Source organism: Thalassovita mediterranea, assembly GCF_001458435.1.
In the GTDB taxonomy this organism is placed as follows: domain Bacteria; phylum Pseudomonadota; class Alphaproteobacteria; order Rhodobacterales; family Rhodobacteraceae; genus Thalassobius; species Thalassobius mediterraneus.
This window is the reverse complement of record NZ_CYSF01000017.1, coordinates 227481-282463: the sequence shown is the minus strand read 5'-3', so window position 1 is coordinate 282463 and position 54983 is coordinate 227481. Positions and strand designations below refer to the sequence as shown.

Below are 54983 nucleotides of genomic sequence, written 5' to 3'. Positions count from 1 at the left end.
ATCGTTCAGGAAGTTGTACGGAGGGTAGGCGCCCTCGGTGCCCAGACGCACAACGTCAGCAGAAGCGATACCAGCGGTCAGCGCCAGTGCGGCGGTGCTCAGGATCAGGTTTTTCATTTAGGTTTCTCCCCTTGGGTTACAGGTTTTAGTCCTGGTTGTGGTTGAACTCTTGGTTCTATTCAGTCCGTCACGACCACGCCGTTAGACGTGAACAGTGGCAGACAGGAATTGCTTCAGGCGGTCGCTTTTCGGGGCGCCGAACACCTCGTCAGGCGTGCCCTGTTCTTCGATCAATCCCTTGTGCAGGAACACAACGTGGCTAGAAATATCTGCGGCCATTTTCATGTCGTGGGTCACGATCAACATGGTCCGGCCCTCTGCGGCCAGATCCTTGATGACCTTGATCACCTCTTGTTCCAACTCAGGGTCCAGCGCCGAAGTGGGTTCGTCGAACAGCAGCGCCTCAGGCTCCATGCACAGGGCACGGGCAATGGCAGCACGCTGTTGCTGGCCACCGGACAGCTGGGCAGGATAGACATCGCACTTGTCGCCGATGCCGACCTTTTCCAGATAGCGGCGGGCGGATTTTTCCACCTCATCCTTGTCGCGGCCCAGCACGGTGACCGGCGCTTCCATCACGTTTTGCAGGATGGTCATATGGGCCCAAAGGTTAAACTGTTGGAACACCATCGACAGGTTGGTGCGAATGCGCAGCACCTGTTTGGCGTCACCCGGTTGGCGGTGGCGCTGATCGCCTTTCCAGACCACCGGTTCACCCTTGAACAGGATGTCGCCCTGCTGACTATCTTCCAGCAGGTTGGCGCAGCGCAGGATCGTCGACTTGCCCGACCCCGAAGAGCCGATCAGTGACACCACGTCGCCGCGACGTGCAGTGATATCAACGCCCTTGATTACCTCAAGATCGCCATAGGCCTTGTGAAGACCACGAATTTCAATGACTGGATCCAGTTCGGACACGGACGCCCCTGACAATTTTATCCCCGATTTCGTCAGACACTAGGGACCAAATTCCGGGTCAGTGCAACGTGCAAAACGTCGGTTTGAACATGGAATCGGACAATCTGACCTAGGTTCAGTCGCAAACTGTCAGCAAAAAGGCAATATCCCTTACCTTTTTTGCAATCGCAGCATTCTGCAATTGCCCGAGAGCTCGGCAAAACGCCGCTTTGTTTCGGCTTTTTGACGGGCCGAAGGTCAGGTTTGACGTGTCGCTTGCTGTCGCGCCAATGCGCTGTCGCGGTCGTTGATTCCCAAGAGGTTTGCCACCACACGCAGAAGGGCATCTTCATGCTGGTCGCGGCTGCCATCGGCCAATACGACCGACCACAATGCTTCGACCACGCCCAGACGCTCTTCATAGGGCACAGCGTCCTTGATCGCGCGGGTAAACCGCACCGTGTCAGGGGCTTCTGCCTCTAACACCTCGGCCTCACCGCGCAGCGCGGCGGCAGCACCTGCATCAAGGGCAAAGCGCGTGCTGAGGATACGGTCGATGCGGGCAATCTCGGCAGGGGCATAGTCATTGTCGGATCGCGCGACACGCACCAGCAGCGCTGCCAGCGCAAGGCGGGCGTCGAAATCAGACAGGGGGGCGGGTTGCGGCTGTGTCAGCCGTTTCAGGAAATCTGCAAACATGGGGATGATATAGTCATGCCGACGGGACGCTGCCAATAAATAAGACGTGTCGGCAGCGTCTGGCCGAACGCTATTAGCCGTCATACCCTTCGACGATCACCAGATCGCCTGTAGATACCGGATCGCGCAGCGCCTTGGCGGCTTGATATTCCGGCGATTGGTAGCAGGCCATCGCGGTGTCGTAATCCTTGAACTCCAGCACCACGGTACGGGCGCGGCTGCTGCCCTCCATCTGTTGCTGGGCGCCACCACGGATCAGGAATTTTGCGCCATATTTTCCAAACGCCTCGGCGTTGGCTGCACGGTATTTTTCGTAGGCCTCAGGGTCGTTTACGTCCACATGGGCCACCCAGTACGCTTTGGTCATCGGGCATTCCTTTCTGTTGATGGTCGCAAAGGTGCGGTGCGCAGCAGCAAAGGTCAAGATTGGGCAGTGGCAGGGGCAGGCGTCCAGCGGCCAAAACAAAAGGCGCCCCAATTTGGGACGCCTTTCGTACAATCGGATGCCGGTTGTTTAAACCAGACGCGATGCTTCTACAGCGGCGCGAACGAAATCCTTGAACAGCGGGTGTGGATCAAAGGGTTTCGATTTCAGTTCCGGGTGGAACTGTACGCCGATGAACCACGGGTGATCTTTCCATTCCACAATCTCAGGCAGGCGACCGTCCGGCGACATGCCCGAGAACTGCAGGCCGCAGGCCTCCAGCTGTTCACGGTACTTGGTGTCTACCTCATAGCGGTGGCGGTGACGTTCCTCGATCGCGGTGCTGCCGTAAACCTGCGCGACCTTCGACCCTTCGGCCAGTGTCGCGTTATAGGCGCCCAGACGCATGGTGCCGCCTTTATCGTCGGTTTCCTTGCGGCGCACGGTGGCGTTGCCCTGAACCCATTCTTTCAGGTGGTAAACTACGGGTTCAAAACGCTTTTCGCCCGCTTCGTGGTCAAACTCTTCGGACCCTGCGGTGGTCAGGCCGGCAGCGTTACGCGCGGCCTCGATCACGGCCATCTGCATGCCCAGACAGATGCCAAGGTAGGGCACCTTGCGCTCACGGGCGAATTGGGCTGCTTTGATCTTGCCCTCGGTCCCGCGCTCGCCAAAGCCGCCGGGCACCAGAATCGCATGGAAGCCTTCCAGATAGGGGGCTGCGTCGCCGTTATCGAACACCTCAGAGTCGACCCACTTCACGTTGACCTTGACCTTGTTGGCCAGACCGCCGTGGGTCAGCGCCTCTTTCACCGATTTATAGGCGTCTTCCAGCTGGGTGTATTTGCCGACGATGGCGATGTTCACCTCACCATCCGCATTGTAGATGCGGTCGGCCACGTCATCCCATTTGCTGAGGTCGGGGCGCGGCGCAGGTGCGATTCCAAAGGCATCCAGAACCGCCTGATCCAGACCTTCGCGGTGGTAGGCCAGCGGCGCTTCATAGATCGATTTCAGGTCATAGGCGGCAACAACCGCCTCTTTGCGCACGTTACAGAACAGCGCGATCTTCTCGCGCTCTTTTTCCGGGATCGGCTGTTCGGAACGGCACACCAGAATGTCGGGCGCGATGCCGATGGACTGCAGTTCTTTCACGCTGTGCTGGGTCGGTTTGGTCTTCAACTCACCCGAGGCGGCCAGATAGGGCAGCAGTGTCAGGTGCATGAAGATGCACTGACCGCGCGGTTTGTCATGGCTGAACTGACGGATCGCTTCAAAGAAGGGCAGGCCTTCGATGTCGCCCACGGTGCCGCCAATCTCGCACAGCATGAAATCAACCTCATCCTCGCCGATGGAGATGAAGTCTTTGATTTCGTTGGTGACATGCGGAACCACCTGAATGGTTTTGCCCAGATAATCACCGCGACGTTCCCGTTCCAGAACGTTGGAATAGATGCGGCCAGAGCTGACCGAGTCGGTCATGCGGGCAGGTACGCCGGTGAAACGTTCGTAGTGACCAAGGTCCAGATCGGTTTCCGCACCATCGTCTGTGATGAACACTTCGCCATGTTCAAACGGGCTCATCGTGCCGGGATCGACGTTCAGATAGGGGTCCAGCTTGCGCAGGCGGACCGAATAGCCGCGCGCCTGCAGCAGCGATCCCAGCGCTGCCGATGCCAAACCCTTGCCCAGCGACGAAACAACGCCGCCCGTAATAAAGATGAAACGCGCCATTTTCGGCAACTCCCGTGCAGTCTGTTCGGCCCAATCATAGGCCAAAACCCAAGCCCATACGGTTGCGTACAACCGTAGCATCACGGGACTCGAGCCTTACTAGATTCGCATAAAATACGCAAGAAGACCGCAAGATGCTGCTGCGGTCTTTTGCCTAAATTTAGGTGTGTCGTTTAGTCCGCGCGCGGAACCAGCGGTGCGCTGTCGCCAGCCGACGGGGGCAGCAGATCGCTGCCTGCGGGCAGGGCCGGGGCCTCTTCGCTCACGGGGGCAGAACCGCCACCCACACGATCCAGAACCGAGCTGCCAGCCGATTTATCAGCGGCAATGATGGTCAGCGTGATCGAGGTGATGATGAAACCGATTGCCAGGATCCAGGTCATTTTGCCCAGTGCGGTTGCTGCCGCGCGGCCCGTTACGGCGCCGCCACCGCCGCCGCCCATGCCAAGACCACCGCCCTCAGAGCGCTGCATCAGCACCACGCCAATCAGGCCCAGTGCGAGGAGGAGGTGGATGATGAGAACGACGTTTTCCATGAGGCAGCCTTCGGATTTGTTCGATGCGGTTCCTTAAAGTTTTCGGCCGCCCCACGCAACCCCGAAGGGGCAGGCCATCACGTAATTCTGACGGGCACTGTTGCATCAAATGCTTAATAAATGGTGGACAGGGCGGGCGTGACTGCGTCAGCATCGCAATATGCCGCATGATCATTCCGACCACCCGCACGCCCTCCTGCCGCCAGAGCCCGCCCTTCGCGTTAAGGCTTTGGAAACGATTCTGCGCGATAAGGGGCTGATTGACCCCGCCGCGTTAGAGGAGATTATTGACACCTACCAAAACAAAATTGGCCCGCAAAATGGCGCCCGTGTGGTGGCGAAGGCGTGGCTGGACGATGATTTTCGCGCTGCGTTGATGCAGGATGCGACCAGTGTGGTGCGCGATCTTGGGTTCTATGGCCGTCAGGGCGAACATATGGTCGTGGTGGAAAACACCCCCGATCAGCACAACATGGTCGTCTGCACGCTGTGCAGTTGCTATCCGTGGCCGCTCCTCGGCATTCCGCCGGGTTGGTACAAATCCGACGCCTACCGTGCCAGCGCCGTGCGTGAACCACGGAAGGTGCTGGCAGAGTTTGGCGTGATATTGCCAAAGGGAACCGCTGTGCGTGTCTGGGACAGTACGGCAGAGGTGCGTTATCTGGTGTTGCCGATGCGCCCACAGGGCACTGAGGGTATGGATGAGGATGCGCTGGCGGCCCTTGTAACCCGCGACAGCATGATCGGCACCGGTCTTGCGCGCCAGCCAGAGGGGGGCGCGTCATGAGCCGCGTACATGATATAGGCGGCCGATTTGGCGACGGACCAGTGCTGCCAGAGGGGCAGGATGCGCCGGTTTTTGCTGCCGATTGGCACGCCCGCGCCTTGGCTGTCACACTGGCTTGCGGCTCTTTGGGGCAATGGAATATCGACACCTCGCGCCATGCACGCGAACGCCTATCGCCTAAGGATTACACGCGGTTTTCCTACTATGAAAAGTGGATCTCTGCCCTTGCGGATCTGTTGGTGGAAAAGGGGGTGTTGACGGTTGCTGACCTGACGGGCGTTGATGCGCCTGAGGCCAAGCATCCTTTGGCGGATCGTTGTCTCCGCGCCGATCAAGTACAGGGCGTTCTGGCGTCCGGCGGCCCAGCAGATCGCACAGGCGGTCCCGCGTCGCTGTTTCAACCGGGTCAAAAGGTCCGCACACGTCACCCCGGTGGCAATGCCATGGTGGCGGGCGGGCATACCCGATTGCCAGCCTATGCGACAGGCGCGGTTGGGGTGATCGAACGCCTGCATGGAACCCATGTTCTGCCCGATAGCGCCGCGCACGGTCTGGGTGAGGCGCCAGAGCCACTCTATGCGGTGCGATTTGCCGCGTCCGAACTGTGGGCGCAGCCGGAACATCCGCGCGATGAGGTGGTTCTGGACCTGTGGCAAAGCTACCTGTCGGCGGAGGACACGTAATGGACTGTCCTAGCCTGCCCGATTTCACCGCGGCCACAGGGCTGGAGGAGCCGGCATTCACTGAGCCATGGCACGCACAGGTCTTAGCCCTGACCGTTCATCTGAATGAGGCGGGGCAGTTCACATGGGCCGAGTGGGTTAACCGTTTCTCAACTGTTTTGCGCCAACATGGGGCGGAACGCAGTTTGAACGGTGGGGAGGATTACTTTAACGCATGGCTCGCGACGCTTGAGGCGTTCCTGAGTGATCGCGGTATGGCCAGTGCTGCGCAGGTCGAACACACCCGCGCCGCATGGGAAGAGGCTTATTTGACCACGCCACACGGGGCGCCTGTCACCCTCAAACAGGTGTGAAGGGCGCGGCATCGGTAGGGATAGCGCGCTAATTCCACTGCTCCTATTGCGTCAATTGTGCGCTTGCGGCGAAAAATTGGTTCCCTCAAGGCGCACCTGTCGATATACGGGCGCGGGTTTGACAGAAAGTCAGGCCCGATCCAAACATCGAAAGAGGACCAGCAATGGCAAATGTCGTCGTCGTCGGCGCCCAGTGGGGCGATGAGGGGAAAGGCAAGATCGTGGATTGGCTGTCGGAACGTGCCGACGTCATCGCCCGTTTTCAAGGCGGCCACAACGCAGGCCACACGCTGGTCATTGATGGCAAGGTTTACAAGCTGCACGCGCTGCCTTCGGGCGTTGTGCGCGGCGGCAAGCTGTCGGTCATCGGCAACGGCGTGGTGCTGGACCCGTGGCACCTGGTGAACGAAATCGCCACCGTGCGTGAGCAGGGCGTAGAAATCAGCCCTGAAACCCTGATGATCGCGGAAAACACCCCGCTGATCATGCCGTTCCACGGTGAGTTGGACCGCGCCCGTGAAGAAGCAGCCTCCAAGGGGACCAAGATTGGCACCACCGGCCGCGGCATTGGTCCGGCCTATGAGGACAAGGTTGGCCGTCGTGCGATCCGCGTTGCCGATCTGGCGGATGAGGCAACTCTGGAAGCGCGCGTTGACCGTGCCCTGCAGCACCACGATCCGCTGCGCAAAGGTCTGGGTGTCGAACCCATCGACCGCGACGCGCTGATCGCCAAACTGAAAGAGATCGCAGTCGAGATTTTGCCCTACGCCGCACCCGTGTGGAAAGTGCTGAGCGAAAAGCGCAAAGCCGGTAAGCGAATCCTGTTCGAAGGTGCGCAAGGTGCGCTGCTGGACATCGATTTCGGCACCTATCCTTTCGTGACCTCGTCGAACGTGATCGCAGGTCAGGCGGCGACTGGTGTGGGTATCGGCCCCGGCTCGATCGATTACGTTCTGGGCATCGTGAAGGCCTACACCACCCGCGTGGGTGAGGGGCCGTTCCCGACCGAACTGCTGAACGCTGACGGTACGCCGGATGCGGACGGTGAACGTCTGGGCACCCGTGGCCACGAATTTGGCACCACCACCGGCCGTCAGCGCCGTTGTGGCTGGTTCGACGCAGCACTGGTGCGTCAGACCTGTGCGACCAGCGGCATCAAAGGCATCTGCCTGACCAAGCTGGACGTGTTGGACGGTTTTGAAACGCTGAAAATCTGCGTTGGCTACGATCTGGACGGCGAGCGTCTGGACTACCTGCCCACCGCAGCGGATCAACAGGCGCGCTGCAAGCCGATCTATGAGGAAATGCCCGGTTGGTCGGAATCGACCGAAGGTGCGCGCAGCTGGAATGATCTGCCCGCGAATGCGATCAAATACGTGAAGCGCGTAGAAGAGTTGATCGACTGCCCTGTCGCTCTACTTTCTACCTCGCCCGAGCGTGAGGATACCATCCTCGTCACTGATCCCTTTGCCGATTGAGGTGCATAAATGGCCCTGAGCTACAAAGCCCGTCGCAGGCTCTCTGTTTTGATCCTGCTGGTTGGCCTGCCGGCCTATATTGTGGCGGCAGTCAGCATTGTGAATCTGCTTGATCGTCCGTCTCTGTTGGTGGAATTGGCGATTTACGTTGGTTTGGGCGTGCTTTGGGCGATCCCGTTGAAAAAGGTTTTTCTGGGCGTAGGGCAGGGCGATCCTGATGCGCCCGAAGATGACACCCTTTGACGGCGCGATACACACACGGCATTTGAATTTGGAACGACGCAGTGGCACATCGCCATTGCGTCGTTTTTCTTTGATTAATTCCTTTTCAGATATAGCCTTTGAGGCGCAGCTTTGGGCTGCGCCAATGGCACATTGTCAGGGGCGCTGTGGGGCTGCTGGTTTTCGGGGGGATGCGAAATTGACGGGTCAACAGGGCGCTGCTGCGCCGCTGCATGTTGTTGTTGCTGCGCTGACCCGTGGGCGGATTGCGTTGTTTTCCGACCTGTTGGACAGTCTGGCACAGATGGATTTGCCCGAAGGTGTCACGGTCTCTTTTTGTTTTGTCGAAAATGCTGCAGCGCTGCAGATCGGCGGGATGGTTGACCAGTTTGCGCGCAGGCGCGGCTGTTCTGCGGTGGCGTTGTTGCAGCCACAGCTGGGCATCCCATTTGCGCGGAATAAGGCGCTGCAATACGCCTTGGATCAAGGCGCCAGCCATTTGGCGTTTGTTGATGATGATGAACAGGTGACGCAGGGCTGGCTGGTTAGGCTGCTTGAACGCCATGTGTCCACTGATGCCGATTTAACAGGGGGGCCGGAATTCCCCATGCCGCCGGATGGCTCTCTGACCCTGTGGCAAAGGGTGTGTTATCGCGGACTGGCGGCGCGCAGCCGGCGCATGGCGTGGCACAATAGGCGTCTAGAGCGGTGGGGCGCTGCACGGCGGCGCCCGACGGTGATCACCAACAACTGGTTGGTTCGATTAGATTTTGTGCGCGAAACTGACCTGCGATTTGACGAAAGGCTTGGGTTTTCCGGCGGATCGGATGTGGCCTTTTTCTGGGCGCTGCGTGGGAAAGGGGGGCAGACCTCTTGGGCGGCAGATGCGATTGTGCATGAGGTGCTGCCACGCGACCGGCTCTCGTTGCGGTATCAGTTTAGGCGTGGGCGGGATCAGTCGATCGCCTCATACCGTGTGCGCTACGGGGGCGATCTACACGGTGCGTTGTTCTTAAGGTCGGTATTTTTTGTGAGCGCCAAGCTGCTGCTGGGCTGTGTAAGGTTGATGCTGTCGGTGCTGGATGGTGGGCGTAGTTTGGTTCTGGCCGTGCGCGCGTTCGGCTTTGCCTATGGCTGTATCCTGGCCATGTTTGGCCGCGTCAGTGAGCACTATCGTTAGTCCTATGCGCGTTACAAGAACAGGGCGCTCGACTGCGCAGGCAGCGAGGTGCGCGTTTTCTATATGCCGTGGAGAAATGGCATCCCGTAGGGGAATCGAACCCCTCTTTCCAGGTTGAAAACCTGGCGTCCTAACCGATAGACGAACGGGACAAGCCGTTTGGTGAGATGGGTTTTAGGCAATGCCGAGCTGCGGTGCAAGTGGAAAATATGGCCATAATTTCAAGGGTATAACCGCGATTTCATAGCGCGGGTGTACGCGTGCAGAATATGCTGACTGTCAGTGAAAAATGGCATCCCGTAGGGGAATCGAACCCCTCTTTCCAGGTTGAAAACCTGGCGTCCTAACCGATAGACGAACGGGACAAGCCGTTTGGTGAGGTGGCTTTTAGGCAAAGCGGGCGGGGCGCGCAAGCGGAAAACGTCAGGGATTTACACTTTTTTCTGAGTGGATCTATCGCGCAGAATTCATGCCCCAAAATGCGAAAAAGCCGCCCGAAAGGGCGACTTTTCGATCCAAAATGGCATCCCGTAGGGGAATCGAACCCCTCTTTCCAGGTTGAAAACCTGGCGTCCTAACCGATAGACGAACGGGACAAGCCGTTTGGTGAGGTGGCTTTTAGGCAAAGCGGGCAGGGCGCGCAAGTGGAAAATGACATCTTGGTGACGATTTTTTTCGCGGTGCCCCACATGGGCAAATTGGGTCTGTTTTATGCAGAGGCGGGGGCCGCATCCTCTAGGCGCAGCTGCACCTGTTGACGCCCGCCCCAACTGTTAATTTCCAACCGTCCAGCAAGGTGGAAACGCGCGCCGCCGTGGTTCAGCAGGCGCTCACCCAGCATAGTGTCAAAGGCGCCAAAACAGATCGCGTCAATGCGTGGGCCCATGCCATCGGTGAAGTTGATTTTCAGGTGGCTTTCGCCGACCCGTTTGGCAAAGCGGATTTCCACATCAGGGAACACGTAGCGCGGCGCAGCGGCAGAGGCGCCGAAAGGGCCTGCCTTTTCAATCTGTTCGATCAATTCGATGCTGGCCGCACCGGGCATCAGGACGCCGTCCAGTTTCAGGTCCGCAGGGCCAGCATCGCCCGCCCCCTGTTTGGCCAGCAGTTCCGACAGGCGTTCCATCGCGGCGTCCAGTTTGTCGCGTGCGACGGTCAGGCCTGCGGCCATCTTGTGCCCGCCACCTTTGATCAACAGGCCTTCGGCGGCCAGCTTTTGGATTGATGCGCCAAGGTCTACGCCGCTGACCGACCGGCCTGATCCCTTGCCGATGTCGCCGTCAAAGCCAATGACGATGGCGGGGCGGTTGGTGGCCTCTTTCAGGCGGCTGGCGACGATGCCGACAACGCCGGGGTGCCAGCCTTCGCCAGCGGCCCAGACCAGCGGGTGATCCAGTCCGCGGTCTTCGGCCTGTTCCAAGGCAGCCGCGCGGACGGCGTTTTCAATGTCGCGGCGTTCCGTGTTCAACTCATCCAGCCGTTCAGCCATCGCGCGGGCCTCTGCCACGTTGTCGGTGGACAGGAGGCGGGCGCCAAGGTCGGCCTTGCCAATGCGGCCACCAGCGTTGACGCGCGGGCCCAGCATGAACCCCAGCGCGTAGGAATTTGGTGCCTGTTCCATCCGGCTGACGTCAGACAGCGCCACAATGCCGGGGCGGGCGCGGCGGGCCATGACCTTCAGCCCCTGACGCACCAGCGCGCGGTTGACACCGATCAGCGGCGCCACATCGGCCACGGTTCCCAGGGCCACCAGATCCAGCATCGCCATCAGGTCGGGGCCTTTGGCGCCCTCTGCGCGCATTTGACGGTTGGCCTCCACCAGCATCAGAAAGACAACGCCGGCGGCGCACAGATGCGCCAGCTCGCCATCCTCATCCTGACGGTTGGGGTTCACCACCGCCACCGCGTCAGGCAGGGTTTCACCGCCAAGGTGGTGGTCCAGCACAACAACATCTGCGCCTTTGGCGGCGGCAATCGGATCGTGGCTGAGTGTACCGCAGTCGACGCAAACGATCAGATCGTGATCTGCCGCCAGCGCGGCCATCGCTGCCTCATTCGGGCCATAGCCCTCATCAATCCGATCGGGGACATAGAGCGTCGCCTGACGCCCCATCTGGCGCAGCCAGTCGATCAGCAGCGCCGCAGAGGTGCCGCCATCCACGTCATAATCGGCAAAGATCGCGATGCGTTGACGTTGCTTTACCGCTTGCAGGAAACGCGCGGCGGCGGCTTCCATATCCTTCAGTTTGTGTGGATCGGGCAGCAGGTCACGCAGCTGCGGTTCCAGAAAGCCCTGCGCTTCATGCGGGGGCACACCACGACGCGCCAGTGTCTGACAGACCGCCATCGGCAGGCCGGTCTGCTGGCGCATAAATTCGGCCTGACGTTCCACCTCAATGCCCGGACCAACCCAGCGCCGCCCGTTGAGCGATGCGTCTACGTCCAGAAATGCACGGGAGGAGGTGGTCACCAGCGGCCTTTCAATGTTCCAAAAATACTTAAACCGCGACGCCCGCCAATGCGCGCGCCGCAGTCTGTAGGATCAGACAGTTTCGATGCGCAGTGCAACCGGTGCTTCGGTCACGACATCGGTTTGTTCAATGCCTGCCAGCGCGGCGTCCAGATCGGCGCGGGTGGTTTTGTGGGTCACCATCAACACCGGCGCGCTGTTGTCCTTGTGGCCGTACTGACGCATGCGGTCGATGGAGACACCCGCCTCACCCAGTACAGCCGCCACTTTGGCCAGGGCGCCCGGTTTGTCCTTCAGCGACAGACGCAGGTAGTAGGGCGCGGGCAGGGCGGATTGGGCGCGGGGTGCTTTTTTCAGCGTGTCGGCGGTCTGGCCGAACACCGGATAGCGGTAGCCGCGCGCGATGTCGCAGACGTCGCCCATGACGGCACTGGCGGTCGGGCCTTCGCCCGCACCGGCACCGCGCAGCACAACTTGGCCCACGTCGGATCCTTCGACGACAACCATGTTGGTGCCACCTTCCAGCTGGCCCAGCGGGCTTTGTGCGGGCACCAGACAGGGCGACATGCGCTGTTCCAGACCGCGGCCTGTCATTTGCGCCACACCCAAGAGTTTGATGCGGTAGCCCATGTCGGCGGCCTGACGGATATCTTCGAGGCTGATGCGCTGGATGCCTTCTAGCTCAACGCCATCGAAATCCACCTGCGTGCCAAAGGCCAGCGAGGAGAGGATCGCCAATTTGTGACCGGCATCAATGCCGCCCACGTCAAGGTTCGGATCCGCCTCTAGGTAGCCAAGCGCGTCTGCTTCGGCAAACAGCGCGTCATAGCCCTGACCGGTGGCTTCCATACGGGTCAGGATGTAGTTGCAGGTGCCGTTCATCACGCCCATCACGCGGGTGATCTCATTGGCGGCCAGACCTTCGGTCAGGGATTTGATGATCGGGATGCCACCGGCGACGGCGGCCTCATAGCGGATCACTGCACCGGATGCTTCGGCCAGCTCGGCCAGTGCTTGACCGTGGTGGGCCAGCAGCGCCTTGTTGGCGGTGACCACGTCCTTGCCTGCTTTCAGCGCAGCTTCGATCGAGTCTTTGGCGGGGCCTTCTTCGCCGCCCATCAGTTCGACGTAGACATCGACGTCGTCGCGGGTGGCCAGTGCTACGGCGTCATCTTCCCACGCGTAGTGGTCCAGATTGACACCGCGATCCTTGTCGCGCGAACGGGCGGATACGGCGGTGATCACCACCTCGCGCCCGGTGCGCATGGTCAGAAGGGCAGCCTGTTGACGGACAATTTTCACAACGCCGACACCTACGGTGCCGAGCCCTGCAATACCAAGGCGCAAGGGTTGGCTCATCTGGCCCTCCTGAACTGACAGATCTTTGTCTTGGCGATGTATCGGGCTTTGCGCCCCTGTGCAACGCGGCAATTGCAGCTTTGCAAGATCTGAGCCCAGCGTCAGTGCGGTTTTATACGGGGTCAGCCGCCATTTTGGGCACGCAGACTGTTGGCGCGGGCGCGCAGACGGTTGGCGCGGGCGGTCAGGGCGGCGTCGCTGTCGGCGTCCAGTTGCGGCGCTTGGGTTCCTGCAAGGGCCACCTCGATGGGGACTAGGGCGGGGTAAGGGGCCAGATGCGCTGCGGTGCTGGCCCGATCAGGAATATCCGTCACCCCACATCCTATCAGGGTCGCGCCGCATAGGACAACGGTAGCGATGGTTCCGAGACGGCGGGGCAGGGCAGCGATGTGCATAAGAGAGAACCGGACAAGGGGCAGACATGTCTGTTTTGCCCGCGGCATTTGCGCTTGGCAAGGGCATTGGCTGTGCTATGCAGCCGCGATCGGCGCTTCTGTGCCGTTTCCTCTATGATTTGAACATTTGTTCAGTTAGCGTGGTGCGTATGGCAAGGACCGCTGGATCCCATTCTGATATCACTGGCCCCCGCGTTTTGGACGCGGCGCTGCGGTTGTTTGCGCAACATGGGTTTGCGGCTGTGTCCATGCGCCAAATAGCGCGTGAGGTGGGTGTGCAGGCCGGGGCGCTGTATAACTACACTCCGGACAAGCAGACGCTGCTATTCGATCTGATGCGGCGCCATATGGAGGACCTGCTGGAACAGAGGCAGGATCGCCTAAGCGCGGCTGATCCGCTGAGCCGTTTGGAGGATTTTGCGCGTTTTCACATTCGCTATCACCTTAATCGTCCAGATGAGGTGTTCATCGCGTATATGGAATTGCGCAATCTGACCGAAGAAAACTTTGCCACCATCGAAGAGCTGCGCCGCCGTTATGAGGCGGAACTGGAAGAGATCCTGCGCGATGGGGTGGCAGCGGGGTTGTTTGTGGCAAACGATATCCGCATCACCACCATGGCAGTGATTGCAATGCTGACGGGGGTGACGACCTGGTATCGCCCCAGTGGCCGCCTGTCCGGTGACGAGGTGGAACTGCTTTATTGGGATATGGTGCGCAAATCGGTTAGCGCGTGATCTTGCGCTGATACGGCTTACCTACCAAGGGAACAGATCGACACTGTCGGCTACCAAATAGAACAATCCGATAAAAATAGCCGCGCCCAACAGGCGTACGGACCATTCGATTGCGGCCTCTACCGCCCAGATGAACCGACGAATGGGGCCGGCCTGTGTGGGATCATAGGTCTTGCGGTTTTGGGCGCGGGCCATCTGCGTGCGGGACGTCTGGGAGATTGGCTGTGCATTGGCCTGTATTTCGGTGCGGGTTTTGCCCGTGGTGACATCGCGTCCGGCGGCCATAGAGCCGCTGAGGAAACTGGCGGGATTGCTGAACCGACGGTGGGAATGGCTGTTACCTGCGGCGCCGTCCATCATGGCCAGCGTCTCTTCGGTCTGACGACGACGGCGGTCCTCTTCGGCGCGTTGGCGGGCCTGTGTGTCCGCAAAACGGCGCGCGGCCTCTTGTTCGCGTCTGCGGCGATCTTCTTCGGCCTGCATGCGGCGGCGTTCTGCTTCTTGCTCAGGTGTGCCCCAGCCTGACATTTGGTCTGCTCCATCAATCTGCCTGCGTCAGGCTAGGGAGGGCGCACAACTGTGGCAAGTGTCAATGCGTTGACTTCGCCACAGTTGTGGCAGGCTTAGGCAGCTTTGGCGGTAGGGTATGGGCCCTGTGCCATTGTTGTGGCGGCAACTGCCGCGGCGCCCTGTGGGGGAGTGTTTTCCGCTTCGGCTTCTGTGTCGTCCAGCGCCTCGACATCACTATCGGCCTTTTGTGCTTTGCAATCTTCGGTCAAGCAGAAGGTCGAAATGCTGCTGTTCAGCGCGACAGCCTGCGCCGCCAGTTGTTCAGAGGTGGCAGACATTTCCTCAGAGGCGCTGTTGTTTGTTTGGATGCTGTGATCCAGACGTTCAATGGCATCGCTGATTTGGCTCATTCCTGCCGCCAATTCCGTGTTGGAAGTCGAGATTTTTGTCACCAGTTCGGCGGTGTTTTCAATCTCTGGAACCAGCGCGTCCAATTTGGCGCGCGCCTCTTCGGCGGTGTCGACGGTGCCCGAGGTCAATGCAGCAATATCAACCGCTGCTTCGCCTGCGCGTTCTGCTAGTTTGCGGACCTCTGCGGCGACCACGGCAAAACCGCGCCCATGTTCACCGGCGCGGGCCGCCTCGACCGCGGCGTTTAGCGCCAATAGGTCGGTTTGGCGGGCGATTTCCTGGACTACATTGATGCGGTCCACAATCTCGGCCATCGATGTCATCGCCTGCGCCACTGCGGCGCTGCTGTCGCGCGCGCCTTTGGCCGCAGTGTTGGCAGCGCGTGCGGTTGCTTCGGCACGGTCCGCGGTTTGTTCGACACTGGCCCCCATCTGGGTGATCGAGGCAGCCACGGCTTCGGCTGAATTGGTTTGGTCCTGTGCGGCGCATTGGATGTCACTGGCGGTCGCAGACATTTGGGCCGCGCCCGCAGACACATGGGTAGAGCCCATACGTACATCCCCCACCAGCACACGTAGGTCGGTCACCATCTGGTTTAGCGTGTCTAGCAACGTGCCGAATTCGTTTTTCATCTGATGGTCTTCTAGCTGGGTCAAATCACCTGCGGCTACTCGTTTACTCAGCGCTTGCGCCGCGCGCACACCGCGGGACTGTACGGCAATGACCCGCCAGGCCACGATCAGGCTGATCAACAGTGCGGTGGCGATCATCGCGCTGATCTGTGTGCGCGCTGTGTTGTAGTCGACCTGCGAACTGGACAGTTCGCTATACATCTTTTCGGTTTCCACCGCTGTCAGGCGCTGCATCAGATCTGTCATCGGATCCTGAAAGTCGGTCTTGGCGGCGGCCAGTCGTTTTGACGCTTTGCCCTTGGCGCCGAACAGCAGATCCTGCAGGATCTTTTTGTTGGCCTTCTCGATCCCTTCCTTCAACACCAGATATTCGCTGAGGAAGCTCTGCGTGCCTTCGGAGGCGCTGGCCTGTGCGGCGGTGATTAGGACCTCTTGCTTGGCGGCCATCTCTTTCAGGCGTGCCTTTAGACCTGCGCGTTCGTCCTTGGTGCCGATCAGAATGTAGGTGCCGATTTCGGATTGGATGGCCTCTTGCACTTTGGCGATTTCATCCACCTGATGCAGGGTTTCAAAGTTGATGCGCACGATCTCTTCGCCGCGGGTTTTGATGCGCTTCATCTCATAAAGGCTCACCAGTCCGATGGCTGCGAAAAGCGTGGCCAAGAGGACAAAGGTAAAGATCAGCTGGGATTTGACGGTCAGTCGCATTGGGACCTCGTAACTCGGTAAAATGGGGTCAGCCCAAGCAATGGGCAGCAGTAGGGGATCCGTTTCAAAAGGGCATGTTGCGGCCCTTGAGAGGTGTAACGACGGGCCAGGGCGCGACTGTACGGCGAAGATGTGTGAAATTTTTGCAACAGATTTATGACTGTTTGTGTGGCGCCTGCGTTGAGCGATGGGGTCGGGTTTAGGCAAACGGGTGGCATTGAACCCGATCCTGAGATATGAGCGCCCAAACGCCATCGCCACCGGATGGCTCCCACTCCGATCCGATCACAGAGAGGACCGCGCAATGTCGACCCAAGACCCTAGTTCAACGCCCCCCAATTCCCCAGAGAACGAAGTCCTCGCTGTGGTGAGTGTTTCGGCCGGCCGCCGTTGGATGGCGCTGGGCATGTTGGGCGTGTTGGGGATCTTGCTGGCCTACTTTGCCTTTGCAACGCCGCCAGCAAATGTGCTGTTGCAGGTGTTTGTGATTGTCATTGCGGCCCTGTCTCTGGCGCTGATGGTGAAAATGCATGCGGGCACCGGATCTGGGATTGAGCTGACCGAAGAGGGGCTGCGTGATCAGGACGGCACTGTGATTGCGCCGATCAAAGCGATCAAATCCGTAGATCGGGGTGCCTTTGCTTTCAAACCGTCGAACGGATTTTTGCTGCGTCTGGATTTGGATCAGATGCCCGCAGATGCAGGGCGTGTTTGGCGTCCGGGCCTGTGGTGGCGTCTGGGCGCGCGGGTTGGGGTTGGTGGCGTAACGCCGGGCAACCAGACCAAGATCATGGCAGAGCTGACACAGGCGCTGATGGCGCGCTCCGACGGCTGACGAACGGGGACACGCCTTTGGTTGGGGGTGATCGTGCCAGACAAAAAATGAAAAAAGGGCGGCCTGCGTTGGGCCGCCCTTTGTTATTTCCGGGATTAGATCCGGTGGTCCCGTCGGGATGGATCAGTTTTCCCACACCAGCTGTGGTGCGAAACGCGGGCTGGTGAATACCATGTTGTACAGTTCGTCTTGTTTAAGACCGACGTTGAACAGGGGTTTGTAGGTGCTCCAGGTTTCGACAACGATTACGCGCTCATTGTCGGGCAGGTTCGGCAGGCGGTCCCGCATGGCGTTGACGCTTTCTTCGGTCAGCGAGGGGCGCCCGCCGCGCGCTGCGGACCAGTCCAGTTTATAGGCATTGTCTTCGGCGTCCCACATGGCGACGGACACGCGCACGGCGGGATCAGAATCGCCCTTGGACAGGAAGCTGAAAAGCGACTGCAGTGAGTTGACATAAGAACTGTTCACCGCTGCAGTTTCCCGGCTAAGCATATCACCGATGGTATAGGCAGCGCGCAGGTTGATCGAACTTTGACGGAAGGCGTCGAAGTAGACAAACGTAGCCAGAAACGCCCACAGTAGGAACGGCAGGATCAACACCGCTTCAACCGCGACGGATCCGGCGCCGTCCTTCATGAAGTGGATCAGGAAACGGCGGCCACGTTGGGGCAATTGGGTCAGGGACGTAAGATTGGTCATCAGCGTGGCTCCTGAACGAAGGCCGATTTGGCGATCAGCGAATAATCACCCGCACCGTCTTTTTGCATGGCAGCGCCCAGGCCCGTGGTGGGGAAAAGTGGCTGTACCTTCACACAGACACGCACCAGCATCATTTCGTTTTCACGACCGTGGATAAAGGCGCGCACAGGTTCGACATCCTGGCTGCGATCGGTGCAGTCCGCATCTTGGCGTGGATCTACCCAAGCGCGCGGATCCAACTGGATCATTTCGATCCGCAGGTTCTGGTCGCAATCATGCAGCAGGTAAGAGCGTTCACAAATGCGGTTTTTCAGTTCGTCATGCTGCGGCGCGGTGCCAGTGCCCAAGCGGATGTCGCGGACTGTCAGATCCAGCGCACGTTCCAGCAGGGTTTCACGCACTGTCAGCAGCCCCAGTTCAAACGTGGACCCCAAGATTAACATCAACAGCGGCGCGACGAAGGCAAATTCGAAAGATGCGCTGCCGTCTTCGCGGCGACTGAATAGGGCCAGTGGGGCCAGACTGCTGCGCAGCAGCCGTTTGGGAAGGGTAAACACAGAACTCATTGTACCAGCCTCAGTTTGCGGATCGATGCCGCGATGGAAGCGAATGCATCATCAATCGCCAAGCCGTCCACGTCGAAGTGATGCCCGGGTGAGCTGGCGCAGTTGCGCAGCACGGTCTGGCCGCGTTCGGGTGCCTCAAATCCAACGGTGAAGACCACGATGCCACGGTTCTTGGCAGCTGCGCAGATGGATGCAGTGCGCGAGTCTTTCACGGTGTCGTTGTGGTAGTGGCGGATGCTGTCGTAATATTTCCACTGACGGTTCGGATCGAAGCCGTAGTTTTCGTCACGGTTCCAGACCAGCGATGTACGGTTCCACAGTTCAGGGTGGGTCAGGTTAACGGCGGTGCCAGTTTCCTGATAGGTATTACAACGCTGCTCTTGGCGCCAACGGCCCCATTTGTAGACCCATTCCCAACGGCACTGTTGATAGCTGCCATTGCCATAGGGGTGGTCCTGATAGGTGTTGTTGAAGGGCCAGTAGTAGTTGTGGCGGTTGTTGTAATAGCCGTTGTAAACCGAATACCGGTTGGCCTCGGCATTGTACCAGACGCCGCTGTAGCCAGATTTGACCGAGTCGTTCAGGAAGTACTGGTTGGTGTTGCGACCATCGGTCATCAGAACAACAACTTTCAGGGTGTTCGAAACGCTGTAGTCATGTGGACGCCCGCGGAAAGCAACGTTGGCCTCACCGGCGTCGATCAGATTGTTCAACACAGGGCGCGCGCTGGGATCCAGCAGGGCGGTGCCCCATTTCATCCCCAGATCGATCGACGTGTTGCCGCGTGCGGTCAAGCCGTTGATGTAGTTATGCAGCGCTGTGCGGTTGTTGGAAAACGGCAGAATCTGCAGGTTCGCGCCGGTCGGGCAGACGCGGTAGAACCGGTGCTCGCCATCCTCGGACAGTTCGCGGTGATACCACGGATCAAAGTGTGCCGTGCGGCTGAGTGTTTCGGTCGGAGACAGGGTGGTCGTGCTGAACGCAGGCGTGTCAAAATTCACGCAATGCGAATAGCGGTGTTCATCTGTTACCGTGTATTGATCCAGCAGGGTTTCACCCACAGCCACCTGTGTCGCGTAGGGCACGACTGAGATGTAGACGTTACCTTCTTGTGCGGAATCCAGAACCGTGTCGACAAAGGATCGCGCCGCCGGACGTAGGCGCGTCAGGCGCGAGTTCGAATTCATCGACCCCGATACATCCAGTACCAGCGAGATTTCGATCCCATCAATACGCTCTTCGGCCTGACCCTGGGCGGGGGCGATCATCGTGTCGATGTCAAAGAGCTTCATGAAATGGGTGTTGATTTTGGATTCAGCCGTCGCGCTCACCGAACGGAAGCCGATGCCTTCGTCAACGGTGACGCTGGTCAGCGTGGCGCCGACGCCTGCTTTTTCAAAGTAGTCTTCTACCACCTGTCGGGCAGGTTGTGTCTGGTCAAGGTCCGCCGCGGCCAGAACAGCGCCATCCAGCGTGTTCTGCAGCGCCATGCGGTCGCGTTCAAAACGCATCAGATCAATGCCAACGCCGCCGATCATCAGCATGCACATCAGCATGAACATCGAAAATAGAAGAACCGCACCGCTTTCGTCGCGGCCGAACTGATCAAGACGACGCGCTGCGGCGGTGTAGCCCTGCGCCATCCGGCGCGGCATATGCAGTCTATTCACTCGCTTCATTGTCTCAACCTCTGTTCATTCAACGCCGAGTCCCTCACATCCCTAAACGCCGCTCAGGCTGGCCGTCTTAGGGTGGCCTTTTGGGGAGGGGGCGTACTTTCGTAGGTGTTTGACTAGGGATCGCGGCGAAAGCTGGCAGAAAAAAGGCACGCCTAAGGAATTGCTGGGGTTTGCGTCCGCATCTGGGCCAAAGTGGCGGGCAAAATGGTTAATTGTTGCGATTTACGCGCCAATCTGCGCCACCCTCACGAACTAGTGAGTGGGAAGGGATAAGTCCTTTCGCCGGAATGCGCGGTCGCCAGGGCCCTAATGCGTGCTGTGTTTTGTGCCTCCGAACGGGGAGGGCAGGCGTGGCTTGCACCCGTTGAAAATGGCTGGCATCAAGGGATGGCGCGCCGCGTTGCGCGGTAGATGACGACCTATTTTGATATTCTTCGCGTTTTTATCCATCAAAGGATGCGGACCTGACCATAAGAGTGTGCCGATGCTGCGTAACCTGATGACTGTTCCGACCCCCCGCGTTCTGGCCGCCTGTGCCATGACCCTAACCTCTGTCACTTTGGCGCCCGCTACCCTGAGTGCTGAAACCGAAGAGGAGCGCATCACGCGTTGCATCGGGCAGGCACAGATCGTGACGTTGGCCGTTGAGAAACGGCAGGAACTAAAGTCCGCCAAGAAAGCGGTGCGTCAGATCCGCAGGGCCGAGGGGATCAAAGACACCGACTTTGAAGGTCATGTCGATTTGTTGGTGAACTGGGTCTATTCCCTGCCAGCCGAGCAGCTGGGGCCAGAGGCAACGACAGCGTTCGAGGCCGCTTGCTCAGAATATAACGGCTGATCTTGTGCGTTCTCTGGTGATCGCAGCGGCCCGTTGGTCCGTGACGATCAGGCCGAGCGTTGCAATCAGACTTTTCATTTCTGCCGATCTGGTGTTTTGGTGGCCGCCCGATGTGACGGCCCGCTTTGCCTGACCCCACCAACCCGCTATAGTCCTACCCATGAGTCTGCCCCCCGGTTTCCTTGATGAACTGCGCAACCGCACCTCCATCTCTCAGGTGGTGGGGCGCAAAGTCATGTGGGATCAGCGCAAGTCCAATCAGGGCAAGGGCGACATGTGGGCGCCGTGCCCGTTCCATCAGGAAAAATCGGCCTCGTTCCACGTAGATGATCGCAAGGGGTATTACTACTGCTTTGGCTGTCACGCCAAAGGGGATGCGATCACCTTTATCCGCGAAACTGAGAATGTGGAGTTTATGGAGGCGGTGGAAATTTTGGCCCGCGAAGCCGGAATGCCGATGCCCCAGCGCGATCCGCAGGCGCAGAAGAAAGCGGATAAGCGCAATCAGCTGTCTGACGTCATGGACATGGCGGTGCAGTATTTCCGTCTGCAACTCAGCCGTGGGGTGGCGGCGGACGCGCGCGCCTATCTGCAGCGCCGTGGGTTGATGGGGGAAACGCAGGCGCGGTTTGAAATCGGCTTTGCCCCGGATGGGTGGCAGAACCTATGGGATCACCTGCGCGGCAAAGGCGTTGAAGAAGAGCTGATCATCGGCGCAGGGCTGGCAAAACCGTCCAGCAAAGGCGGCAAGCCCTATGATGCCTTCCGTAACCGCATCATGTTCCCGATCCGCGATCCGCGTGGGCGCTGCATTGCGTTTGGTGGTCGTGCGATGGACCCCAACGACAACGCCAAATACCTCAACAGTTCGGAAACCGCGCTGTTTGATAAGGGCCGCAATCTCTACAATCACGGCCCCGCGCGCGAGGCAGCGGGCAAGGGCCAGCCGCTGATCGTGGCCGAAGGCTATATGGATGTGATCGCATTGGCAGAGGCGGGATTTGGGGCCTCCGTCGCGCCGCTGGGCACGGCGATCACTGAAAACCAGCTGCAACTGCTGTGGCGGATCGCGCCGGAACCGATCATCGCGCTGGATGGTGACACCGCCGGTCTGCGTGCCGCGATGCGGGTGATTGATCTGGCGCTGCCGTTGCTGGAGGCAGGGAAGTCGCTGCGCTTTGCCCTGATGCCCGAAGGCAAGGACCCCGACGACCTGATCCGTCAGGACGGGCCGGAGAAGTTGCAGGAACTGCTGGATAACGCGATCCCGATGGTTGACCTGCTGTGGCAGCGTGAAACCGAGGGCAAGGTTTTTGACAGCCCCGAACGGCGGGCGGCGTTGGACAAATCCCTGCGGGAAAAGATCAAGCTGATCCGCGATCCGTCGATCCGCGAACACTATGGTTTGGCGATCAAGGATTTGCGCGGTGATCTGTTTGGGTTCAATCGGCGCAGGGAACAGCAGGGCGACCGAGGGTTCGCTGATGCGCCGCAGCGCGGTTTCCAGCGGGGCGGCTTCAATGGCGGTTTTAAGGGTGGTTGGCGCAAGGGTGGCTTTGCCCCCACACCGCTGGCCAGTACGAAATCCTCCATGCTGGTTGCAGCGGGCGAGGGGGCGGATGACCATCTGCGCGAAGCTGTCATTCTGGCTGCGCTGATCCGCACGCCGGAATTGTTGCGCGAATTTGACAGCCAAATTGACCGCATGCAGTGCGTTGACCGCGACCGCAGTGATATTCGTGATATCCTGTTGGACTGCAGTGATCGTGGCGAAATGCACGACGTTGAGGGGCGTATTTTTGAGGCGCTGGGCCCCTATGCCCTTGAAAGCCTGTTTGCCCTTCCCCATGTGGCGATTGCACCCGCCGTGCGCCGCGCCGGAGATTTGGAAACCGTGCGCATGTCGGTGTCCGAAGAGCTGGCCAAACTGCAGGCCACCCGTGGGCTGGACGCTGAGATCAGCGAAGCAGAGGAAGACCTGCCCACCTCAGAGGATGAGGCGCTGACCCATCGCCTGCATCAGGCGACCGAGACCCGCAACCGCGCGTTGCGCAGCGAGCAAGAAGACCGCGCGCACTATGACGTTGGTGAAAACGGAGCCCGAATCAACCGCGAAGAGCGCGATGCGTTCGATGCGATTTTGAACAACATCAATTTCACCAGACGCTGATTCGGATTGATTCGCTGCGTTTTGGTGAAGAAAACCGAAAGAAAAGCGGGTAAACGTCTTTCCGAATCTGGGAATCACGTTATTGATTCGAGTTCAGCGAATCGTTGATCACGACTCGAAACCGGACCCGTCCGCCTCTAGGAGAGTTTTATGGCTGCCAAAGACACCGAAGACCGTAAGCCCGACGATCAGGACGCGGAGGTCTCCCTTGATATGAGCCAAGCCGCCGTCAAGCGTATGATCGCTGAGGCACGCGAGCGCGGCTATATCACCTATGATCAGCTCAATCAGGTGCTGCCGCCGGATCAGGTGTCCTCGGAACAAATCGAAGATGTGATGTCGATGCTCAGTGAAATGGGCATCAACATCATCGAAGACGAAGAGGCCGAAGAGGAAGAGCAGAAAAACACCGCCGTTGTCGATGTGTCGTCGAACAAGGGTGAGGTTGCGCTGGCCTCTGGCACCTCGGAAAAACTGGACCGCACCGACGACCCAGTGCGCATGTACCTGCGCGAAATGGGCTCGGTCGAATTGCTGAGCCGTGAAGGCGAGATCGCGATTGCGAAACGGATCGAAGCCGGTCGCAACACCATGATCCTCGGCCTGTGTGAAAGCCCGCTGACCTTCCAGGCGATCACCATCTGGCGCGACGAACTTCTGTCCGAAGACATTTTGCTGCGCGACGTTATCGATCTGGAAACCACCTTCGGCAACCAGATGGGTGAGGATGACGACGACGAAGAAGGCATCGTCGGCGCCGCCAATGTGACCGCTGCCCCCACTGCGCAACCGGCGCAGAAAGAGGAAAAGCAGGAATACGATGCGGACGGCAACCCGATCCGCAACGATGATGACGATGATGATGAAGACGAACAGGCCAACATGTCGCTGGCCGCGATGGAAGCGGCGCTGAAACAGCGCGTTCTGGATACCCTCAACAACATCGCCGAAGATTTCGAAATCCTGTCGGAAATGCAGGACGCCCGTATTTCGGCCACGCTGAACGAAGACGGTTCCTTCTCCGAAGAGGATGAAGCACGCTATCAGAAGCTGCGGTCTGAGATTGTGGAGCTGGTGAACGGCCTGCACCTGCACAACAACCGTATTGAAGCGCTGATCGACCAGCTCTACGGCATCAACCGCCGGATCATGTCGATCGACAGCTCGATGGTGAAACTGGCTGACCAAGCCCGCATCAACCGTCGTGAGTTCATCGAGGCCTATCGTGGCTCGGAACTGGACCCGACTTGGCTGGACCGTATGGCGGAAAAACCGGGCCGTGGCTGGCAGGCGTTCATCGAACGCTCGACTGACAAGGTCGAAGGTCTGCGCAACGATATGGCGCAGGTTGGTCAGTACGTTGGTCTGGACATCCCCGAATTCCGCCGCATCGTCGCGCAGGTTCAAAAGGGTGAAAAAGAAGCCCGTCAGGCCAAGAAAGAGATGGTCGAGGCAAACCTGCGCCTCGTGATCTCGATCGCCAAGAAATACACCAACCGTGGTCTGCAGTTCCTTGACCTTATTCAGGAAGGTAACATCGGCCTGATGAAGGCGGTGGACAAGTTTGAATACCGCCGCGGCTACAAATTCTCGACTTATGCAACCTGGTGGATCCGTCAGGCGATCACCCGCTCGATCGCGGATCAGGCGCGCACCATCCGTATCCCGGTTCACATGATCGAAACGATCAACAAACTGGTGCGGACCGGCCGTCAGATGCTGCATGAGATCGGTCGTGAGCCGACGCCGGAAGAACTGGCAGAAAAGCTGCAGATGCCGCTGGAAAAGGTCCGCAAGGTGATGAAGATCGCCAAGGAACCGATTTCGCTGGAAACCCCGATTGGCGACGAAGAAGACAGCCAGCTGGGCGATTTCATCGAAGACAAGAACGCCGTGTTGCCGCTGGACAGCGCCATTCAGGAAAACCTGAAGGAAACCACGACCCGCGTTCTGGCATCGCTCACCCCGCGTGAGGAACGTGTGCTGCGGATGCGTTTCGGCATCGGCATGAACACCGACCACACGCTGGAAGAAGTGGGCCAGCAGTTCAGCGTAACCCGTGAACGTATTCGTCAGATTGAGGCGAAAGCGCTGCGCAAGCTGAAGCACCCCAGCCGAAGCCGCAAACTACGCAGCTTCCTGGATCAGTGATTTAAAAGCGCCCCCGATTTCGGGGGCGCTTTTTGTTTTAGTTTATTTTTTTCCAGGCGGAGACGTTCAGGAAATCTTCTCCCCAGTATCGAATAACCTTGTGGTCTGCTTCATATATGCTGCCATCCTGGTTGGCGATTTGGTTTGCGAAGTAGTATTTTTTGTCCCCTTCGTGGAAAATCTCGTAGTGAATACTTGAAGGTTTTCCGTGGTCTTTGACACGAATTTGAAAGCTAAATTGTTCCCGAGTGTAAATGTGATCAATCTTTTTCTTAAGTGCATCGGCATCCCGATAGTTTGTTAGGGTAAGGATCCGTTTTTGATATTCTTCTGCTAGCAGCTGGAACAACTCGAATGTCCCGCCGCTTGGCCCCGATGCTATTTTGAAGCCCTCAAAGTAGAGTTCAAAATCGTCGTCCGTGCTATGAATTACAATTTTCCAATCTTTGAGGTTTTTTAATGGCAGTTGTCGCGCATATGGATATCGCCCCAGTTTTGAATCGATGTTTGCCAGTAGGTCCTTCTGTTTTTCAACGTTGGACAAGACCTCGTGGAGGGTTTCGGCTGGTTCAATGTGGGTCATCTGTCATTTCCTTTTGAAGTAAGTTAAAAAGTATCGGGCAATTCTGTAAATTTAGTTTCGCCAGCATATGCGACTTCGCGTTTTAATGAAATCCTCCGAGATGCAACTTTTAGAAGCTTCGCCTCAAATAGTTAATCTCTGGGTGTCCTCCAGCAAAACGGGCGTCGCGTCTTCGCACCTCTCTGAGCGGCGTTAGAGATAAACCGATTTCATGAATATGGATTTTCGGATGACACATTTTAGTAAATGCGCGGCTTTCCTCTGTGCTACCCTCGCCATCCCCGTATACGCCTGTCCCGAAGGCGCAACACCGCTTGTCTCTTGTCCGCTGCAAGACGGGGCGAAGGTTTTGCAAACCTGCCTCCTCGGGGATCATGTGACCTATGCCTTTGGCAAAGCTGGTGAAACACCCGATCTTCATCTGGCGCGGCCGGTTACAGATGTCGCGATGACCCCGTGGCCCGGCATTGGGCGCTACATCTGGGAAGATTTCACCTTCACCAACGGCGCCACCTCTTACCGCGTGTTCTACGGCTTTGACAAAATGGCCGAAGGCGCGGCGCAGTTGACTGGCGGTGTTGCGGTCGAACAAGGTGATAAGGTTCTGGCGGAACTCTACTGCGATGCGGGCCAAGTCATCACCTCCGGCTATCCATTGCCGCTTTTTGAGGCGAAGGAAGCCGCAGGGCAGATCTATTCGCTGGAAACGCAATCCTGGTCTGAGTGAGGGGCTGCGACACTGTCGCACTTTCCCCATTTGGGATCCCTGCTACCATGACGGGCAGGAGGTACGCGATATGCCTACAGACCTGCAAACCATCTGGCAAAGTGAGCTGCAAAGCGCGCCCTATGTGATGGTTTATGATGGTGAATGTGTGATGTGCGATGGGTTCTTTCACTTCGTACTGAAGCGGGATCGCAGCCAACAAGTGCGGTTTGTCATCGGTCAGTCACCCTTGGGGCAGCAGCTGTTCAAACGTGCTGGTTTGCCACACGAAAACTTCACCACCATTTTGGTGTTCCGCGAAGGCAAGGCTTACACCAAGGTTGAAGCGCTTGCGGAGCTTGTCTCCAGCTTTGGGGGGCTCTGGCGTCTTGCGCGGCTTACCCATTGGGTCCCGCATGTATTGAAAGACCCGCTCTATAGCTTGATCGCGCATAACCGCTATCGGCTGTTTGGTCGCTATGATCAGTGTGTGGTTCCGGATGAGGCGCTGAGGGCGCGGTTTTTGGACAGGGGCATCGGGTGATGGATCCGTTTGGACAGGCCATTGCAGCGCAGGATCTCATAGTAGCGGATGTCGTACGCCGGTTTCACGACGTTGCAGACACCGCGCAGTATCGCGGCACAGCGACGGTGGAACGGGGGCGTGGCTGGCTGGTGCAGTTGATCCTGCGGTTGGCAGGGTTTCCGCCGGATCAGACAGATGCCCCCGTGATGCTGACCTTGACGCGCACCGATACAGGCGCATGTTGGCAGCGGGATTTCGACGGTCATTTGACCACATCCTTCCTGTGCTATGATCCAGACAGTCATGCTATTGTGGAGCGGTTAGGCCCCTTCAAAGTGACCATGGGCATTCATGCTGCGGCAGGGCGTTTGCATGTGGCGGTGATTGGGATGCGCCTTGGTCCACTTAAACTCCCACGTCTGTTCTGGCCGCGCAGTGATAGCGTTGAACAGGCGGGGGCGGATGGGCGATTCCAGTTTGATATCGCGGCAGATCTGCCGCTGCTGGGGCGATTGATCCGCTATCATGGTTCTGTCGCAGTGGCGGGGGACGATGCGTCACTAAGCCTTTGACGTAACGCCACAGTACACAAAAGCGCGACCACTTTTCACAACCGCGCGCGGTGGGGTTTTCGTCACCGCTCTGCTGACTAAATAGGCAAGCATGAAAGGAGGTGAGCCATGCGTGTGCTCGTCTTGTTAATGCTACTCCCTACAGCTGCTTTTGCCCATCGTGGCGGTGACCAAATCTGGGATCAGTTGACGGATCGTCCGATTACCGAACTGGCCCTGTCACAGCCGCAGGTCACGCCTGTGGTGCTGGCTCCGAAACATGGGGTGCAGTGCCTGTTGCCCGAAGTTGAGGGGCAAAATGCCGTGCCGGCCTATACGGTCACGGCCCATGCGATCTGTATCGGAGAGTAAGCATAGGTTTTCGCCCCTTGTAGGGATCGGAAACGCGCGACAGGCGGGGTCGGATTGCCGGTCCCGCCTTTTTCGTGTCCGAATGCTTGCACCTAAACGCGCAGACGCGCAGAGTGCGCCAAACAGTAAAAGGGCGGAACATGTCACTCTGGTCAAAACTCTTCGGCGGCAAATCCGGTGATACCGCAGGTGCCAAACCAAAGGCGAATATGCACGAACACAAGGGGTTCCAGATCGAGGTTGCCCCAATGAAAGAAAGCGGTGGTTACCGCGTCGCGGCGACCATCAACAAAGACGTGGAAGGTGAACTCAAGACCCACCAGATGATCCGCGCCGATACCATCGCATCGTTGGAAGAGGCCGAAGAGGTCACTCTGCACAAGGCCAAGCAGTTCATCGACCAGATGGGCGACGGCATCTTTCGCTAAGGGCACGCGCGCATGCAGACGGAGTTTCACCTCTCGACCCGCGGTCAGGGCCTCTATGAATTTACCCGCGATGTGCAGACGTGGGTGGCGGGGCGGGGCGTGGCCACGGGCCTGCTGACGCTGTTTGTGCGCCACACATCTTGTTCGCTGCTGATACAGGAAAACGCTGACCCAGAGGTGCAGGTCGATCTGCGCAACTTCTTTGCCCGTCTGGTGCCGCCCACCACCGATCCCAGCATGTCCTATCTGACCCACACCTATGAGGGGCCGGATGACATGCCTGCGCATATCAAGGCCGCCATGATGCCGGTCAGCCTGTCTATACCAGTGGTGGATGGCGCCCTTGGCTTAGGCACGTGGCAGGGGATTTACCTGTTTGAACACCGCGATGCCCCGCATCAGCGCCGTGTCTTGGCCCATCTGAGCGCCTGATCAGATGTTCGTTTATCGGGCGCCATAGTCGGCATCCGATTTGCACATGATCTGTAACCTTTATCACGCAATGGCACGCAGGGATTACGTTTCTGTGAGTGCGGTTGTTTGTGCGCCAGAAGCGCCTTCATGATGAGCAGCAGACACCCCGGGTCAGGAGGACACCCCATGAAAACCCAGCGCATCACTTTCACCGGCCATGACGGCAGCCAACTGGCCGCGCGCCTTGACCTGCCCGAGGGCGAGATCACCGCAACCGCGCTGTTCGCCCATTGTTTCACCTGTTCCAAAGACATCCCCGCTGCACGCCGCATTGCGCAGCGTCTGGCGCAGCGTGGCATGGCGGTCCTGCGTTTTGACTTCACCGGTCTTGGTCATTCCGAAGGTGAATTTGCCAACACCAACTTCACCACCAATGTCGCTGATCTGGTTCTGGCTGCCAAAGCACTGGAAGAGCGTTTCGCAGCGCCACAGCTGTTGGTCGGGCATTCGCTGGGTGGCGCAGCAGTGCTGAAGGCGGCGGGCAAAATTCCGGGCGCCCGCGCAGTGGCCACCATCGGTGCGCCGTTTGATCCTGCGCATGTGGCGCATAACTTTGGCGCCAAGGTTAAAGAGATCGAAGAGCAGGGCGGCGCGCAGGTTGATCTGGCAGGGCGTCCTTTCACAATTTGTAAACATTTCCTCGAAGACATCGCAGCACAAGAGATGAAGCCGGCCATCGCTGGCATGAACAAGGCGCTGTTGGTGTTGCACGCGCCGCTGGATGATGTTGTGGGTATTGAAAACGCAGGTGAGATTTTCACCGCCGCGAAACACCCCAAAAGCTTTGTCACGCTGGACGATGCGGACCATCTGGTGACCCGTCAGGCGGATGCAGAATATGCGGCCGACACCATCTTGGCATGGGCGGCGCGCTATGTGGATTTGGCAGCAGAACCTGTGACCAAAGCAGCCCCCGATGGCGCCGTGCACGTATCCGAGGCAGACGCAGCTGGCTTCCTGCAGGATGTGAATATCGCCGGTCGCCACGCCTATCTGGCAGATGAGCCCAAGGCCGTTGGTGGCGCTGATCTGGGCCCGACGCCCTATCAGTATCTGTCGGCGGGGCTGGGCGCCTGCACTACCATGACCATTCGCATGTATGCCCGCCACAAGGGCTATCCGCTGGATCACGTGGCGGTGGATGTTTACCACGACAAACGCCATGTCGAGGCCATGAGCGGTGACGCGGGCAAAGGCAGCAAACAGGATGTCTTCCGTCGTGACATCCATGTCACCGGTGACCTGACTGACAAGCAGCGCGCCGATATTTTGAAGATTGCCGACAAGTGCCCGGTTCACAAAACCCTACACGCCACCGCGGTGGTGGAAACCAACCTGCTGGATTGATCTGGTTGCTACAAACAACCGGAAAGACACAACAATAAGTAGGGGGTGGATTTACCCCCTACCCAAATCCTAGCGGCGCCCCTATAGTGCCTGTGGATAACTGGGGAACTTATCCCCAGACTTGGCGGTGTGACGAAAGAGGGGCCTTTCATGCGTTGTCCATTTTGTGGAAATATCGACACTCAGGTGAAAGATTCACGTCCGGCAGAGGATCACGTTGCGATCCGCCGGCGCCGGTTCTGTCCGGCTTGTGGCGGGCGTTTTACCACCTACGAGCGCGTACAGCTGCGCGATTTGGTGGTGATCAAATCCAACGGTCGCCGTGAAGATTTCGACCGCCCGAAACTGGAACGCTCTATCCGTATTTCGATGCAGAAACGCCCGGTGGACCCTGATCGCATTGATCAGATGATTTCCGGCATCGTGCGCCGATTGGAAAGTATGGGTGACACGGACATTCCGTCGCAAACCATTGGTGAGATCGTGATGGAAGCCTTGGCGCGGATCGACACTGTGGCCTATGTGCGCTTTGCCAGTGTGTATAAGAATTTCCAGGCGGCAGATGACTTCGACAAGTTTGTGTCCGAGCTGCGCCCGAACACCTCACCCGAAGAAGAGTAAGCGCGCGCCCGCCTTGTTGCGGCGCATGCGATCAGGTGGATCATGACCATGGATCATCGCTATATGGCGCTGGCCCTGTCGCTGGGGCGGCGGGGGCAGGGCAACACTTGGCCCAACCCTGCGGTGGGCTGTGTGATTGTGAACGCAGGCCGCATTGTGGGTCGTGGTTGGACGCAACCCTCTGGCCGTCCCCATGCTGAGGTGGTGGCACTGGAACAGGCCGGTAATCGCGCGCGTGGCGCAACCGCCTATGTGACGCTGGAACCCTGCGCTCATTACGGCAAAACGCCGCCTTGTGCAGAGGCTTTGATCAACGCGGGCGTTGCCCGTGTGGTCGCCGCGATCACCGATAGTGATCCGCGTGTGTCCGGCCAGGGCTTTGCCATGCTGCGCGATGCGGGGATTGAGGTGACGACAGGCGTTCTGGCGGATGAGGCAGCGCGCGATCTGGCGGGGTTTTTTGCCCGCGTGGAACAGGGGCGTCCGGCGCTGACGTTGAAGTTGGCAAACTCCTTCGACGGGCGCATTGCCACCGCGACGGGCGAAAGCCAGTGGATCACGGGACCAGAGGCACGCCGCCATGTGCATGCGATGCGCGCCAGTCATGACGCGGTGATGGTCGGCGGCGGCACGGCCCGCGCCGATGATCCCAGCCTGACCGTGCGCGATATGGGCGTGACCCGCCAACCGGTGCGTGTGGTGCTGTCGCGCCGTCTGGACCTGCCGTTGACTGGTAAGCTGGCATCAACCGCGCATGAGGTTCCGGTGTGGATCTGTCACGGGCCGGATCTGGATCCGGTGCTGGAACGCAGTTGGCGTGATTTGGGGGCGGAGCTGATCCGTTGTCCGCTATCGCAAGGACAGATTGATCCGCTGGCCGCGCTTGAGGCTTTGGGCGAACGCGGGCTGACACGGGTGTTCTGTGAAGGCGGCGGTGCGCTGGCCGCGTCGCTTCTGGCGCGGGATCTGGTGGATGATCTGGTGGGCTACACTGCCGGATTGGCCATCGGCGCCGAAGGGTTGCCGGGCATTGGCGCGATGGGGCTGGACCGCCTAGGCGCCGCACCGCGGTATGAGCTGGTGGAGGCGCGTCAGATCGGCAAGGACGTATTGCATCACTGGCGGCGGCGCTGAGCCATTTCTAAACCTGAGGCGCTAACACCGCCATAGATGTGCGTAAGAGCTCAACAGCCCTTGTAGCTTGGCCACCATCCTCAGGCTGGGCGGTGCGGGGCTGATACCCGCGGCAAGGCGTTCCACCACCACCTCTGCAGGGCAGGGCAGGCCTGTCACCGGATCGCGGTAGCGGGGATAGTCGATCAGGGTAGCGTGGATCAGACCTTCGAGCGGGACGAGGATGTTGCGGCGGCTCGGCACCGTGCCGCGATCCACCGTCAGCCCCCAGCCTGCGTAAAACGGCGTGCCGAGGCAGGTGACCTTCACCCCGCGCAGTAGTGCTTCAAACCCCAACAGCGATGTCATGGTCCAGACCTCTTGCACCTCTGTCAGCAGGGCCGCGGGATCACCACCTTCGATGATGGCATCGGCGTAGCGCGACACCTCATCCTGTGACAGTGCGCCGGGGCGCAGGCCAGCCTCTACATCCGGGTGGGGCTTATAGAGGATCGTGGCCTCTGGGTTTGCCTCACGGGCAGCGGCCAGCAGGGCCAGATTGGTCTGCACCTCACTGGTGCCAAGGCGGATAGAGGCGTCATCCTCTACCTGTCCCGGAACCAGAATACGATGGCCCGCAGGCAGGTCGGGCGCGGCGGCGCCGAGGTTGTATTTGCTAAGGCCCGCCTTGATCAGCGCACGGCGCAGGCGGTCGGCACGGGCGCGTTGATCTTCGCGCAACTGTGCGCGGGATCTGATCAGATCCTCCAGATCGCTGGGGCGGGAGGGATCGTAGTAGATGCCCTGATGGTCTGTCACCAGGGACAAGGGCGGTACCAAAGCAGCGCCAAGGCCGCGGGAACGTAGGAATCCATCCTCCACCCGCACCAGACCGTCCGGCGGGGTGTCTAGGCGTTCAGCCTCGCGCGCCCAGATCATCTGTTTGCGCGTTGTGGCCTGCGGTGTTTTGGTGAACTGCATTGGCGTCACCTGACCAAAGAAACCGTTCAGTGCTTTGCGTTTCCACAGCCGCATGCCGCTGGCCTGCCAGCCGTGTAGATCCGCCGCATAGGCGCGCGATTGCGCCTCTAACGTGTCGATCACATCCTCCAGCCGGCACAGGCGATCGCGGTAGGGATCATACCAGATCGGGTAGAGCATCATCGCCCCAGCAAAGAGCTGCGCGCGGGTCAGTGTGCGGCTGCGGCGGGGCAGGGGGGATATGTCATCGGTTAGCCCCCAGCCTGCATAGAACGGCTGGCCAAACACCTTGGGGCGGTGACCGGCCATGATCGCCTCAAACCCCAGACCGGAGGTGACGGTGTAGACCGCCACCGCACCTTTCAGCAGGGCGTGTAGACCGCCACCGCACCTTTCAGCAGGGCGTGGGGACTGGCGGCGCCATCGTAGAGCGTGACGTTGTCGGGCAGGTCTGCGTCGGTGAAGTGGCCCGTGCGATGACCTGCGCGGGTTTCGGGGTGGGTCTTGATGACGATGCGGGCGGTGGGATGATCTTCGCGCGCTTGCATCAGCATTTCGGCAAAGCTGTGTTGGTTGGCGCGGCCCAGCTTGATCGAGGCATCGCCACGTGTCTGATCGACCAGCAGCACATAGCCTGCGTCCGGCAGCGGTGCGTCAGGATCAAAGGCGGCGTATTTACTCAATCGCGCCTCATTGATCCGTGCGATGCAGTCGCGGGCGCGGGTCAAGAGGCCCGCATCATCCAGCGGGTGCTGGTTCAGGATCTGTTCCAGATCGTTTGGTTGCGTGATGTCAAAGTGCATCGCCTGCTTGCACACGACCAGACCCAGTGGTGGTTCGCCTGATCGACCGGGGTGCAGCGAGCGTAGGAAGGCATCCTCAACCCGGATCAGGTCGGCACCTGTTTTGGCCACCACCGCCTCACCGCGTGCGGCATAGGGCGAATGGCCCCAAACAGCGACCGTTTCGGCATGTTCGGGCCGCGTCAGGCGCAGGTCATAACCCGCCAGTTCCAGAATGCGGCGCAGGCGTTTCTGACGCAGGAAGCCTGCGTTGAAATAAGCAACCCGCCGAGAGGGGATCCCGGCGGGTTCAAATCCGATCCAATCGGGTGGCGCCATTAGCTGCCGCCAGCCAACGTAGACAGTGAGCTAACGGTTGTCAGCGAGCCGGTCAGCGATGCGATGGTACGATCCCACTGGGTGAACGGTGCCTCGGTCACATAGAGGGTGTCTTCGTCGCGTACCGCAAAATCGCGGGCCAGGAACAAACCGTTCGGCTGGGTCAGATCCAGCACGTAGACCATGCGCTGTGCGCCTTCCAGATCGTTACGGCCCAAGACGCTGTTGGCAATCTCTGCCGGTTCGTTGCGTAGCACGAACACACCGGTGGGATCTGCAGCAGTTGGCACCAGACCACCAACCTGCGCAATCGCTTCGATGGCGGACACTGTCTGGCTCTCAAAGCCGACACGCGATTGGCTGCCAGTGGCACCAAGCGCGGTGAAGGAACGGGTGTCGCCCTCAACCAGAATGCGGTCGCCACCGCGCAGGGCGATGTCCAGTTCGGGGTTTTGATACAGATCCTGGAACCAGATGTGGCCGCGTTCGGTGCCGCGGATCACAGTGACCTGAGCGATTTCGGGATCAATTGTTACACCGCCTGCACGCGCCAGCATGGTGGACAGGGTGCGGGTGGGACGTTCGATAGCATAGACACCCTGACCGCTGATCGCGCCGACCAGCGACACGGTGGATCCATCACCTGCAACGCGGCGCACTTCGACCTGCGGCTCTGGCGTTTGATCTTCGATCTTGCGGGTGATGATGTTGCGAATCTGTTCCGGCGTATTACCGGCGGCGCGGATGCGACCTGCGTAGGGCACAAAGATGAACCCAGCGCCATCCACCTGAATTTCCGTCAGGGTCGAGTTGGTGCCGGTGCGGGTGAACAGGCCCACGTCGACGTTTTCCCAGATTGTCAGGCTCAGCGTGTCACCTGGGCGCACGATGTCTGATCCCAACTGGCCCGCTTTCAGGAACCGCTCTGGAAAACCGAGGGCGGGGGTGACTGCGGTTGCGCGGGTCACACGATCGTTGACGCTGACGATGTAGGCGTCGCCTTCTTGCAGGACGGAGCCTGCAAAAATCTCTTTTTTGTTTGGGCCGACGCGCGGCAGGCCACAGGACGCAACCAGCGCCACAGCAGCCAAAAGGGCGACGGACTTCGCCCGGCGGGAGCTAAAGAATTTCACTGCTCGGTCTCCTCGACCTGTATTATCTGCCTCAAGTCTTTTGTCCAAAATATCGGAATCGGGAACAAAAATCCAGCGCTAGACTTTGTGGGTGTCAGTTCACCACACGCAACTGTTGCCTCGGGGCCGCGGTGCCGCTGGCCAGTGCTTGATAGGGATCTTCGTGCGACAGCATCATATCGACCACATGGCGCATCAGTTGGCGGCGCCCGCCTGCGGAATAGAAACCGCCGGGCAGTTGGCTGGTTTCCAATAAAAAGCGACGATAGTCGCGATAGGCGGGCAGATCTGGTCGTTTGGCGGCAGCAAAGAACTCGGCCACCGGCTGATCTGATACGAATTCTGGTTTGTCATACACCGCAGCGCCAAAGACCTTCAGCGGTATGCCGCGCCACAGAACCTGCTGGCCCGCGGTAGAGTTGACGGTAACGGCGCTGCGCGCTTCGTTCAGCAAGCGGGCCAGTTTGCCGCCGCGTACAAAATGGATGCGATCTTCAACGCCAGCCTCACGAGAGATGCGTTGGATTTCGCGCTTCAGCGGAACGCGGCCGTTTTCTAGCGGGTGCGCCTTAATCACCAGATGATGATGGCCAGGGGCACCTTTTGCGAACCCATCGATGGTGGCTTGCAAAAACTCCGTCATGCGGGAAAACGGTGAATGTTCCTGAAATGAACTGTCATGTTCCAGCTGCAACAGCGCCACATGATAGGGAAAGCCGCCATTGCGGATGCGGAATGTGGCGATGCCGCGTTCCAGAATCTGAATCGGCGTTAGCATCAATCTATTGAAATAGAGCGAAAATTCGCGCGCGACCGGCAATTCGCGATGACGCCGAAAGTTGCGGTAGTCACCGTTCCTGAACATCACGAACCAATGGTAAAGCGCGCCGTAAAACACATGCTGGCGCATGTCGCCCCAGCGCGCTGGCGGTAGGTGGGTGTCCATGTCACTCTGGGCGAGGGCGTCGCGCATGTCGTTCACACTCAACTCCATCAGGCGTGAGTGCCCGTTTGCGCCTTCGCGTTCGTAGGTCACCCAGAAGGGGCGCAGATAGCCCTCTTCGAACACATGCACGGTCAATCCTGCTGCCTTGGCGATGTCCACAGCCTGCGCGTGGATCGGACGGGTGTCACCGTAAAGAACCACGTCAGTCACGCCTTTGCTGGCGATCAGGTCGGCAAAGGTGTCAGGCCAATCGTCGGGTGTGCCCTGATAGGGGATATAGCTGTTCTTATCGAACCAGAACGCACGATCACCCGCGTTGAACCCCACGCGCCAGACAGTGGCGCCCGCACAGCGCAGCATTTTCGCCAATTGGTGAAAAAACGGACCATGAGGACCCTGCAGACACAAAAAGACGCGCGATGCGTGCGTATCGTTGTGCATGATCTGCGCCTCCTCTTTTGGTTTTGCCTGTTCTCAAATGCCGTTGCCGCGGCATTAGGTGCTTTGCCGACAGCTTATAATTGAGGTCTTCGGCAAAAATAAGGCACTTTGTGCAGGTGCGCTCGCTCAGTGGGAAATCTCAGCGGCTTGTCCTTCTGTCTGTCAACGGCTAGATCTTCGGTCGGTTTAGGTTTGGGACATCCCCAAACAGTAGAGGAGCGCACCTATGTTTACCGGCATTGTCACTGACCTTGGCACCATTCTGGAACTGGAAAAACGCGGTGATCTGCGTGCCCGTATTCAGACGGCATACGATCTGGAAAGCGTGGACATGGGCGCCTCTATCGCCAGCGACGGTGTCTGCCTGACCGTGATCGCCAAGGGTGCGGATTGGTATGATGTGGAAATCTCTGCCGAAACGGTGTCCAAAACCAATCTGGGCGACTGGGAAGTTGGTCGTCGCGTCAATCTGGAACGCGCGCTGAAGGTTGGTGATGAACTGGGGGGCCATATCGTCAGCGGTCACGTTGATGGCGTTGCCGATCTGGTTGAGATGGTGGAAGAGGGCGACAGCACTCGTATGGTGTTTGAAGCGCCCGAAGAACTGGCTAAGTTTATCGCGCCCAAGGGGTCTGTGACCCTGAACGGCACTTCGCTGACGGTGAATGAGGTGGACGGCTGCCGTTTTGGCATCAACGTCATTCCCCACACCAAAGAGGTGACCATCTGGGGGCAAGCCAAGGTGGGTGATCGCATCAATCTAGAGATTGATACGCTGGCCCGTTACGTGGCCCGTCTGAAAGACTTCGCCTGAACAATTCGGCTTTGATGCGCTGACGCCCGCGCAGCTCTGGCGCATTCGGTCGGGGTGGCGTCGCGTCTGCTCTGGCAATTGGCCTGTGCCTGCGGTATTTGGCAGGGGAACACTGACCAAGGGAATGCCCTATGCCTGAAAGCGCTGCCTTTGAAACGCCCGGTCCCGTAGAGGCCCAACTGCGTGATGCCATCAGCCCGATTGAAGAGATCATCGAAGCCGCCCGTCAGGGGCAGATGTATATCCTCGTCGATCATGAAGACCGCGAAAATGAGGGTGATCTGATCATCCCGGCGGAATTTGCCGATGCGGCTGCGATCAATTTCATGGCGACACATGGCCGCGGTCTGATCTGTCTGCCGATGACCGCAGAGCGTGTGGATTTCCTCGGCCTGCCGATGATGGCGGTGAACAACTCGTCGCGTCATGAAACCGCCTTCACCGTGTCGATCGAGGCGCGCGAAGGTGTGTCTACCGGTATCTCTGCCGCTGACCGCGCGCTGACCATCGCCACCGCGATCAACGAACAGAACACCATGGCGGCCATCGCCACCCCCGGCCACGTCTTCCCGCTGCGCGCCAAGCGTGGTGGCGTGCTGGTACGCGCTGGCCATACCGAGGCGTCTGTTGACATCTCGCGCCTTGCGGGCTGCCACCCGTCGGCGGTGATCTGCGAGATCATGAAAGAAGACGGCACCATGGCGCGTCTGCCTGATCTGGTAGAGTTCGCCAAAGAACACGACATGAAGATCGGCACCATCAGTGACCTGATCAAATACCGTTCCAAGAATGACAACCTTGTGGTGGAAACCAGCCGTGAAACCGTCACCTCGGAATTTGGTGGCGAATGGGATTTGCGCATCTTCACCGATCAGATCCATGGTGTTGAGCATGTGATGATGATCAAGGGCGACATCACCACCGATGAACCCGTTCTGACCCGCACCCATGCGCTGCATGAGGCGACCGATATTCTGGGCCTCGGCCCGAAACCCGCCGATGAGCTGCCCCGCGCGATGAAGATCATCGCCGAAGAGGGCCGCGGTGTGGTCTGCCTGTTCCGTGAGCCGCGCCATGCGCTGTTTGCGCAGGACGAAGAAGGCGTGAAAACCATCAAGCAGGTCGGTGCAGGCGCGCAGATGCTGTCGAAAATCGGTCTGTCCAAGCTGGTCCTGCTGACCGATAGCCCACGCACCAAATACGTTGGTCTGGATGCTTATGACATCGAGATCGTCGGCACCCGCCCGATCAACGGCGACGCCTGAAGGAGTTTGAGATATGGCTGGACATGAACAGCATTACATTATGCCCCGCGCCGAGTTTTCCAAACCGGTGAAGCTGGCGATCGTGATGTCGCCCTATTACAAAGACATCGCTGACAACATGCTGAAAGGCGCCGTGGCCGAGATTGAGGCCGTTGGCGGCACCTATGAGGTGGTCGAAGTGCCCGGCGCATTGGAAATCCCCACCGCCATCGGCATTGCCGAACGGATGAGCAACTTTGACGGCTATGTCGCGCTGGGCTGTGTGATCCGTGGGGAAACCACCCACTATGAAACCGTCTGCAACGACAGCAGCCGCGCCATTCAGATGCTGGGTCTGCAGGGCCTGTGCATCGGCAACGGCATCCTGACCGTGGAAAACCGCCGTCAGGCTGAGGTGCGCGCTGATCCCGACGATCAGAACAAAGGTGGCGGCGCAGCGGCTGCGGCCTTGCACCTGATCGCTTTGGCCCGTAAATGGGGCGATCAGCGCAAAGGCGTGGGATTCGTTCCCGCCGATGAAATCCAGCTGGCAGGCAAAGCATAATTCCGCAGTGACCTAGCCACGCCATTCTACAAGGCACCAGATCGCATGAGCACCGGCGAAGAAGAACAGCGTAAACCGCTTTCGAACAACCAGAAGCGCAAGATGAAATCCGCCTCGCGGCTGTATGCTGTGCAGGCGCTCTACCAGTTGGAGGTCGGGGAGCAGATCCTTGATCAGGTCATTCTGGAGTTTCTGGATCACCGTTTCGGTGCGATTGTTGAGGATGTGGAGTGGCTGGAAGGCGACGCCAAGCTGTTCCAACAGCTGGTGAAGGAAGCGGTGAACTGGCAGGCCAAGGTTGACCAGATGACCGACCGTGCGCTGGTGGCCAAATGGCCGCTGGGCCGCATCGATTCCACCCTGCGGGCGCTGTTCCGTGCCGCAGGTGCTGAGCTGACACAGGCAGAAACCCCGCCCAAGGTGGTGATCACCGAGTTTGTGGATGTCGCGCGCGCCTTCTTCCCCGAAGGCAAAGAGCCGAAGTTCGTGAACGCGGTGCTGGATCACATGGCGCGCGAGGCCAAGCCCGAAGCGTTCTGAATGGCCCATCGTTAAAGTTTGCACAAAAAACCGCGGCATATCGTCAAGATGTGCCGCGTTTTTCATATTGGGCTTGAAACCTTCGGCTTTTGGCATACGATCTTAGGCAGCTCTTACAGGAGGCACTGCCATGCCCAAGCTCATCCGTCTCTATATCACCAACGTGTTGATCGGCTTTGCCATCGCTGCGGCCTTCGTGGCGATGTTGTTGTGGTTCAACCTCGGCAATCTTGGGTCGCTGGTGGCGAATTCGGATGCGGGTCTGCTGGCGGTGTTTCTTTTGTGGTTCTCCAACGGGATCGTTTTTGCCGGCGTGCAGTTCGGCATCGCGGTGATGAAGCTGAAGGATGAAGACCCCAAAGGTGGCCGTGGTCGTCCGGTGCGGGTCGATCTGACCAAACCTGTACGCGTCATGCAGGAAGCACCTGCGAAGCGTCAGCGCTGATTAACGCGGATTTTCGATGTATTGAGATAGGAGAGGGGGCGCTGCCCCCTTCTTTGCTGCGCAAATTCATCCCCCAGAGTATTTGTGGAACGATGAAAGCGCTTTCAATGTTCCATAAATACTTACCTGTCGTTGAGACAAAAGCGCAGCATGAACGGTGGTAAAGTGGCGGGCCCGCAGCGACCGTTCGGTTATCTCATTCCCGAGGACCTGTATGTACAGGTGGGCGCCAGGTAACTAGACCAGGATCCAGACAGAGCCAGCTCCCTCGGAATTGCTTAAGGCCACCGGAATGCAACCGTGTCTCGTGAAGAGCAGCACCCGCCGAGGACTTAGATAGGGTGTCCGGGCGGGGGCGGCAAGAGGGTGTTTCGAACCTTTAGGCTCGGGCGGGTTTACAGCCCTTCAAACTCGCACAGGACAGACACGTCCATGCCCATCGCTTCCAGCTTTTGGCGGCCACCCAGTTCGGGCAGGTCGATCACAAAGGCGCAGCTGAGGATTTTGCCGCCCAGACGCTCCACCAGTTTGATCCCAGCCTCGGCCGTGCCGCCGGTGGCCAACAGGTCATCAACCAACAGGATGGTTTCACCGGGTTCAATCGCGTCGTCGTGCAGCTCTACGATCGCTTCGCCATACTCCAGCGTATAGGCCTCGGAAATGGTTTTGCCGGGCAGCTTGCCCTTTTTGCGGATCGGCACAAATCCGGTGCCCAGCTGGTGCGCGATGGCACCGCCTAGGATGAAACCGCGTGCCTCCAGACCGACAACCTTGTCAATGCGCTGACCGGCGTAGGGGTGCAGCATCTGGTCTACCGCCATGCGAAAGCCGCGCGGGTCGGCAAACAGCGTGGTCACATCGCGGAACATGATGCCTTCGTGCGGGAAGTCGACGATGGTGCGGATGTAGTCTTTGACGGTTTTCTGCTGCGGTGCCATTGGGCTGCGCCTTTCTGTAGCTGAATGCCTGTGGTGTTTGGCAAGGCCGCGCCCGTGTTTCAAGGGGTTTCTTAGCCTGCCAGTTTGCGCATCAATGCCTCTAGCGGGCCGCGTTTTGCCACATACTGCCACAGGTGGGCGTAGATGAGGCAGGCGGCGCAGAAAGAGAGGCTGATCCACAGGACCGCAGCATTGGACAGGCTGCCGTTCAGTAGGCCGAGGGTATCCATCGTACCCATGCCGATCAGGATATGGGCAAGGTAGAGCGTCAGGCTCTGCCGTCCGGCCAGTGACAGCGTGCGGGTGAGGCGGCTGCGCATCAGTGCAGGACCTGCCCAAAGGCAGGCGGCGATCACCACACAGGCGCTGCCGGTGGCCGATAGGATGTAGAAGGGTGTCGGCGGGATGGGCGCGGTGCTGAGGAGGTCGGTTAGGTCGGGATCAGCTGTCAGCGCGGCAGGGATCAGACCGGCGATGCAGGCAAGGGCACCGTAGAGCGCTATGCGCAGGCGTATGGCAGGGCTGCCCAGATCCAGCCGTGACAATGCCATGCCGATCATTAGGAAGCTGAGCCACGGCAGCACCGGATGCCAGCCGTTGTAAAACGTGTGGCGCAGGTAGCCCGTGACGGTCCAGAAATCCGCATAGACCAGCGCGTCCCAGTCCCAGCCCGCGTCGTAGTTGCCAAAGATCAGCCCGGCATAGGCGATCAGCGCGACAGCAACGGCTGCGGTCCAGAGCGCGCGGGCAGGGGCGGTGAGCAGCGGCAACACGCAGAGGAAGTAGGTGCCGTAATAGTGCAGAATATCTGCCTCAAAGATCGTGACGTTGATCATGCCCAGTACGATTAGAAACACCGCCCGCCGGCTGACCAGCGCCATCCCCGCCCGCGACAGGCCAAGGCCGATGCCTGCCAGCACCACAAACAACGCGGCTGCGCGCCCCTCTAAAAGGTCGATGATGGTGGAGGGCAGGTCGCCCACGCCCGTCACCTCTGCCGCGATGCGGAAGTTGACGAGGACCATGCCGACAAACGCAAGAAATCGGGCAATGTCGAGACCGTCGAGGCGCATTGAAAATCCTTTGGTTCTGCAATGGCGGCAGTCTAAGAGGATTTGCGGTGGGAAATCCATACGCTTCGCTAGTGTTTTGCGCGGCGCTCGAACCGAGGGGCGAAGCAAAGCGCCCGCCCCAACAAACCACAGGTTTGTCTTCGACAAAACGGGTCGGTTCGGGCGCTGCCAAATCTTTGATTTGGCGTAAAAATAGTGAAATGATATAGTGAAAAGGCGGACCAATGGCCCGCCTCTCTCACTCATTCTCTGGTCGCCTTAGCCCAGCACGCGGCCTGCGACCGCATCCAGTTTCGCCACTAGGTCTGGATCGCGCTTTTCTGGTGCGGTGAGGATTGCAAACTCCAACGCCTTGTCGCAGCCGTGGGGGCAATCGTCACGTTCGGCACCCAGTAGGGCGGGCAGGCGTTTGACCAATGCGCGGCCCTTGTCGGCGTTGCCGATCAGGGTTTTGATAATCTCGGTCACGTCAACCTCACCATGATCAGGATGCCAGCTGTCATAGTCGGTGATCATCGCGACGGAGGCGTAGCACAGCTCTGCCTCACGGGCCAATTTCGCCTCGGGCATATTGGTCATGCCGATGACATCCGCGCCCCAGCTTTCGCGGTACATTTTGGATTCCGCCAGCGTGGAAAACTGCGGCCCTTCCATCGCCAGATAGGTGCCGCCCTTGTGCACCTTGATCCCGGCGTCGGTGGCAGCGGTAAAGCACGCATCAGACAGGCGCGGGCAGGTGGGGTGGGCGACGCTGACGTGGGCGACACAGCCGGTCCCGAAGAAGGATTTTTCCCGCGCAAACGTCCGGTCAATGAACTGATCCACCACAACAAAATCGCCCGGTGCCATTTCTTCGCGGAACGACCCGCAGGCCGACACAGAAATTACATCGGTGACGCCCAGACGTTTCAGCGCATCAATATTGGCGCGGTAGGGTACGGTGGTTGGTGAATGCACATGGCCGCGGCCATGACGCGGCAGAAAGGCCATTTTAACGCCCTCATACACACCGGTCAGGATCTGATCCGACGGCGCACCCCAAGGGGTGTCGACCGTGACCCATTCAGCATTTTCCAGCCCGTCAATTTCATAGATGCCCGATCCGCCGATCACGCCGATATATGTGTCCATCTCTGTGCCTCTCTGTCTGTCTACGCCAAATCGCGGCGTGGTCTCTTATGCGTTGTTATCATCCGGTCGGGCGAGCGAGAATAGCTCGCGCACTGCAGAGTAGTCGCGATAACCAAGACGTGACAGTGGCTGAAACAGGCTGACGTCAAATTGACCATCGACAAGGTATTGATCCTGAATGCGCACACCTGTGACCTCGCCAAAGACCGCCACATTTGACTCGCCCGGCAGCTGCACAATCTGCGTCAGTTTGCATTCCAGCACCGCCGGTGCGGCGGGGACATAGGAACAGGCGATGGTGTCGCATTCCGCCTTTACCAAACCGGCGTGGGCAAATTCATCTGCGCCAGCAGGCAGGGCGGCAGAGCTGGCGTTCATCGCATCGCGCAGCGCATAGGATACCACGTTGCAGGCAAACACGCCGGTATCGCGGATGTTGGCCACCGTGTCCTTGGTGTTGTCCTGATCGGGCTTCGCGCTGGTTGATGCAAACATCACCTGCGGTGGCTCGTACGCGACAGCGTTGAAAAACGAATAGGGCGCGAGGTTGTCCACGCCGTCTGAAGAACGGGTGGAGATCCAGCCAATAGGGCGCGGTGTCACAATGGCATTGAACGGGTTGTGCGGCAGGCCGTGGCCCTCGGTGGGTTTGTAGAACATGTGCCCTCATCTGCGGCTGGGTTTCGCGTTTGTATCAGACCTAAGGGCATGTTACGCCCATTTCCAGATCTTCGGCTGATTTCCTAGAGGCTTAGCGCACATCATGTTCCGCTTTGAGGTAGAGAGCAAAAACGACTGGTGGGAGGTGGAAGCCCTCTATGACCTGTGTTTTGCACCGGGGCGCACTGCACTGTCGTCTTACCGCCTGCGCGAAGACGTGGCGCCGGTGGCGGATCTGTCCATCGTGGCGCGCGATGATCTGGGGATAGTGGCGGGCGCGATCCGCTATTGGCCTGTGTCTATCGGGGGTGATGTGGCGTTGCTCTTGGGCCCCGTGGCCGTACACCCGACCCATCAGGGCGAGGGTCTGGGCGGCGCGTTGATCCACGACAGTATGGAGCGGGCGGCGCGCCTTGGCTGGCATCGGGTGATGCTGGTGGGGGATGAGCCGTATTATCGCCGTTTCGGTTTTCAGCGCCTCAGCGGCGTGGTGATGCCGCCGCCGACGAACCCTGATCGGGTGCTGGGGCATGGTGTGTCCGACGGTGTCTGGGAGGGCGTTGCGGGCGATGTGACGCGGTTTCAGCAGGGCTGAGGTGGCGGGTGCTGCCTTGAAAACCCTCGTCAGACCAACCACCTGTTCCTAAAGCCCGCCCATAGATGCGGGGTGTGGTTGGAGGGTGCAACATGCTGACAGAACAAGCCTTGGCAGAACTGGTGGATCCATCCGCATTGGATCTGGAGGCAGAGCTGGATCAGCTGGCCCGTCGGTATCGTGGCGCATCTGGTCCGGTGATTGAACTCTTGAACCTTTTGGGCGGATCGGCGGAAAACCTGTTGGATCGGTTGCCAGAGAAAGTGCGCATCCAGCTAGATAGCGCGACCGAGGCGGCGCTGTTTGCCGCGATGCGGGCAGCGCATAAATCGCGTGATGTTGTCAGCGATCAGCCGGGTTGGTTTCACGGTGCATTGACCACAGTCATGGGGGCCGCTGGCGGCATGGGCGGGCTGCCAACGGCACTGGCGGAGCTGCCGCTGACCACCACGGTTCTGCTGCGCGACATTCAGGGCGTCGCGGTGAGCCATGGCTTTGACCCCGACGCGGAAAGTGTGCAGTTTGACTGCGTGCAGGTCTTTGCCTCTGCCGGACCGTTGGCGCATGACGATGGGGCGGATATGGCGTTTCTGGCCACCCGCATGGCGCTGCGTGGTGCGTCGATGCAGGCGCTGATTGCCAAGGTCGCGCCGCGTTTGGCGCATGTGTTGGGGCAGAAACTGGCGGCGCAAAGCGTGCCTGTACTGGGCGCCGTTGCGGGGGCGGCGACGAACTATGCCTATGCCAGCTATTACCGCGATATGGCCCATGTCCATTTCCGCCTGCGCCGTTTGGCGATTGAGGCGGATACGCGACCAGAGGAGTTGGTGGCCGAGTTGAAGCGCCGTGTGACCGGCCCCGTGGTGACGGGCTAGAGCGCGGATTTTGAGTATTTATGGGAACATTGAAAGGGGCGCCAGTTTGTTCCGGCGCCCCGATGCTTAGGGCTGGCTTTGCAGATAGGCCATGACCGCAGGGCGCACCGATTGGTCGCCACGCAGGCGGGCCTCTTCGATGATGCGGCGCACGCCATCCAGATCGACCGAGCGCAGGATGTTTTTCACCGGCCCGATAGAGGCAGGGCGCATTGACAGGGATCGTAGGCCCATTGCCGCTAGGCAGATCGCCTCAATCGGGCGGCCGGCATCTTCACCACAGAACGACAGCGACGTGTTCGACGCCTCGCACCGTTTGACGATCCCCTCGAGGAAGGTCAGGAAGCTGACATTCAGCGTGTCATAGCGTTTGCGCACCCGTTCGTTTTCGCGGTCCGCTGCAAAGAAAAACTGTTTTAGATCGTTGCCGCCGATGGAGAGGAAATCCACCTCTTCGTAAAACTTGTCCGGCGCAAAGGCGAGCGATGGGGTTTCCAGCATCGCACCGACTTCGATCGTTTCGGGCAGGGCATGGCCCAGTTTTTTCTCGCGTGCCAGCACTTTGTCCATTTCGGCACGGGCTTGGCGGTATTCTTCGTATTGCGCCACAAAGGGGAACATGATCGTCAACGGACGCCCTGCTGCGGCGCGGATCAACGCTTGCAGCTGCATCCGCATGACCCCGCGACGGTCCAGCCCCACGCGGATCGCGCGCCAGCCAAGGGCGGGGTTGGGTTCATCGTTGGGTTTCATGTAGGGCAGCACCTTGTCCGACCCGATGTCGAGGGTGCGGAACACCACCCGTTTGCCATGCGCCGCATCCAGAACGCGGGTGTATAGGGCCGATAGTTCCGACCGTTTCGGCATCTGGTTGCGCACCAGAAACTGCAGTTCGGTGCGAAACAGCCCCACACCTTCGGCGCCGGAGCCGTCCAGTGAGGGCAGATCGGCCATCAGACCGGCGTTCATCTGCAAAGAGATTGTCTTGCCACACTTGGTGGTCGCCGGCTTTTCGCGGATCGAGGCGTAGCGTTCCTGCGCCTTGGCCTGCATGGCGATTTTATCGCGGAAAGCGGTGACCACGGTGTCATCGGGGCGCAGATGAACAACGCCTTGATCGCCATCGACCATGATGTGGTTGCCGTTCAGCGCGTCGGTGGTGATGCGGCTGGCATGGACGACCAGCGGGATCGCCAACGCGCGCGCCACAATTGCGGCGTGGGACCCGACGGAGCCCTCTTCCAGTACGATACCTTTGAGCGAGCGGCCATAGTCCAGCAGTTCCGCAGGGCCAATGTTGCGGGCGATCAGGATCGGATCGGCGGGCATTTCCGCACCGGTGTTCTGGCCCTGACCGGTCAGGATACGCAGCAGGCGGTTGGACAGATCATCCAGGTCATGCAGGCGTTCGCGCAGGTAAGAATCTGTCGCCATGTTCATGCGCGCGCGGGCCTGGCTTTGTTCCTTTTCCACTGCTGCCTCGGCGGACAGGCCGCGGCTGATGTCTTCCTCCATTCGGCGCATCCAGCCTTTGGAATTGGCAAACATCCGGTAGGCCTCAAGGACCTGCATCTGTTCGCTGTCGCCACCCAAGGCGCCATCCAGCATCTGATCAACGCTGACGCGCAACTCATCCACTGCCTCGCGCAGGCGGACCAGTTCGGCGTGGGGATCTTCGGCGATGGGGTTGGTGACCACCACGCGCGGCTCATGCAGCCAGACGTGGCCTTCGGCAGCGCCTTCCTGACCAGTGGTGCCACGGATCAGGCTGGGGTTCTGGTGCGGTGCGGCCAATGCGGCGCCTTCGCCAACAAAGGCGCCCAGTTCGGCCATTTCAGCCAGAACCATCGCCACCACTTCCAGCGCATAGACCTCATCGGCGGAATAGGCGCGGGCCTCTTTCGATTGAACCACCAAGACGCCCAGCTTTTCGCCCAGACGCTGCACCGGCACCCCAAGGAAGGAGGAGTAAATCTCTTCGCCCGTTTCAGGCATGTAGCGAAACCCCTTGGCCGAGGGTGCATCGGTGGTGTTCACCACGCGGCCATAACGCGCGACGCGCCCGACCAGACCTTCGCCCAGTTTCATGCGGGTCTGGTGCACCGCTTCGGCGTTCAAACCTTCGGTGGCGCACAGTTCCAGCGTTTCGGCATCGCGGAACAGATAGATCGAACACACCTCAGAGCCGGTTGAATCGGCAATCAGGTGGGTGATCTTGTCTAGCCGCGCCTGCCCTGCGCTGTCCTCGGCCATCGCGTCGCGCAGCCGTTGCAGCAGTTTGCGGCTCTCTGTCTCTTTTGTTTCCGTCGCTTCAACCATCCGCGGCGGTCCTCCTCGATCTTCGCTGGAACTTTAGAGCACAAGTTTGACAGGAACAAAACGGATATCGCGTCGAGGGCGTCAGATCGCGACAGTTTTTGGATAGGCTAGAGGGCGGAGTGATCGGGAATTGGGCAAGATATGTGTGGATGAGAGGGTATCTTCTTATGCCAAATCAGAGGTTTGGCAGCGCACAGAATTTGCAGATACAAAAAAGCCCACGCAAATTGCGCGGGCTTTTCAAGTTCAGCAACAAGCGGCTGATTATTCTGCTTTATCCAGTTCAAAGGCGTCGTGCAGCGATTGCACGGCCAGTTCCAGATATTTGCGGTCGATCAGGACCGAGATCTTGATTTCCGAGGTGGCGATCACCTTGATGTTGATGCCTTCGTCGGACAGCGTTTTGAACATGGTCGAGGCCACGCCCGACTGCGAACGCATGCCGATGCCTACGGCAGAGATTTTGCAAACCTCGGTGTCGGCGACCAGTTCGCTGTAGTTGATCTCACCGCTGTCTTTGGCTTCTTGCAGGGCTTTCTCGGCGCGCATCACCTGATCGGTGGGGCAAGAGAAGGTCATGTCAGTGCGGCCTTCGTCGGCGATGTTCTGGATGATCATATCGACGTTCACACCTGCATCGGACAGCGGGCCAAAGATGGCGGCTGCGATGCCGGGGCGGTCGGCGACGGAGATCAGGGTCATCTTCGCCTCATCACGGGAATAGGCGATGCCGGATACGGGACGGTTTTCCATGGTTTCTTCCTCGTCGCAGACCAAGGTGCCTGCTTCATCAGACGGTTCTTCGAAAGAGCTGAGAACGCGCAGTTTCACTTTATAGCGCATCGCCAGTTCGACAGAGCGGGTTTGCAGGACCTTGGCGCCAAGCGAGGCCAGTTCCAGCATCTCTTCGAAAGAGATCTTGTCAAGTTTGCGCGCCTTGGGGCTGATGCGGGGATCGGTGGTGTAGACCCCGTCAACATCGGTGTAGATGTCGCAGCGTTCCGCATCAAAGGCAGCGGCAAAGGCCACGGCGGTGGTATCAGAGCCACCCCGGCCCAGCGTGGTGATGCGGCCCTCGGGGCTGACGCCCTGGAAACCGGCCACAACGGCGACCTTCATGCCCTCGGCAAATTTGGCGGTGATGTTTTCCGGCGGGATCTCTTCGATCCGCGCGGCAGAATGGGCGTCGGTGGTTTTCACCGGTACCTGCCAGCCCTGCCAGCTGCGCGCCGGAACGCCCATTTCCTGCAGGGTCAGCGCCATCAGGCCTGCGGTTACGTTTTCACCGGAGGAAACAACGGCATCATATTCACGCGCATCATACAGCGGCGAGGTCTCATTGACCCAGCCCACCAATTCGTTGGTCTTGCCGGACATTGCCGAAACGATGACGATGACGTCATAGCCTTTGGCAACCTCCAGACCCACGCGTTTGGCGGCGCGTTTGATCCGGTCGAGCGTGGCGACGGAAGTGCCGCCGAATTTCATCACGAGAACGGGCATGGTCTGTCCTAAGCGTCTTTGATCGACGCGGGTTTAGAGAAAGGGGGCCTGCCGTGCAAGGGAGAATGCGGTTTTGCATGCTGCGCTTGCGCTATCAGGGCCGATGTGTCGACTAGGGGCAGGCGGTCGGTTTGCGTTTTTGGAGACGGTGGAGGTGCGAGGCGCCTTAGTACGGGTGATCACGCCCGTCCCATGTTTGGAAACAGCCGGTCGTGGCGAGGTCCAGCGCTGCGAAACGTGCGGCAAGGCCAGTTGCGCTTTCTTCGACCGTGATTTCCGCCTGTGTGCCGCCCACATCGGTTTGCACCCAGCCGGGGTGGTAGATGCCCACGGCAATGCCCAGACCACGTAGATCCGTGGCCAGATTGCGTCCCAGATTGAGCGCCGCCGCTTTCGAGGCGCGGTAGATATAGGACCCACCCGGCGCGCGGGTGTGCGATGCCATCTGCGAAGAAATTATGGCGATTTTTGCATTTTCGGCCATTTGTAGGTTGGGCAGCAATGTTTGCACGGTCTGGAAAACGCCGGTGACGTTCACGGCAAAGCTTTGTGCCCACATCGCCGGCTCATAGCCTGTGGCCAGCGATTCATGTTTGTCGAGGTAAACACCCGCGTTGCAGATCAGCAGATCCACCGGTTGACTGTCCAGATGATGTGCCAGGCGCGGAAAACCTTCTGGCGTGCTGACATCTAGCGGCAAGAAGCCTTCGGCGTCGCGGGCGGTGCCCAGCACCTGATCGCCGCTGTCGACGTAGTGACGATAAAGGGCGTGGCCAATGCCACGGTTGGCGCCGGTGATCACGATGTGCATTTGGCTGTCCTTGCTCCGTTTGCGCGTTAGCGAAATAGAAAAGCACACGGTCTGCAAGTGCAAGGATTTAAGGCGTATGTGATCAGTTCGTTTTGCGCTTCGGGGCGAAGGGCAGGGGCACCACGGGCACCCCATCGTCGATCAGCTCTTTGGCCTCTTTCAGGTTCGCCTCGCCGTGGATGGCGCGTTCGGGGGCGTCGCCTAGGTGCATGGCGCGGGCTTCTTCAGCGAAGGTGTCGCCAACGTATTCCGAATTCTCTTCGACCTGGCGTTTCATCTCGGCCATCGCCCGTTCCATTGCGCGCTCTTGGTCCGATCCGGCGCTGCGCAGGTTGGGGGGGGGCGTAACGGCGGGGGCGCTTTGTGTGGGCTGCGGCGCGATATCTGCGGTGTTTTCAGCCGCTTCGCGCGCGGCGCCCTCGCGTTTGGCGGCCTCTGCCTTGCGGCCGGATTGCACACGGGGGGCCATGATTGCCTTTTCCACCTCTGTGCTGCCGCATGTGGTGCAGCTGATCAGGCCGCGCGCTTTCAGCGTGTCGAAGGCATCGGCCGATTGAAACCAGCTGTCAAACCGGTGACCGTCGCTGCATTTCAGGGTGTATTGGATCATTTGGGGTCTTTCGGGCGGGCAGAGTGTGTAGGGCGCCAAAGCGTCGTGCAGAGGATATATATTCGAGCGCTGCGATCAATCAACCAGATGGATATGTTTGCCACTTTGCGTAAAACAGCGTCGCTCAAGCAGAATTGATTACCTCTAACATCATTATGTCTATACTATAAGCGATCTGCGGTCCAATTTGCCAAGTTTTTGTTCTTAAACACTTGTTTGCTGTCGTTAGCGTTGTAGCTTTGGGTTGCAGTAGGGCGCGAGAGCTGCCTTCGACAATTTTCCATAACGGTAAACTCGCGAACAAACGAACTCGGGGAGAGTAACATGAAGTTTCTAACAGTCTCGGCGCTGGCCCTTATGGTCGCCAGCGCTGCCTCAGCGGAGACATTCCGCTGGGCAGGTAAAACCGATCCACAGACGATGGATCCACATGCGGTGAACTCGGCCCCGGTGCTGGGGTTCCTCAACAACGTCTACGAAGGTCTGGTGCGTCGCGGCAAGGACATGGCGATTGAACCCGCGCTGGCCACCAGCTGGGAACCGATTGGCGATGGCGAAGGCTGGCGGTTCACCCTGCGTCAGGGCGTGACCTTCCACGATGGGTCCACCTTTGACGCCGAAGATGTGGTGTTCAGCTATCAGCGTGCATCCTCTGAAGGATCCGACACCCGCAGCTGGTTTGCGCCGGTATCGGACGTGAAAATGGTGGATGCCTACACCGTCGACGTGATGACCAAAGCGCCGAACCCGATCTTTCCGGACAGCATCGCCAACTGGATGATCATGGACAAAGGCTGGGCCGAGGCAAACAACGCTGGCCTGCCGGACAAGGAAAACGGCAACTACGCCACGCTGAACGCCAACGGCACTGGCGCCTTTATGGTCAGCGAACGCCAGCCCGGCCTGACCACCACGCTGGTTCCGTTCAGCGGCTGGTGGGATGAGGTGGAGCATAACATCACCTCCGCCACCTTTACCCCCATCGACAACCCAGCCACCGCAGTTGCGGCGCTGTTGTCCGGTGATGTGGACATGATCAACCCTGTGCCGATCCAGGATGCGGCGCGTGTCGATCAGCGCGATGGCCTGAAGGTGATCCGCGGGATCGAGGCGCGGGTGATCATGCTGGGCTTTGGCCATGAGGCGGATCAGCTGAAATACGGCGCCATGGCAGGCGAAAAGAACCCGTTCCAAGATGTGCGTGTGCGCGAAGCGGTGGCCAAATCGATCAACGTTGACGCCATCCGCCAGACCATCATGCGTGGTTCGGCAGAGGCGGCAAGCCAGCTGGTCAGCCCCGCAATGCGCGGCTATTCCAGCGCCAATGTCGACCGTCCCGCCTATGATCCCGCTGCCGCCAAGGCGCTGCTGGCAGAGGCAGGATATGCCGACGGCTTCTCCTTCGGTCTGAAATGCCCCAACAACCGCTATCTGAACGACGAAGCGGTCTGTCAGGCCGTGACCGGTATGCTGGCGCAGGTTGGCATCACCGCAGAACTGGACGCGATGCCGGTGCAGAACTATTGGCCGGAACTGCGCGCCGATAACTTCGATATGTATATGCTGGGCTGGAGCCCGGGCACCTTTGACCACGAACACCCCGTGCGTTTCCTCGTTACCACCCCGAACCCTGAGAAGAAGCTGGGCTCGTGGAACTTTGGCGGGTTCTCGGACGCGCGTGTGGATGAGCTGCTGCCGATGATCCAGTCAGAGATTGACGACACCAAACGTCAGGCGATGATTGATGAAACCGTGTCGATCTATCAGGACCAACACGCCTATGTGCCGCTCTATGTGCAGCCGCTGGTCTGGGGCACGCAGGACAACATCGAGCTGACCCAGCGTCCCGACAACTTCTTCATTCTGCGTTGGGTGACAGTGAACTGATCCCTCGCCAGAGGTCTGAAACGAAGAAAGCGCGCCCCGATAAGGGCGCGCTTTTTTGCTTTCGGCGGGTGGGTCTGGTCAGACCTCGACCTCGACCTTGCCGATGGGGTTTGAACAGCAGGCCAGAATATACCCTGCCTCGATGTCATCCTCGGAAATACCGCCGTTGTGGACCATGTGGACCTCGCCTGCGGTTTTCTTGACCTTACAGGTGCCGCAAACGCCGAAGGTACAGCCGGACGGGATGTTCAGACCCGCACCGCGTGCGGCGGCCAGAACGGTATCGGTTTCGGCCACTTTGGCAGTGACGCCCGAGGTGGCGAAGTGGATTTCCGCGCTGGTTGCGTCATCGGGGATCACGTCGTCCAGTTCGGGCTGTTCCGCCGCAGTTTCCACCGGCGCGCCGAAGCTTTCCTGATGGTAATTGTCCATGTCAAAGCCAAGGCCAGCCAGCGCTTCGCGCACGGCGGTCATGAATGGTTCGGGGCCACAGCAGTAGACCTCACGCTCCAGATAGTCGGGGGCCATCAGACCCAGCATCAGCTGGTTGAACTGTCCCTGATAGCCGGTCCAGGGGCTGTAGCGGTCGGGCTCTTCGACCACAAACTTCAGGTCGATGCCCGGCACACGGCTGGCCATCTGTTCCAGACGCTGACGGAAAATAATCTCCGACGGACGTTTGGCGCAGTTGATGAACACCACGTCCAGATCCTGACCTTCGTCATACATGCAGGTGGTCATCGACATCATCGGAGTGATGCCCGAACCCGCCGAGATGAACAGGAACTTGTCCGCCTTGCTGGCGGCATTGGTGAACAGACCAGCGGGGCCGATTGCCTTCATCCGCATGCCCGGTTGCAGGTTGTCCAGCATCCAGCGGGTGCCGATGCTGTCGGCCTGCGCCTTGGCGGTGATGGTGATGGTGCGCGGGCGCGATGGTGACGACGAGATGGTGTAGGTGCGGTGCACCACACCACCCGGCTGACCCGGTGCGGGGATTTCCAGCGTCAGGAACTGACCCGCATCATAGGAAAACAGCGCACCCGACGGGGCCTTGAACGAAAAGCTGGCGGTGTTGGGCACCTCGGGCACGACCGAGACACATTCCAGCATTTCGCTATCCTGCCAAACCTGTGCAGACGTCGAAGAAAGGGTCATAGCGTTTACTCCGCCGCCAGTGTTGCAGGGGCTGCGCGTTCGGCCAGTTTCGCGCAATACCATTCCACAAATTGCAGTACGCCGCTTTCTTGCAGGGGCGAGTAGGGGCCGGGGGTGTAGCTGGGGCTGTTGATACCCTGCTGGTTGTCCTCGACCACGCGACGGTCTTCGTCGTTGGTGGCCATCCACACCTCTGTCAGGCGCTTGAGGTCGTAATCCACACCCTCAACCGCGTCTTTGTGTACCAGCCACTTGGTGGTTACCTCGGTTTCGGTTGCGCTGATCGGGGTCACGCGGAACACGATCGAATGATCCGCGAGGAAGTGGTTCCAGGTGGTCGGGTAGTGGAATTGCAGCAGTGCGCCCGCATCGGCAAAGGGCACGCGGCCCAGCCAACGAAGCACAGCGGCCTTGCCGTCCATGGTGTAGCTTTCGGCGCCCTCTTTCAGCGGCATACGTGCGACGCGGAACTGGCCGTCGTCATGCAGGTAGAAGTTCGAGGCAACACCCGCCGCCTCGCAGCGATCAAAATGAGCCTGTAGGTGGGCCGGGGTTTCGCCACCTTCGCCGATGCCGGTCACGCTGGGATCATCAGGGTAGGTGCGGCACAGAGACGGATGGTTGCCGCCACAGTGATAGCATTCGCGGTTGTTTTCCCAGACCAGTTTCCAGTTGCCGTTCTCAACGATCGAGCTTTCAAAGGCGACCTTGGCGTTGCCCAAATCATGCGCTTCCAGATAGGGGCGGGCGATGTTGGCAAAGGTGTCGAAATCGGGGGCTTCGTCAGCGAGGCAGATGTACACCAGACCGGCCAACTCGCGGCAGTGTACGGTTTTCAGACCGTGTTTGGTGGGGTCAAATTCGGGGCCCATATCGCGTGCCCACAGCAGGCTGCCGTCCAGTTCATAGGTCCACTGGTGGTAGGGGCAGACCAGTTTGGGCGCATGGCCCTTGGCGGCTTTGCAGATGATCGAACCACGGTGGCGGCAGGTGTTGTGGAAAGCACGGATTTCACCGTCGGCCCCGCGCACGATGATGACGCGGTATTCACCGACCTTGTGGGTGACGTAGCTGCCGGCTTTCTCCAACTCGCAGGCGGCGATGGCAAACAGCCATTCGCGGTAGTGGATTGCCTCCAGATCGGCCTGATAGACCGCTTCGTCGGTGTAAAACGCCTGTTCCAAGGCATGTCCCGGCGTTCTGCGCGCCAGCAGTGTTTCAATCGCGTTCATTGTTCTAGCTCCCGTGCCGCGCCCCGC

Annotated in this window: 55 protein-coding genes, 3 tRNA genes and 1 pseudogene (1 of these 59 only partly in view); 28 read left to right on the top strand and 31 right to left on the bottom strand. The window is 59.3% G+C overall.

The window, feature by feature from the left end:
* The 6 genes from TM5383_RS14930 to secG form a co-directional block, all read right to left on the bottom strand.
* Positions 1 to 117, bottom strand: the start of a protein-coding gene (locus TM5383_RS14930) for a transporter substrate-binding domain-containing protein (protein ID WP_058319831.1). 591 nt of this gene lie to the left of the window's left edge; 117 of the gene's 708 nt are visible here — the first part of the coding sequence; it begins with the start codon at positions 115 to 117; its stop codon lies off the left edge, out of view.
* 84 nt (positions 118 to 201) lie between these two features.
* Complete coding sequence (locus TM5383_RS14925; RefSeq protein WP_058319830.1) at positions 202 to 978, bottom strand: ABC transporter ATP-binding protein; 777 nt, start codon at positions 976 to 978, stop codon at positions 202 to 204.
* Positions 979 to 1215: 237 nt separating this feature from the next.
* Positions 1216 to 1656: a tellurite resistance TerB family protein gene (locus TM5383_RS14920; protein WP_058319829.1), complete on the bottom strand. Its 441-nt coding sequence runs from the start codon at positions 1654 to 1656 to the stop codon at positions 1216 to 1218.
* Positions 1657 to 1729: 73 nt separating this feature from the next.
* Positions 1730 to 2023, bottom strand: a complete 294-nt coding sequence (locus tag TM5383_RS14915) for a DUF1330 domain-containing protein (protein ID WP_058319828.1) — start codon at positions 2021 to 2023, stop codon at positions 1730 to 1732.
* 147 nt (positions 2024 to 2170) lie between these two features.
* On the bottom strand, positions 2171 to 3814 hold the full coding sequence (gene pyrG, locus TM5383_RS14910; RefSeq protein ID WP_058319874.1) for a CTP synthase: 1644 nt from the start codon (positions 3812 to 3814) through the stop codon (positions 2171 to 2173).
* 173 nt (positions 3815 to 3987) lie between these two features.
* Positions 3988 to 4350 (bottom strand): preprotein translocase subunit SecG, encoded by a 363-nt coding sequence (secG, locus tag TM5383_RS14905; protein ID WP_058319827.1) that lies wholly within the window; start codon positions 4348 to 4350, stop codon positions 3988 to 3990.
* A gap of 160 nt (positions 4351 to 4510) precedes the next feature.
* Between secG and nthA the strand changes: the two genes are divergently transcribed.
* From nthA to TM5383_RS14875, 6 genes are all read left to right on the top strand, one after another.
* Positions 4511 to 5137 carry a nitrile hydratase subunit alpha gene (gene nthA / locus TM5383_RS14900; protein WP_058319826.1) on the top strand — a complete coding sequence of 209 codons (627 nt, stop codon included), beginning with the start codon at positions 4511 to 4513 and terminating at the stop codon, positions 5135 to 5137.
* Complete coding sequence (nthB, locus tag TM5383_RS14895) at positions 5134 to 5820, top strand: nitrile hydratase subunit beta (RefSeq protein ID WP_058319825.1); 687 nt, start codon at positions 5134 to 5136, stop codon at positions 5818 to 5820. Before nthA ends, nthB begins: the two co-directional genes overlap by 4 nt.
* Positions 5820 to 6173: a nitrile hydratase accessory protein gene (locus tag TM5383_RS14890; RefSeq protein ID WP_058319824.1), complete on the top strand. Its 354-nt coding sequence runs from the start codon at positions 5820 to 5822 to the stop codon at positions 6171 to 6173. Before nthB ends, TM5383_RS14890 begins: the two co-directional genes overlap by 1 nt.
* A 164-nt stretch (positions 6174 to 6337) precedes the next feature.
* The gene (locus tag TM5383_RS14885; RefSeq protein ID WP_058319823.1) at positions 6338 to 7651 is read left to right on the top strand and encodes an adenylosuccinate synthase; all 1314 of its coding nucleotides are present in this window, start codon (positions 6338 to 6340) and stop codon (positions 7649 to 7651) included.
* Positions 7652 to 7660: 9 nt separating this feature from the next.
* Positions 7661 to 7894: a DUF2842 domain-containing protein gene (locus tag TM5383_RS14880; protein WP_058319822.1), complete on the top strand. Its 234-nt coding sequence runs from the start codon at positions 7661 to 7663 to the stop codon at positions 7892 to 7894.
* A 178-nt stretch (positions 7895 to 8072) separates the two neighbouring features.
* Complete coding sequence (locus TM5383_RS14875; protein WP_159438560.1) at positions 8073 to 9053, top strand: glycosyltransferase family 2 protein; 981 nt, start codon at positions 8073 to 8075, stop codon at positions 9051 to 9053.
* Between the two features lie 77 nt (positions 9054 to 9130).
* On the opposite strand, the gene TM5383_RS14870 is transcribed toward TM5383_RS14875, so the two are convergent.
* The 6 genes from TM5383_RS14870 to TM5383_RS14845 all read right to left on the bottom strand — a co-directional run bounded on the left by TM5383_RS14870 (position 9131) and on the right by TM5383_RS14845 (position 13196).
* Positions 9131 to 9205, bottom strand: a tRNA-Glu gene (locus TM5383_RS14870).
* A gap of 138 nt (positions 9206 to 9343) precedes the next feature.
* A tRNA-Glu gene (locus TM5383_RS14865) sits at positions 9344 to 9418 on the bottom strand.
* A gap of 156 nt (positions 9419 to 9574) precedes the next feature.
* Positions 9575 to 9649 (bottom strand) — tRNA-Glu (locus tag TM5383_RS14860).
* A 113-nt stretch (positions 9650 to 9762) separates the two neighbouring features.
* Positions 9763 to 11523, bottom strand: a complete 1761-nt coding sequence (gene recJ / locus TM5383_RS14855; RefSeq protein ID WP_058319820.1) for a single-stranded-DNA-specific exonuclease RecJ — start codon at positions 11521 to 11523, stop codon at positions 9763 to 9765.
* 72 nt (positions 11524 to 11595) lie between these two features.
* Positions 11596 to 12882, bottom strand: a complete 1287-nt coding sequence (locus TM5383_RS14850) for a homoserine dehydrogenase (protein ID WP_058319819.1) — start codon at positions 12880 to 12882, stop codon at positions 11596 to 11598.
* A 122-nt stretch (positions 12883 to 13004) separates the two neighbouring features.
* Entirely contained in the window at positions 13005 to 13196 is a 192-nt protein-coding gene (locus TM5383_RS14845) for a hypothetical protein (protein ID WP_058319818.1), read from the bottom strand.
* 230 nt (positions 13197 to 13426) lie between these two features.
* Between TM5383_RS14845 and TM5383_RS14840 the strand changes: the two genes are divergently transcribed.
* Positions 13427 to 14014, top strand: coding sequence for a TetR/AcrR family transcriptional regulator (locus TM5383_RS14840; RefSeq protein ID WP_058319873.1), 588 nt, complete (start codon positions 13427 to 13429; stop codon positions 14012 to 14014).
* A 21-nt stretch (positions 14015 to 14035) separates the two neighbouring features.
* Here TM5383_RS14840 and TM5383_RS14835 read toward each other — a convergent pair whose 3' ends face one another.
* On the bottom strand, positions 14036 to 14542 hold the full coding sequence (locus tag TM5383_RS14835) for a hypothetical protein (protein WP_058319817.1): 507 nt from the start codon (positions 14540 to 14542) through the stop codon (positions 14036 to 14038).
* A gap of 95 nt (positions 14543 to 14637) precedes the next feature.
* Positions 14638 to 16275: a methyl-accepting chemotaxis protein gene (locus tag TM5383_RS14830; protein WP_058319816.1), complete on the bottom strand. Its 1638-nt coding sequence runs from the start codon at positions 16273 to 16275 to the stop codon at positions 14638 to 14640.
* A 304-nt stretch (positions 16276 to 16579) separates the two neighbouring features.
* Here TM5383_RS14830 and TM5383_RS14825 point away from each other — a divergent pair, with 304 nt between their 5' ends.
* Complete coding sequence (locus TM5383_RS14825; RefSeq protein WP_058319815.1) at positions 16580 to 17110, top strand: hypothetical protein; 531 nt, start codon at positions 16580 to 16582, stop codon at positions 17108 to 17110.
* Between the two features lie 123 nt (positions 17111 to 17233).
* Here TM5383_RS14825 and TM5383_RS14820 read toward each other — a convergent pair whose 3' ends face one another.
* Genes TM5383_RS14820 through TM5383_RS14810 form a run of 3 tightly spaced genes read right to left on the bottom strand, consistent with a single transcriptional unit; the run spans position 17234 to position 20054 of the window.
* Positions 17234 to 17809 carry a TadE/TadG family type IV pilus assembly protein gene (locus tag TM5383_RS14820; protein ID WP_058319814.1) on the bottom strand — a complete coding sequence of 192 codons (576 nt, stop codon included), beginning with the start codon at positions 17807 to 17809 and terminating at the stop codon, positions 17234 to 17236.
* Complete coding sequence (locus tag TM5383_RS14815; RefSeq protein ID WP_076400035.1) at positions 17809 to 18375, bottom strand: TadE/TadG family type IV pilus assembly protein; 567 nt, start codon at positions 18373 to 18375, stop codon at positions 17809 to 17811. Before TM5383_RS14815 ends, TM5383_RS14820 begins: the two co-directional genes overlap by 1 nt.
* The gene (locus tag TM5383_RS14810; RefSeq protein ID WP_076400037.1) at positions 18372 to 20054 is read right to left on the bottom strand and encodes a TadE/TadG family type IV pilus assembly protein; all 1683 of its coding nucleotides are present in this window, start codon (positions 20052 to 20054) and stop codon (positions 18372 to 18374) included. The genes TM5383_RS14815 and TM5383_RS14810 overlap by 4 nt, the downstream gene beginning before the upstream one ends.
* Before the next feature lie 484 nt (positions 20055 to 20538).
* Between TM5383_RS14810 and TM5383_RS14805 the strand changes: the two genes are divergently transcribed.
* The 3 genes from TM5383_RS14805 (at position 20539) to rpoD (ending at position 25213) form a co-directional block, all read left to right on the top strand.
* Positions 20539 to 20892, top strand: a complete 354-nt coding sequence (locus TM5383_RS14805) for a hypothetical protein (protein ID WP_058319812.1) — start codon at positions 20539 to 20541, stop codon at positions 20890 to 20892.
* A 160-nt stretch (positions 20893 to 21052) separates the two neighbouring features.
* On the top strand, positions 21053 to 23062 hold the full coding sequence (gene dnaG / locus TM5383_RS14800; protein ID WP_058319811.1) for a DNA primase: 2010 nt from the start codon (positions 21053 to 21055) through the stop codon (positions 23060 to 23062).
* Between the two features lie 150 nt (positions 23063 to 23212).
* Complete coding sequence (gene rpoD, locus TM5383_RS14795; protein WP_058319810.1) at positions 23213 to 25213, top strand: RNA polymerase sigma factor RpoD; 2001 nt, start codon at positions 23213 to 23215, stop codon at positions 25211 to 25213.
* 37 nt (positions 25214 to 25250) lie between these two features.
* Here the strand turns inward: rpoD and TM5383_RS14790 are convergent, their stop codons facing one another.
* Positions 25251 to 25796: a hypothetical protein gene (locus TM5383_RS14790; protein ID WP_058319809.1), complete on the bottom strand. Its 546-nt coding sequence runs from the start codon at positions 25794 to 25796 to the stop codon at positions 25251 to 25253.
* Positions 25797 to 26025: 229 nt separating this feature from the next.
* Here TM5383_RS14790 and TM5383_RS14785 point away from each other — a divergent pair, with 229 nt between their 5' ends.
* The 9 genes from TM5383_RS14785 (at position 26026) to ribD (ending at position 31955) form a co-directional block, all read left to right on the top strand.
* Entirely contained in the window at positions 26026 to 26523 is a 498-nt protein-coding gene (locus tag TM5383_RS14785; RefSeq protein ID WP_058319808.1) for a hypothetical protein, read from the top strand.
* 70 nt (positions 26524 to 26593) lie between these two features.
* Positions 26594 to 27046, top strand: a complete 453-nt coding sequence (locus TM5383_RS14780) for a thiol-disulfide oxidoreductase DCC family protein (protein WP_058319807.1) — start codon at positions 26594 to 26596, stop codon at positions 27044 to 27046.
* Entirely contained in the window at positions 27046 to 27600 is a 555-nt protein-coding gene (locus tag TM5383_RS14775) for a DUF4166 domain-containing protein (protein ID WP_058319806.1), read from the top strand. Before TM5383_RS14780 ends, TM5383_RS14775 begins: the two co-directional genes overlap by 1 nt.
* A 108-nt stretch (positions 27601 to 27708) precedes the next feature.
* A complete protein-coding gene (locus tag TM5383_RS14770) occupies positions 27709 to 27951 on the top strand; it encodes a hypothetical protein (RefSeq protein WP_058319805.1) in 243 nt (80 codons plus the stop codon).
* A 140-nt stretch (positions 27952 to 28091) separates the two neighbouring features.
* Positions 28092 to 28379 (top strand): HlyU family transcriptional regulator, encoded by a 288-nt coding sequence (locus TM5383_RS14765; RefSeq protein WP_058319804.1) that lies wholly within the window; start codon positions 28092 to 28094, stop codon positions 28377 to 28379.
* Positions 28380 to 28391: 12 nt separating this feature from the next.
* On the top strand, positions 28392 to 28811 hold the full coding sequence (locus TM5383_RS14760) for a secondary thiamine-phosphate synthase enzyme YjbQ (protein WP_058319803.1): 420 nt from the start codon (positions 28392 to 28394) through the stop codon (positions 28809 to 28811).
* 168 nt (positions 28812 to 28979) lie between these two features.
* Positions 28980 to 30200 carry a bifunctional alpha/beta hydrolase/OsmC family protein gene (locus TM5383_RS14755; protein ID WP_058319802.1) on the top strand — a complete coding sequence of 407 codons (1221 nt, stop codon included), beginning with the start codon at positions 28980 to 28982 and terminating at the stop codon, positions 30198 to 30200.
* A gap of 150 nt (positions 30201 to 30350) precedes the next feature.
* A complete protein-coding gene (nrdR, locus tag TM5383_RS14750) occupies positions 30351 to 30821 on the top strand; it encodes a transcriptional regulator NrdR (RefSeq protein WP_058319801.1) in 471 nt (156 codons plus the stop codon).
* A 42-nt stretch (positions 30822 to 30863) separates the two neighbouring features.
* The gene (ribD, locus tag TM5383_RS14745; protein WP_076400039.1) at positions 30864 to 31955 is read left to right on the top strand and encodes a bifunctional diaminohydroxyphosphoribosylaminopyrimidine deaminase/5-amino-6-(5-phosphoribosylamino)uracil reductase RibD; all 1092 of its coding nucleotides are present in this window, start codon (positions 30864 to 30866) and stop codon (positions 31953 to 31955) included.
* 21 nt (positions 31956 to 31976) lie between these two features.
* Here ribD and TM5383_RS17230 read toward each other — a convergent pair.
* The 3 genes and pseudogenes from TM5383_RS17230 to TM5383_RS14730 form a co-directional block, all read right to left on the bottom strand.
* Positions 31977 to 34036 (bottom strand): annotated as a pseudogene (locus TM5383_RS17230) (capsule polysaccharide biogenesis protein).
* A complete protein-coding gene (locus tag TM5383_RS14735; protein WP_058319800.1) occupies positions 34036 to 35169 on the bottom strand; it encodes a polysaccharide biosynthesis/export family protein in 1134 nt (377 codons plus the stop codon). Before TM5383_RS14735 ends, TM5383_RS17230 begins: the two are co-directional and overlap by 1 nt.
* Positions 35170 to 35263: 94 nt before the next feature.
* The gene (locus TM5383_RS14730; RefSeq protein ID WP_058319799.1) at positions 35264 to 36556 is read right to left on the bottom strand and encodes a capsule polysaccharide biogenesis protein; all 1293 of its coding nucleotides are present in this window, start codon (positions 36554 to 36556) and stop codon (positions 35264 to 35266) included.
* A 226-nt stretch (positions 36557 to 36782) separates the two neighbouring features.
* On the opposite strand from TM5383_RS14730, the gene TM5383_RS14725 reads away from it, so the two are divergent.
* The 5 genes from TM5383_RS14725 (at position 36783) to TM5383_RS14705 (ending at position 40164) form a co-directional block, all read left to right on the top strand.
* Positions 36783 to 37370: a riboflavin synthase gene (locus tag TM5383_RS14725; protein WP_058319798.1), complete on the top strand. Its 588-nt coding sequence runs from the start codon at positions 36783 to 36785 to the stop codon at positions 37368 to 37370.
* Between the two features lie 131 nt (positions 37371 to 37501).
* Entirely contained in the window at positions 37502 to 38635 is a 1134-nt protein-coding gene (gene ribB / locus TM5383_RS14720; RefSeq protein ID WP_058319797.1) for a 3,4-dihydroxy-2-butanone-4-phosphate synthase, read from the top strand.
* A gap of 13 nt (positions 38636 to 38648) precedes the next feature.
* Positions 38649 to 39179 carry a 6,7-dimethyl-8-ribityllumazine synthase gene (locus TM5383_RS14715; protein WP_058319796.1) on the top strand — a complete coding sequence of 177 codons (531 nt, stop codon included), beginning with the start codon at positions 38649 to 38651 and terminating at the stop codon, positions 39177 to 39179.
* A 45-nt stretch (positions 39180 to 39224) separates the two neighbouring features.
* A complete protein-coding gene (nusB, locus tag TM5383_RS14710; RefSeq protein WP_058319795.1) occupies positions 39225 to 39719 on the top strand; it encodes a transcription antitermination factor NusB in 495 nt (164 codons plus the stop codon).
* Positions 39720 to 39849: 130 nt separating this feature from the next.
* Positions 39850 to 40164 carry a hypothetical protein gene (locus TM5383_RS14705; protein ID WP_058319794.1) on the top strand — a complete coding sequence of 105 codons (315 nt, stop codon included), beginning with the start codon at positions 39850 to 39852 and terminating at the stop codon, positions 40162 to 40164.
* Between the two features lie 395 nt (positions 40165 to 40559).
* Here the strand turns inward: TM5383_RS14705 and TM5383_RS14700 are convergent, their stop codons facing one another.
* The 4 genes from TM5383_RS14700 to TM5383_RS14685 form a co-directional block, all read right to left on the bottom strand.
* Complete coding sequence (locus TM5383_RS14700; RefSeq protein ID WP_058319793.1) at positions 40560 to 41102, bottom strand: adenine phosphoribosyltransferase; 543 nt, start codon at positions 41100 to 41102, stop codon at positions 40560 to 40562.
* Positions 41103 to 41173: 71 nt separating this feature from the next.
* Positions 41174 to 42175, bottom strand: a complete 1002-nt coding sequence (locus TM5383_RS14695) for a DUF418 domain-containing protein (RefSeq protein WP_058319792.1) — start codon at positions 42173 to 42175, stop codon at positions 41174 to 41176.
* A gap of 258 nt (positions 42176 to 42433) precedes the next feature.
* Entirely contained in the window at positions 42434 to 43306 is an 873-nt protein-coding gene (locus TM5383_RS14690) for an S-methyl-5'-thioadenosine phosphorylase (RefSeq protein WP_058319791.1), read from the bottom strand.
* Positions 43307 to 43351: 45 nt separating this feature from the next.
* The gene (locus tag TM5383_RS14685) at positions 43352 to 43966 is read right to left on the bottom strand and encodes a flavin reductase family protein (protein ID WP_058319790.1); all 615 of its coding nucleotides are present in this window, start codon (positions 43964 to 43966) and stop codon (positions 43352 to 43354) included.
* Positions 43967 to 44069: 103 nt separating this feature from the next.
* On the opposite strand from TM5383_RS14685, the gene TM5383_RS14680 reads away from it, so the two are divergent.
* Both TM5383_RS14680 and TM5383_RS14675 read left to right on the top strand, forming a co-directional pair.
* A complete protein-coding gene (locus TM5383_RS14680; protein ID WP_058319789.1) occupies positions 44070 to 44561 on the top strand; it encodes a GNAT family N-acetyltransferase in 492 nt (163 codons plus the stop codon).
* Between the two features lie 92 nt (positions 44562 to 44653).
* On the top strand, positions 44654 to 45436 hold the full coding sequence (locus TM5383_RS14675; RefSeq protein ID WP_058319788.1) for an EcsC family protein: 783 nt from the start codon (positions 44654 to 44656) through the stop codon (positions 45434 to 45436).
* Between the two features lie 66 nt (positions 45437 to 45502).
* On the opposite strand, the gene ptsP is transcribed toward TM5383_RS14675, so the two are convergent.
* The 4 genes from ptsP to TM5383_RS14655 form a co-directional block, all read right to left on the bottom strand.
* A complete protein-coding gene (ptsP, locus tag TM5383_RS14670; RefSeq protein ID WP_058319787.1) occupies positions 45503 to 47755 on the bottom strand; it encodes a phosphoenolpyruvate--protein phosphotransferase in 2253 nt (750 codons plus the stop codon).
* Between the two features lie 264 nt (positions 47756 to 48019).
* Complete coding sequence (locus TM5383_RS14665; RefSeq protein ID WP_058319786.1) at positions 48020 to 49258, bottom strand: aspartate kinase; 1239 nt, start codon at positions 49256 to 49258, stop codon at positions 48020 to 48022.
* A gap of 166 nt (positions 49259 to 49424) precedes the next feature.
* Complete coding sequence (locus tag TM5383_RS14660; RefSeq protein ID WP_058319785.1) at positions 49425 to 50069, bottom strand: SDR family NAD(P)-dependent oxidoreductase; 645 nt, start codon at positions 50067 to 50069, stop codon at positions 49425 to 49427.
* Between the two features lie 82 nt (positions 50070 to 50151).
* Positions 50152 to 50679 carry a DUF1178 family protein gene (locus tag TM5383_RS14655; RefSeq protein WP_058319784.1) on the bottom strand — a complete coding sequence of 176 codons (528 nt, stop codon included), beginning with the start codon at positions 50677 to 50679 and terminating at the stop codon, positions 50152 to 50154.
* A gap of 324 nt (positions 50680 to 51003) precedes the next feature.
* On the opposite strand from TM5383_RS14655, the gene TM5383_RS14650 reads away from it, so the two are divergent.
* Positions 51004 to 52566: an ABC transporter substrate-binding protein gene (locus TM5383_RS14650; RefSeq protein ID WP_058319783.1), complete on the top strand. Its 1563-nt coding sequence runs from the start codon at positions 51004 to 51006 to the stop codon at positions 52564 to 52566.
* Positions 52567 to 52644: 78 nt separating this feature from the next.
* On the opposite strand, the gene TM5383_RS14645 is transcribed toward TM5383_RS14650, so the two are convergent.
* Together TM5383_RS14645 and TM5383_RS14640 are read right to left on the bottom strand one after the other, a co-directional pair.
* On the bottom strand, positions 52645 to 53724 hold the full coding sequence (locus TM5383_RS14645) for an FAD-binding oxidoreductase (RefSeq protein ID WP_058319782.1): 1080 nt from the start codon (positions 53722 to 53724) through the stop codon (positions 52645 to 52647).
* Between the two features lie 5 nt (positions 53725 to 53729).
* Positions 53730 to 54956, bottom strand: coding sequence for an aromatic ring-hydroxylating oxygenase subunit alpha (locus TM5383_RS14640; protein WP_058319781.1), 1227 nt, complete (start codon positions 54954 to 54956; stop codon positions 53730 to 53732).
* Positions 54957 to 54983 lie beyond the last annotated feature (27 nt).

What these genes read in the sequence shown, in the direction of transcription:
- TM5383_RS14665 (WP_058319786.1), bottom strand. Translation starts at nt 49,258, where the DNA reads ATGCCCGTTCTCGTGATGAAATTCGGCGGCACTTCCGTCGCCACGCTC.
- TM5383_RS14920 (WP_058319829.1), bottom strand. Translation starts at nt 1,656, where the DNA reads ATGTTTGCAGATTTCCTGAAACGGCTGACACAGCCGCAACCCGCCCCC.
- TM5383_RS14680 (WP_058319789.1), top strand. Translation starts at nt 44,070, where the DNA reads ATGTTCCGCTTTGAGGTAGAGAGCAAAAACGACTGGTGGGAGGTGGAA.
- TM5383_RS14775 (WP_058319806.1), top strand. Translation starts at nt 27,046, where the DNA reads ATGGATCCGTTTGGACAGGCCATTGCAGCGCAGGATCTCATAGTAGCG.
- TM5383_RS14805 (WP_058319812.1), top strand. Translation starts at nt 20,539, where the DNA reads ATGCTGCGTAACCTGATGACTGTTCCGACCCCCCGCGTTCTGGCCGCC.
- TM5383_RS14695 (WP_058319792.1), bottom strand. Translation starts at nt 42,175, where the DNA reads ATGCGCCTCGACGGTCTCGACATTGCCCGATTTCTTGCGTTTGTCGGC.
- TM5383_RS14700 (WP_058319793.1), bottom strand. Translation starts at nt 41,102, where the DNA reads ATGGCACCGCAGCAGAAAACCGTCAAAGACTACATCCGCACCATCGTC.
- TM5383_RS14820 (WP_058319814.1), bottom strand. Translation starts at nt 17,809, where the DNA reads ATGACCAATCTTACGTCCCTGACCCAATTGCCCCAACGTGGCCGCCGT.
- TM5383_RS14810 (WP_076400037.1), bottom strand. Translation starts at nt 20,054, where the DNA reads ATGAAGCGAGTGAATAGACTGCATATGCCGCGCCGGATGGCGCAGGGC.
- TM5383_RS14755 (WP_058319802.1), top strand. Translation starts at nt 28,980, where the DNA reads ATGAAAACCCAGCGCATCACTTTCACCGGCCATGACGGCAGCCAACTG.
- TM5383_RS14830 (WP_058319816.1), bottom strand. Translation starts at nt 16,275, where the DNA reads ATGCGACTGACCGTCAAATCCCAGCTGATCTTTACCTTTGTCCTCTTG.
- TM5383_RS14835 (WP_058319817.1), bottom strand. Translation starts at nt 14,542, where the DNA reads ATGTCAGGCTGGGGCACACCTGAGCAAGAAGCAGAACGCCGCCGCATG.
- pyrG (WP_058319874.1), bottom strand. Translation starts at nt 3,814, where the DNA reads ATGGCGCGTTTCATCTTTATTACGGGCGGCGTTGTTTCGTCGCTGGGC.
- TM5383_RS14645 (WP_058319782.1), bottom strand. Translation starts at nt 53,724, where the DNA reads ATGACCCTTTCTTCGACGTCTGCACAGGTTTGGCAGGATAGCGAAATG.
- TM5383_RS14780 (WP_058319807.1), top strand. Translation starts at nt 26,594, where the DNA reads ATGCCTACAGACCTGCAAACCATCTGGCAAAGTGAGCTGCAAAGCGCG.
- TM5383_RS14660 (WP_058319785.1), bottom strand. Translation starts at nt 50,069, where the DNA reads ATGCACATCGTGATCACCGGCGCCAACCGTGGCATTGGCCACGCCCTT.
- TM5383_RS14885 (WP_058319823.1), top strand. Translation starts at nt 6,338, where the DNA reads ATGGCAAATGTCGTCGTCGTCGGCGCCCAGTGGGGCGATGAGGGGAAA.
- nthB (WP_058319825.1), top strand. Translation starts at nt 5,134, where the DNA reads ATGAGCCGCGTACATGATATAGGCGGCCGATTTGGCGACGGACCAGTG.
- TM5383_RS14640 (WP_058319781.1), bottom strand. Translation starts at nt 54,956, where the DNA reads ATGAACGCGATTGAAACACTGCTGGCGCGCAGAACGCCGGGACATGCC.
- nrdR (WP_058319801.1), top strand. Translation starts at nt 30,351, where the DNA reads ATGCGTTGTCCATTTTGTGGAAATATCGACACTCAGGTGAAAGATTCA.
- TM5383_RS14815 (WP_076400035.1), bottom strand. Translation starts at nt 18,375, where the DNA reads ATGAGTTCTGTGTTTACCCTTCCCAAACGGCTGCTGCGCAGCAGTCTG.
- TM5383_RS14785 (WP_058319808.1), top strand. Translation starts at nt 26,026, where the DNA reads ATGACACATTTTAGTAAATGCGCGGCTTTCCTCTGTGCTACCCTCGCC.
- ptsP (WP_058319787.1), bottom strand. Translation starts at nt 47,755, where the DNA reads ATGGTTGAAGCGACGGAAACAAAAGAGACAGAGAGCCGCAAACTGCTG.
- nthA (WP_058319826.1), top strand. Translation starts at nt 4,511, where the DNA reads ATGCCGCATGATCATTCCGACCACCCGCACGCCCTCCTGCCGCCAGAG.
- TM5383_RS14770 (WP_058319805.1), top strand. Translation starts at nt 27,709, where the DNA reads ATGCGTGTGCTCGTCTTGTTAATGCTACTCCCTACAGCTGCTTTTGCC.
- TM5383_RS14690 (WP_058319791.1), bottom strand. Translation starts at nt 43,306, where the DNA reads ATGGACACATATATCGGCGTGATCGGCGGATCGGGCATCTATGAAATT.
- TM5383_RS14760 (WP_058319803.1), top strand. Translation starts at nt 28,392, where the DNA reads ATGCAGACGGAGTTTCACCTCTCGACCCGCGGTCAGGGCCTCTATGAA.
- TM5383_RS14915 (WP_058319828.1), bottom strand. Translation starts at nt 2,023, where the DNA reads ATGACCAAAGCGTACTGGGTGGCCCATGTGGACGTAAACGACCCTGAG.
- TM5383_RS14880 (WP_058319822.1), top strand. Translation starts at nt 7,661, where the DNA reads ATGGCCCTGAGCTACAAAGCCCGTCGCAGGCTCTCTGTTTTGATCCTG.
- TM5383_RS14715 (WP_058319796.1), top strand. Translation starts at nt 38,649, where the DNA reads ATGGCTGGACATGAACAGCATTACATTATGCCCCGCGCCGAGTTTTCC.
- TM5383_RS14675 (WP_058319788.1), top strand. Translation starts at nt 44,654, where the DNA reads ATGCTGACAGAACAAGCCTTGGCAGAACTGGTGGATCCATCCGCATTG.
- ribD (WP_076400039.1), top strand. Translation starts at nt 30,864, where the DNA reads ATGACCATGGATCATCGCTATATGGCGCTGGCCCTGTCGCTGGGGCGG.
- TM5383_RS14850 (WP_058319819.1), bottom strand. Translation starts at nt 12,882, where the DNA reads ATGAGCCAACCCTTGCGCCTTGGTATTGCAGGGCTCGGCACCGTAGGT.
- TM5383_RS14650 (WP_058319783.1), top strand. Translation starts at nt 51,004, where the DNA reads ATGAAGTTTCTAACAGTCTCGGCGCTGGCCCTTATGGTCGCCAGCGCT.
- TM5383_RS14730 (WP_058319799.1), bottom strand. Translation starts at nt 36,556, where the DNA reads ATGCACAACGATACGCACGCATCGCGCGTCTTTTTGTGTCTGCAGGGT.
- TM5383_RS14765 (WP_058319804.1), top strand. Translation starts at nt 28,092, where the DNA reads ATGTCACTCTGGTCAAAACTCTTCGGCGGCAAATCCGGTGATACCGCA.
- TM5383_RS14685 (WP_058319790.1), bottom strand. Translation starts at nt 43,966, where the DNA reads ATGTTCTACAAACCCACCGAGGGCCACGGCCTGCCGCACAACCCGTTC.
- nusB (WP_058319795.1), top strand. Translation starts at nt 39,225, where the DNA reads ATGAGCACCGGCGAAGAAGAACAGCGTAAACCGCTTTCGAACAACCAG.
- TM5383_RS14725 (WP_058319798.1), top strand. Translation starts at nt 36,783, where the DNA reads ATGTTTACCGGCATTGTCACTGACCTTGGCACCATTCTGGAACTGGAA.
- secG (WP_058319827.1), bottom strand. Translation starts at nt 4,350, where the DNA reads ATGGAAAACGTCGTTCTCATCATCCACCTCCTCCTCGCACTGGGCCTG.
- dnaG (WP_058319811.1), top strand. Translation starts at nt 21,053, where the DNA reads ATGAGTCTGCCCCCCGGTTTCCTTGATGAACTGCGCAACCGCACCTCC.
- TM5383_RS14705 (WP_058319794.1), top strand. Translation starts at nt 39,850, where the DNA reads ATGCCCAAGCTCATCCGTCTCTATATCACCAACGTGTTGATCGGCTTT.
- TM5383_RS14825 (WP_058319815.1), top strand. Translation starts at nt 16,580, where the DNA reads ATGTCGACCCAAGACCCTAGTTCAACGCCCCCCAATTCCCCAGAGAAC.
- rpoD (WP_058319810.1), top strand. Translation starts at nt 23,213, where the DNA reads ATGGCTGCCAAAGACACCGAAGACCGTAAGCCCGACGATCAGGACGCG.
- TM5383_RS14840 (WP_058319873.1), top strand. Translation starts at nt 13,427, where the DNA reads ATGGCAAGGACCGCTGGATCCCATTCTGATATCACTGGCCCCCGCGTT.
- TM5383_RS14655 (WP_058319784.1), bottom strand. Translation starts at nt 50,679, where the DNA reads ATGATCCAATACACCCTGAAATGCAGCGACGGTCACCGGTTTGACAGC.
- TM5383_RS14890 (WP_058319824.1), top strand. Translation starts at nt 5,820, where the DNA reads ATGGACTGTCCTAGCCTGCCCGATTTCACCGCGGCCACAGGGCTGGAG.
- ribB (WP_058319797.1), top strand. Translation starts at nt 37,502, where the DNA reads ATGCCTGAAAGCGCTGCCTTTGAAACGCCCGGTCCCGTAGAGGCCCAA.
- TM5383_RS14790 (WP_058319809.1), bottom strand. Translation starts at nt 25,796, where the DNA reads ATGACCCACATTGAACCAGCCGAAACCCTCCACGAGGTCTTGTCCAAC.